50 protein-coding genes and 1 riboswitch (2 of these 51 only partly in view) are annotated in these 56,336 nt (G+C 64.6%); of the genes, 19 read left to right on the forward strand and 31 right to left on the reverse strand.

Going from position 1 to position 56,336, the window contains the following annotated elements; translation table 11 throughout:
- From fabG to ACKI1H_RS02100, 4 genes are all read left to right on the forward strand, one after another.
- On the forward strand, positions 1-683 hold the 3' portion of the coding sequence (gene fabG / locus ACKI1H_RS02085) for a 3-oxoacyl-ACP reductase FabG (protein ID WP_440467538.1). 46 nt of this gene lie to the left of the window's left edge; only the last 683 of its 729 coding nucleotides appear in the window; its start codon lies off the left edge, out of view; the stop codon is at positions 681-683.
- Positions 683-1,909, forward strand: coding sequence for a beta-ketoacyl-ACP synthase (locus tag ACKI1H_RS02090; RefSeq protein WP_440467539.1), 1,227 nt, complete (start codon positions 683-685; stop codon positions 1,907-1,909). The genes fabG and ACKI1H_RS02090 overlap by 1 nt, the downstream gene beginning before the upstream one ends.
- 35 nt (positions 1,910-1,944) lie before the next feature.
- Positions 1,945-2,343 carry a hypothetical protein gene (locus ACKI1H_RS02095; protein WP_440467540.1) on the forward strand — a complete coding sequence of 133 codons (399 nt, stop codon included), beginning with the start codon at positions 1,945-1,947 and terminating at the stop codon, positions 2,341-2,343.
- A gap of 162 nt (positions 2,344-2,505) precedes the next feature.
- A complete protein-coding gene (locus ACKI1H_RS02100) occupies positions 2,506-3,312 on the forward strand; it encodes a hypothetical protein (RefSeq protein WP_440467541.1) in 807 nt (268 codons plus the stop codon).
- Between the two features lie 4 nt (positions 3,313-3,316).
- On the opposite strand, the gene ACKI1H_RS02105 is transcribed toward ACKI1H_RS02100, so the two are convergent.
- Positions 3,317-4,252, reverse strand: coding sequence for a LysR substrate-binding domain-containing protein (locus ACKI1H_RS02105; protein ID WP_440467542.1), 936 nt, complete (start codon positions 4,250-4,252; stop codon positions 3,317-3,319).
- Between the two features lie 436 nt (positions 4,253-4,688).
- Here ACKI1H_RS02105 and ACKI1H_RS02110 point away from each other — a divergent pair, with 436 nt between their 5' ends.
- Together ACKI1H_RS02110 and gabP are read left to right on the forward strand one after the other, a co-directional pair.
- Positions 4,689-5,927: an MFS transporter gene (locus ACKI1H_RS02110; protein WP_440468813.1), complete on the forward strand. Its 1,239-nt coding sequence runs from the start codon at positions 4,689-4,691 to the stop codon at positions 5,925-5,927.
- 243 nt (positions 5,928-6,170) lie between these two features.
- Positions 6,171-7,565, forward strand: a complete 1,395-nt coding sequence (gene gabP / locus ACKI1H_RS02115) for a GABA permease (protein WP_440467543.1) — start codon at positions 6,171-6,173, stop codon at positions 7,563-7,565.
- A gap of 325 nt (positions 7,566-7,890) precedes the next feature.
- Here gabP and hemE read toward each other — a convergent pair whose 3' ends face one another.
- The 11 genes from hemE to ACKI1H_RS02170 all read right to left on the reverse strand — a co-directional run bounded on the left by hemE (position 7,891) and on the right by ACKI1H_RS02170 (position 23,843).
- Complete coding sequence (hemE, locus tag ACKI1H_RS02120; RefSeq protein WP_440467544.1) at positions 7,891-8,955, reverse strand: uroporphyrinogen decarboxylase; 1,065 nt, start codon at positions 8,953-8,955, stop codon at positions 7,891-7,893.
- 188 nt (positions 8,956-9,143) lie between these two features.
- Positions 9,144-10,562 (reverse strand): FAD-dependent oxidoreductase, encoded by a 1,419-nt coding sequence (locus tag ACKI1H_RS02125; RefSeq protein WP_081515425.1) that lies wholly within the window; start codon positions 10,560-10,562, stop codon positions 9,144-9,146.
- A gap of 27 nt (positions 10,563-10,589) precedes the next feature.
- Positions 10,590-15,035, reverse strand: a complete 4,446-nt coding sequence (gene gltB / locus ACKI1H_RS02130; RefSeq protein WP_138523518.1) for a glutamate synthase large subunit — start codon at positions 15,033-15,035, stop codon at positions 10,590-10,592.
- Positions 15,036-15,497: 462 nt separating this feature from the next.
- Positions 15,498-17,189: an AAA family ATPase gene (locus ACKI1H_RS02135; RefSeq protein ID WP_440467545.1), complete on the reverse strand. Its 1,692-nt coding sequence runs from the start codon at positions 17,187-17,189 to the stop codon at positions 15,498-15,500.
- Positions 17,190-17,195: 6 nt separating this feature from the next.
- Complete coding sequence (gene aroB / locus ACKI1H_RS02140) at positions 17,196-18,302, reverse strand: 3-dehydroquinate synthase (RefSeq protein ID WP_138523523.1); 1,107 nt, start codon at positions 18,300-18,302, stop codon at positions 17,196-17,198.
- Positions 18,303-18,352: 50 nt separating this feature from the next.
- Entirely contained in the window at positions 18,353-18,871 is a 519-nt protein-coding gene (aroK, locus tag ACKI1H_RS02145) for a shikimate kinase AroK (protein WP_138523525.1), read from the reverse strand.
- Positions 18,872-18,879: 8 nt separating this feature from the next.
- Positions 18,880-20,958 carry a type IV pilus secretin PilQ gene (gene pilQ / locus ACKI1H_RS02150; protein WP_440467546.1) on the reverse strand — a complete coding sequence of 693 codons (2,079 nt, stop codon included), beginning with the start codon at positions 20,956-20,958 and terminating at the stop codon, positions 18,880-18,882.
- 53 nt (positions 20,959-21,011) lie between these two features.
- Entirely contained in the window at positions 21,012-21,536 is a 525-nt protein-coding gene (pilP, locus tag ACKI1H_RS02155; protein ID WP_138523529.1) for a type 4a pilus biogenesis lipoprotein PilP, read from the reverse strand.
- Positions 21,533-22,189, reverse strand: coding sequence for a type 4a pilus biogenesis protein PilO (gene pilO, locus ACKI1H_RS02160; RefSeq protein WP_138523531.1), 657 nt, complete (start codon positions 22,187-22,189; stop codon positions 21,533-21,535). The genes pilP and pilO overlap by 4 nt, the downstream gene beginning before the upstream one ends.
- On the reverse strand, positions 22,186-22,779 hold the full coding sequence (pilN, locus tag ACKI1H_RS02165; protein ID WP_138523533.1) for a type 4a pilus biogenesis protein PilN: 594 nt from the start codon (positions 22,777-22,779) through the stop codon (positions 22,186-22,188). The genes pilO and pilN overlap by 4 nt, the downstream gene beginning before the upstream one ends.
- Positions 22,779-23,843, reverse strand: coding sequence for a pilus assembly protein PilM (locus ACKI1H_RS02170; RefSeq protein ID WP_017520515.1), 1,065 nt, complete (start codon positions 23,841-23,843; stop codon positions 22,779-22,781). The genes pilN and ACKI1H_RS02170 overlap by 1 nt, the downstream gene beginning before the upstream one ends.
- Positions 23,844-24,029: 186 nt before the next feature.
- Between ACKI1H_RS02170 and ACKI1H_RS02175 the strand changes: the two genes are divergently transcribed.
- Positions 24,030-26,459, forward strand: coding sequence for a penicillin-binding protein 1A (locus tag ACKI1H_RS02175; protein WP_138523535.1), 2,430 nt, complete (start codon positions 24,030-24,032; stop codon positions 26,457-26,459).
- Positions 26,460-26,635: 176 nt separating this feature from the next.
- Positions 26,636-27,103 (forward strand): hypothetical protein, encoded by a 468-nt coding sequence (locus tag ACKI1H_RS02180; RefSeq protein ID WP_440467547.1) that lies wholly within the window; start codon positions 26,636-26,638, stop codon positions 27,101-27,103.
- Here ACKI1H_RS02180 and ACKI1H_RS02185 read toward each other — a convergent pair.
- From ACKI1H_RS02185 to tkt, 9 genes are all read right to left on the reverse strand, one after another.
- Entirely contained in the window at positions 27,097-27,591 is a 495-nt protein-coding gene (locus ACKI1H_RS02185) for a YgjP-like metallopeptidase domain-containing protein (RefSeq protein WP_081515415.1), read from the reverse strand. The genes ACKI1H_RS02180 and ACKI1H_RS02185 overlap by 7 nt on opposite strands.
- A gap of 49 nt (positions 27,592-27,640) precedes the next feature.
- A complete protein-coding gene (locus ACKI1H_RS02190; protein WP_440467548.1) occupies positions 27,641-28,411 on the reverse strand; it encodes a methyltransferase domain-containing protein in 771 nt (256 codons plus the stop codon).
- Positions 28,412-28,448: 37 nt separating this feature from the next.
- Positions 28,449-28,862 (reverse strand): hypothetical protein, encoded by a 414-nt coding sequence (locus ACKI1H_RS02195; RefSeq protein WP_440467549.1) that lies wholly within the window; start codon positions 28,860-28,862, stop codon positions 28,449-28,451.
- A gap of 110 nt (positions 28,863-28,972) precedes the next feature.
- Complete coding sequence (gene fba / locus ACKI1H_RS02200; protein WP_024764154.1) at positions 28,973-30,037, reverse strand: class II fructose-bisphosphate aldolase; 1,065 nt, start codon at positions 30,035-30,037, stop codon at positions 28,973-28,975.
- Positions 30,038-30,157: 120 nt separating this feature from the next.
- Positions 30,158-30,493, reverse strand: coding sequence for an MliC family protein (locus tag ACKI1H_RS02205; RefSeq protein WP_440467550.1), 336 nt, complete (start codon positions 30,491-30,493; stop codon positions 30,158-30,160).
- 142 nt (positions 30,494-30,635) lie between these two features.
- A complete protein-coding gene (locus ACKI1H_RS02210) occupies positions 30,636-30,830 on the reverse strand; it encodes a hypothetical protein (RefSeq protein ID WP_138523549.1) in 195 nt (64 codons plus the stop codon).
- A gap of 88 nt (positions 30,831-30,918) precedes the next feature.
- Entirely contained in the window at positions 30,919-32,082 is a 1,164-nt protein-coding gene (locus ACKI1H_RS02215; RefSeq protein WP_138523551.1) for a phosphoglycerate kinase, read from the reverse strand.
- A 28-nt stretch (positions 32,083-32,110) separates the two neighbouring features.
- Positions 32,111-33,157, reverse strand: a complete 1,047-nt coding sequence (epd, locus tag ACKI1H_RS02220; protein ID WP_138213923.1) for an erythrose-4-phosphate dehydrogenase — start codon at positions 33,155-33,157, stop codon at positions 32,111-32,113.
- A 59-nt stretch (positions 33,158-33,216) separates the two neighbouring features.
- Complete coding sequence (gene tkt, locus ACKI1H_RS02225; protein WP_440467551.1) at positions 33,217-35,214, reverse strand: transketolase; 1,998 nt, start codon at positions 35,212-35,214, stop codon at positions 33,217-33,219.
- Positions 35,215-35,438: 224 nt separating this feature from the next.
- On the opposite strand from tkt, the gene ACKI1H_RS02230 reads away from it, so the two are divergent.
- The 3 genes from ACKI1H_RS02230 (at position 35,439) to ligB (ending at position 39,465) form a co-directional block, all read left to right on the forward strand.
- On the forward strand, positions 35,439-36,440 hold the full coding sequence (locus ACKI1H_RS02230; RefSeq protein ID WP_138523558.1) for an ArsR/SmtB family transcription factor: 1,002 nt from the start codon (positions 35,439-35,441) through the stop codon (positions 36,438-36,440).
- A gap of 18 nt (positions 36,441-36,458) precedes the next feature.
- On the forward strand, positions 36,459-37,649 hold the full coding sequence (metK, locus tag ACKI1H_RS02235) for a methionine adenosyltransferase (RefSeq protein ID WP_081515406.1): 1,191 nt from the start codon (positions 36,459-36,461) through the stop codon (positions 37,647-37,649).
- 148 nt (positions 37,650-37,797) lie between these two features.
- A complete protein-coding gene (ligB, locus tag ACKI1H_RS02240) occupies positions 37,798-39,465 on the forward strand; it encodes an NAD-dependent DNA ligase LigB (RefSeq protein WP_440467552.1) in 1,668 nt (555 codons plus the stop codon).
- A gap of 5 nt (positions 39,466-39,470) precedes the next feature.
- Here the strand turns inward: ligB and ACKI1H_RS02245 are convergent, their stop codons facing one another.
- Positions 39,471-40,775 carry a ferredoxin reductase family protein gene (locus ACKI1H_RS02245; protein ID WP_440467553.1) on the reverse strand — a complete coding sequence of 435 codons (1,305 nt, stop codon included), beginning with the start codon at positions 40,773-40,775 and terminating at the stop codon, positions 39,471-39,473.
- Positions 40,776-40,946: 171 nt separating this feature from the next.
- On the opposite strand from ACKI1H_RS02245, the gene ACKI1H_RS02250 reads away from it, so the two are divergent.
- A complete protein-coding gene (locus ACKI1H_RS02250) occupies positions 40,947-41,693 on the forward strand; it encodes a metallophosphoesterase (protein ID WP_440467554.1) in 747 nt (248 codons plus the stop codon).
- Here the strand turns inward: ACKI1H_RS02250 and ACKI1H_RS02255 are convergent.
- Positions 41,690-42,688 carry an alpha/beta hydrolase family esterase gene (locus tag ACKI1H_RS02255; protein ID WP_440467555.1) on the reverse strand — a complete coding sequence of 333 codons (999 nt, stop codon included), beginning with the start codon at positions 42,686-42,688 and terminating at the stop codon, positions 41,690-41,692. The two genes, ACKI1H_RS02250 and ACKI1H_RS02255, sit on opposite strands and share 4 nt — an antisense overlap.
- A 164-nt stretch (positions 42,689-42,852) precedes the next feature.
- On the opposite strand from ACKI1H_RS02255, the gene ACKI1H_RS02260 reads away from it, so the two are divergent.
- Positions 42,853-43,251 carry a DUF1090 domain-containing protein gene (locus tag ACKI1H_RS02260; RefSeq protein ID WP_138523568.1) on the forward strand — a complete coding sequence of 133 codons (399 nt, stop codon included), beginning with the start codon at positions 42,853-42,855 and terminating at the stop codon, positions 43,249-43,251.
- A gap of 93 nt (positions 43,252-43,344) precedes the next feature.
- On the opposite strand, the gene ACKI1H_RS02265 is transcribed toward ACKI1H_RS02260, so the two are convergent.
- The 3 genes from ACKI1H_RS02265 to ACKI1H_RS02275 form a co-directional block, all read right to left on the reverse strand.
- Positions 43,345-43,812, reverse strand: coding sequence for a c-type cytochrome (locus tag ACKI1H_RS02265; protein ID WP_138523570.1), 468 nt, complete (start codon positions 43,810-43,812; stop codon positions 43,345-43,347).
- A 144-nt stretch (positions 43,813-43,956) separates the two neighbouring features.
- On the reverse strand, positions 43,957-44,343 hold the full coding sequence (locus ACKI1H_RS02270; protein ID WP_440467556.1) for an MAPEG family protein: 387 nt from the start codon (positions 44,341-44,343) through the stop codon (positions 43,957-43,959).
- A 100-nt stretch (positions 44,344-44,443) separates the two neighbouring features.
- Complete coding sequence (locus ACKI1H_RS02275) at positions 44,444-45,274, reverse strand: EamA family transporter (RefSeq protein WP_440467557.1); 831 nt, start codon at positions 45,272-45,274, stop codon at positions 44,444-44,446.
- A gap of 146 nt (positions 45,275-45,420) precedes the next feature.
- On the opposite strand from ACKI1H_RS02275, the gene ACKI1H_RS02280 reads away from it, so the two are divergent.
- Positions 45,421-46,035, forward strand: coding sequence for a LemA family protein (locus tag ACKI1H_RS02280; RefSeq protein ID WP_138523576.1), 615 nt, complete (start codon positions 45,421-45,423; stop codon positions 46,033-46,035).
- Positions 46,032-47,015 (forward strand): TPM domain-containing protein, encoded by a 984-nt coding sequence (locus ACKI1H_RS02285; RefSeq protein WP_440467558.1) that lies wholly within the window; start codon positions 46,032-46,034, stop codon positions 47,013-47,015. Before ACKI1H_RS02280 ends, ACKI1H_RS02285 begins: the two co-directional genes overlap by 4 nt.
- A 13-nt stretch (positions 47,016-47,028) precedes the next feature.
- On the opposite strand, the gene ACKI1H_RS02290 is transcribed toward ACKI1H_RS02285, so the two are convergent.
- The 5 genes from ACKI1H_RS02290 to gcvA form a co-directional block, all read right to left on the reverse strand.
- Positions 47,029-47,805 carry an ABC transporter ATP-binding protein gene (locus ACKI1H_RS02290; protein WP_440467559.1) on the reverse strand — a complete coding sequence of 259 codons (777 nt, stop codon included), beginning with the start codon at positions 47,803-47,805 and terminating at the stop codon, positions 47,029-47,031.
- Positions 47,805-48,611 carry an ABC transporter permease gene (locus tag ACKI1H_RS02295; RefSeq protein WP_138523583.1) on the reverse strand — a complete coding sequence of 269 codons (807 nt, stop codon included), beginning with the start codon at positions 48,609-48,611 and terminating at the stop codon, positions 47,805-47,807. The genes ACKI1H_RS02290 and ACKI1H_RS02295 overlap by 1 nt, the downstream gene beginning before the upstream one ends.
- Positions 48,612-48,678: 67 nt before the next feature.
- The gene (locus ACKI1H_RS02300) at positions 48,679-49,686 is read right to left on the reverse strand and encodes an ABC transporter substrate-binding protein (protein WP_138523585.1); all 1,008 of its coding nucleotides are present in this window, start codon (positions 49,684-49,686) and stop codon (positions 48,679-48,681) included.
- A gap of 195 nt (positions 49,687-49,881) precedes the next feature.
- Entirely contained in the window at positions 49,882-50,289 is a 408-nt protein-coding gene (locus ACKI1H_RS02305) for an acyl-CoA thioesterase (protein ID WP_138213907.1), read from the reverse strand.
- A gap of 105 nt (positions 50,290-50,394) precedes the next feature.
- Complete coding sequence (gene gcvA / locus ACKI1H_RS02310; protein ID WP_440467560.1) at positions 50,395-51,303, reverse strand: transcriptional regulator GcvA; 909 nt, start codon at positions 51,301-51,303, stop codon at positions 50,395-50,397.
- A 229-nt stretch (positions 51,304-51,532) separates the two neighbouring features.
- Between gcvA and ACKI1H_RS02315 the strand changes: the two genes are divergently transcribed.
- The 4 genes from ACKI1H_RS02315 to ACKI1H_RS02330 all read left to right on the forward strand — a co-directional run.
- A complete protein-coding gene (locus ACKI1H_RS02315; RefSeq protein ID WP_038803335.1) occupies positions 51,533-52,714 on the forward strand; it encodes an acyl-CoA dehydrogenase in 1,182 nt (393 codons plus the stop codon).
- 135 nt (positions 52,715-52,849) lie between these two features.
- Positions 52,850-54,073 (forward strand): CaiB/BaiF CoA transferase family protein, encoded by a 1,224-nt coding sequence (locus ACKI1H_RS02320; RefSeq protein ID WP_138523591.1) that lies wholly within the window; start codon positions 52,850-52,852, stop codon positions 54,071-54,073.
- A gap of 216 nt (positions 54,074-54,289) precedes the next feature.
- A riboswitch (S-adenosyl-L-homocysteine riboswitch) is annotated at positions 54,290-54,402 on the forward strand.
- Between the two features lie 8 nt (positions 54,403-54,410).
- Entirely contained in the window at positions 54,411-55,817 is a 1,407-nt protein-coding gene (gene ahcY, locus ACKI1H_RS02325; protein ID WP_024764176.1) for an adenosylhomocysteinase, read from the forward strand.
- Positions 55,818-55,870: 53 nt separating this feature from the next.
- Positions 55,871-56,336, forward strand: the 5' portion of a protein-coding gene (locus ACKI1H_RS02330; protein WP_138523593.1) for an HD domain-containing protein. Its footprint extends 65 nt past the window's final position; 466 of the gene's 531 nt are visible here — the first part of the coding sequence; its start codon is at positions 55,871-55,873; its stop codon lies beyond the right edge, outside the window.

Genomic DNA, 56,336 nt, shown 5'->3' on the forward strand with positions numbered 1-56,336 from the left:
GAGCCATCGCCCTGCGCCTGGCCCAAGCCGGGCACGACCTCGTGCTGCACTGCCGCAGCGGCCGCGCCGAAGTCGAAGCCGTGCAGGCGGAGATCCAGACCCTGGGCCGCAATGCCCGCGTGCTGCAGTTCGACGTGGCCGACCGCGAGACCGCGCGCACCGTCCTTGAAGCCGATGTGGAAAGCCACGGCGCCTATTACGGCGTGGTCTGCAATGCCGGCCTGACCCGCGACGGAGCCTTTCCCGCGCTCACCGAGGAGGACTGGGACCAGGTGCTGCGCACCAACCTCGACGGTTTCTACAACGTCCTGCACCCGGTGATCATGCCGATGATCCGCCGCCGCCAGCCGGGACGTATCGTCTGCATCACGTCGGTCTCCGGGCTGATCGGCAACCGCGGCCAGGTCAACTACAGCGCCTCCAAGGCCGGCGTGATCGGCGCCGCCAAGGCGCTGGCCATCGAGCTGGGCAAGCGCAGGATCACGGTGAACTGCGTGGCGCCGGGGCTGATCGACACCGCCATGCTCGACGAGCAGGTGCCGGTGGAGGAAATCCTCAAGATGATCCCCGCCCAGCGCATGGGCACGGCGGAGGAGGTCGCAGGCGCGGTGAACTTCCTGATGTCGGCCGAGGCCGGCTACATCACCCGCCAGGTGCTGGCGGTCAACGGAGGACTGTGCTGATGAAGCGTGTGGTCGTCACCGGCATGTCCGGCATTACTTCCCTGGGTTCGGACTGGGCCAGCATCGAGGCGAACTTCAACGCCAGCCGCAGCGGCATCCGGCGCATGGACGAGTGGGACCGTTTCACCGAGCTGAACACCCGGCTGGCCGGCCCGGTGCCGGACTTCTCCGTGCCCAGGCACTGGACCCGCAAACAACTGCGCAGCATGGGCCGCGTCTCGCGCCTGTCCGTGGGTGCAGCCGAACGCGCCTTGGCCGATGCCGGCTTGCTGGACGACGAGTCGATTCGCGACGGCCGCATGGGCGTGGCCTGCGGCTCGTCCGTCGGCAGCACCGACGAGATCAAGGCCTTCGGCAACATGCTGCTGCACTCGGTGGCAGACGGCCTCAACGCCAACTCCTATGTGCGCATGATGCCGCACACGACAGCGGCCAATATCAGCATCTTCTTCGGCCTCAAGGGCCGCGTGATTCCGACGTCCAGCGCCTGCACCAGCGGCAGCCAGGGCATCGGCTACGCCTATGAGGCGATTCGTTTCGGCCGCCTGCCGCTGATGCTCGCCGGCGGTGCGGAAGAGCTGTGCCCCACCGAAGCCATGGTGTTCGACGCGCTTTACGCCACCAGCCTGAAGAACGATACGCCCCACCTCTCGCCGCGCCCCTACGACACCGGCCGCGACGGTCTGGTGATCGGCGAAGGCGCTGGCATGCTGGTGCTGGAAGAACTGGAACACGCCCTGGCCCGTGGCGCGCACATCCATGCCGAGATCGTTGGCTTCGGCAGCAACGCCGACGGCCAGCACACCACCCGCCCCGAGCAGGCGACCATGCGCCGCGCCATGGAGCTGGCACTGGAAGACGCCGGCCTGGACGCCGAGGCCATCGGCTACGTGAACGGCCATGGCACTGCCACCGAGCAGGGCGATATCGCCGAGACGCAGGCCACCAGCGAACTGTTCGGAAAGCGTATGCCGATCAGCTCGCAGAAGAGCTTCCTGGGCCACACTCTGGGAGCGTGCGGCGCACTGGAGTCCTGGTTCAGCATCGAGATGATGAACAGCGATCGCTACGTGCACACCCTGAACCTGGACCAGGTCGACCCTCGCTGCGGCGAGCTCGACTACCTGCAGGGCGAACCGCGCGTGATGAGCCACGAGTACGTGATGAACAACAACTTCGCCTTTGGCGGCATCAACACCTCGCTGATCTTCAAGCGCTGGCGCTGAGTCGCCACCACAGGACACTGCAAGGAGAGCGATCCATGTCCCGACTGATCCGTAGCGTCATCCTCTGCCTCGCCGCCGCACTGGTCGTCGGCTGTACCGGCCGGGCCGTGCTGAACCTCGACCAGAGCCTGCCGGCAGACGGTCGACGCACGACGGCCCAGGTGCAGGAGGCGATCCACAAGGCCCTGGCCGAACAGCAGTGGACGCTGCAGCAGGACAACGGCAGCGTGATCTACGCCGAGATCACCGTGCGCGAGCGTCACCACGCCGAGATCAGCATCCCGTACAGCAGCCAGCAGTATTCCATCAAGCTGCGCAGCAGCCGCGGGCTGGACGAGGAGAACGGACAGATCCACCGCAATTACAACAACTGGGTCGTCCTGCTCAACGAGAGGATCCAGCAGAACCTGGGCCTGACGCCGACAGCGCGCTGACCCTCCGCCCCGGAAGACTCCCCCACCGCGCGCTGGAAGCCTGCGGCGGGTCGATCTACCGGAGCGCATGCCGATTTTGATACCCCCCTTTGCCTGCCGCAGCCTCGACGCCTAGTCGAACGCGTAGCGCTGGCTCGCCCCCGAAGCACCAGGAGAAAAAGGATGCTCTCGCTCGTACGCTGCATAGCCCTCACCGCCGCTGTCTTCACCCTGGCCGCCTGCACCTCGAAGCCGGTCTATGCCCCCACGGAACAGTTCCCCAGCGATCTGCATATCACCCCGGCGCAGATGCAGACCGCCATCATCACCGGCCTGCAGAAGCGCCAGTGGACGGTGCAGAAGGTGACGCCCAGCGAGATCCAGGCCGCCATCACCGTACGCGGTCGCCACCATGCCGAAGTGACGATTCCCTACTCCACCACCCAGTACCGCATCGGCTACCGCGACAGCTGGGGACTGGACTACAAGGACGGCAAGATCCACCGCAACTACAACCGCTGGATCAGCCTGGTGAACGACAACATCCTGCGCGAGCTGCACCTGGACCCGATCGGCGAGCGCGTCGATGCGCTGCCGGTCATCGCCCAGACCACCGACGAAGTGCCGCTGCACCTGGAATTCAACCGCGTGGTCCAGCGTGCGACCCAGGCCGGCCACCTGGACGGCAGCGTGCGCTTCTTCCTGGCTGGCGAGCACGTGCCGGGGCTGGTCAACCCGATGAGCGAAACCTCCACCAGCAAGAAGACCAACTCAACCAACAAGACCGACGAGGAAGCCTGCGACTGGGCCATGATCTCGGCCCTGGCGACCTTGCAGAATGCTGCCAAGCGCGAGGGAGCGAATGCCGTGGTGGATCTCGTCAGCTTCTACAACCGCCAGGTCTACAGCGACAACACCAAGTACGAGTGCCACACCGGCTCGCTGATGGCCGGCGTGGCGCTGCGCGGCAAGATGGCGGAAATCCAGTAGGGCTTCAGCGCCCTCGCTCGGCAGGGACGGGGGCCGACCCCGTGTGCAGAGCTGTGACTTCCTGGGTCACCAGGTCGAAGAACGACTGCGCCAGGCGCGACGTCTCGTTGCGCCGGCGCACCAGCCAGACGGAGCTGGTGGCCCCTGGATCACTCAAGGTGCGGTAGACCACGCCATCCACCCGCGTCCGGCGGAACGACGCCGGCAGCATCGACACGCCGAGCCCCGCCGCCACCAGGCCGATGATGGTCATCGCCTCGCCCGCTTCCTGGGCGATGCGCGGACTGAAGCCGGCCTGCCGCGACAGCGCCATCAGTTGGCTGTAGAGGCCCGTGCCGTAGCTGCGCGGGAAGAACACGAAGGGTTCCTCCGCCAGCTCGGCGAACGCCAGGCCCTCCTGGCTGGCCTGTGCCAACGGGTGGTCGGCACGCAACACTGCCACCAGCGGTTCGCTGAACAACTCCACGGCCTCCAGGGTTTCCGGCAGCGGGATCGGACGGATCAGTCCGACCTGCACGCGCTCCTCCAGCAGCGCCTGCACCGCCTGCCCGCTGCTCAGTTCCTGCAAGTCCAGGTGGACATCCGGGTAGGCCTGGCGGAACGCCAGGATGGCGCGCGGGATGCTCGAGGTGAAGGGCGCCGACGCGGTGAAGCCGACCTTCAGCTCGCCGATCTCGCCCTGGTGCGCACGCCGCGCCAGCAGCGTGGCGCGCTCGACCTGCTGAAGTATCTGCCGCGCCTCGTCGAGAAACAGCTTGCCGGCCTCGGTGAGCGCCACACGGCGGTTGGTGCGCTCCAGCAGGCGTGCACCGATCTCTTCCTCCAGCGCCTGGATCTGCTGACTCAGCGGCGGCTGGGAAATCCCCAGTTGCTCGGCGGCGCGGCCGAAGTGCAGCTCTTCCGCCACGGCGATGAAGTAACGCAGGTGTCGCAGTTCCATGGTGCCCTCGCAAAGGGTTGTGCCGTGCGGTTCGCGAGCAAGCTCGCTCCTACAGGGAACGCTCTTCGTAGGAGCGAGCTTGCTCGCGAGCCCGGCGTTGAACCGACGTCACAGGCGTTTGATTCGTAAAACGACTCAAACGTGTCGATTAATATATTGGAAATAATAAAGCCCGCTCCTTATCCTTTCCACACAAGCCCAATAACGACTACCAACCTGCTCCCTGCCTGGCCGCGCGGACCCTTGCCGTCATTCCAGGCCCTCTGCTGTCATCTACCTGAGGTGTGTCGTGAGTCAACCTGCCCTGCGGGCTTTGCGGGAAGAACATCCCATGGCGGCCGAACCGGCCGTGGTACAAGAACCAGTAGCCGCCAACGATCCGGCGGAGGTGCTGGCCGATCTGCGCGAGAGCGCGCGTGAGGCCAACGGCGAGGTGATGCGCGCCGTCGAAGAGATCGAAACCTACATCGAGAAAGGCACCCCGGAATTCATGCGCACCTCGCTTGCGCTGTTCTCCGGTGGCTTCGCCACCTTCGCCCTGCTCTACTGCGTGCAGCCGATGATGCCGGTGCTGTCCCAGGCTTTCAGCCTGACTGCCGCGCAGAGCAGCCTGGTGCTGTCGATCTCCACCATCACCATGGCCTTCGGCCTGCTGGTCACCGGGCCGATCTCCGACGCCATCGGGCGCAAGTCGATCATGGTCGCGTCGCTGGTCCTCGCCGCCCTGTTCACCATTGGCAGCTCGCTGATGCCGACCTGGCATGGCGTGCTGGCCATGCGCGCGCTGCTCGGCCTGTCGCTCAGCGGCCTGGCGGCGGTGGGCATGACCTATCTCTCCGAGGAAATCCACCCGCAGCACATCGGGCTGTCCATGGGCTTGTACATCGGCGGCAACGCCATCGGCGGCATGAGTGGCCGACTGATCAGCGGCGTACTGGTGGACTACGTGAACTGGCACGTCGCACTGGCCACCCTGGGCGTGCTCGCCCTGGCTGCGGCCCTGCTGTTCTGGCGCATCCTTCCCGAATCGAAGAACTTCCGCCCGGCGCCGCTCAAGCCGCGCCGGCTCATCGAAGGCTTCACCGGGCACTTCCGCGACGCCGGCCTGCCCTGGCTGTTCCTCGAAGCCTTCCTGCTGATGGGCGCCTTCGTCACCCTGTTCAACTACATCGGCTACCGCTTGCTGGCAGAGCCCTATCACCTGAGCCAGGCCATCGTCGGCGTGCTCTCGCTGGTCTACCTGTCGGGCATCTACAGCTCGGCGTGGGTCGGCTCGCTGGCCGACAAGCTGGGCCGACGCAAGGTGCTCTGGGCGATGATCGCGCTGATGCTCGGTGGCGTACTGATCACCCTGCTGCAACCGCTGGCCCTGGTACTGGTTGGCCTGCTGGTGTTTACCTTCGGCTTCTTCGGCGCGCACTCGGTGGCCAGCAGCTGGATCGGCCGCCGCGCCCTGAAGGCCAAGGGGCAAGCGTCGTCGCTGTACCTGTTCAGCTACTACACCGGCTCCAGCGTCGCCGGCACCGCTGGCGGCCTGTTCTGGCACCAGTATGGTTGGAACGGCGTGGGCCTGTTCATCGCCAGCCTGCTGGGCATCGGCCTGCTGGTGGCCCTGCACCTGGCACGCCTGCCAGTGTTACCGCGCGACCTTCCTGCACTCAACAAAGCTGGGTAGTTTCTACACACACGACATCGAGCATGCCTAAAAACGACATGGAACGGTCGTACAAAGACATTTATCTCAGATCCGACAACGCCTGCCAGGCGGGCGTTGTGGAATAAATTCCCAATCTACGACTTAAGTCGTAACAGAATGTGGCGCGATCCTTGCGTTCACAATCTTGAACGACTTGTTGGAATCCTGAAACGGACCTCGACTCCCGCAGTACGCAATTCCCTCCGTAGTTGTAGGTAAAGCATGAGCAGCACCCCCTCTTCAGGGCTCTCCCAGGGCCTGCAAAATCGTCATGTCACGATGCTTTCGATCGCCGGCGCCATTGGTGCGGGCCTGTTCGTAGGCTCCGGCCACGCCATTGCCGAAGCCGGTCCGGCCGTCATGGTTTCCTATCTGGTCGCCGGCCTGCTGGTGGTCCTGGTGATGCGCATGCTGGCCGAAATGGCCGTCGCGCAGCCGGACAGCGGCTCCTTCTCCACCTACGCCGACCGTGCCATCGGCCACTGGGCCGGTTTCACCATCGGCTGGTTGTACTGGTGGTTCTGGGTCCTGGTGATCCCGCTGGAAGCCAACGCTGCCGCGGCCATCATCCACGCCTGGTTCCCCGGCGCGCCGATCTGGGTGCTGGCCTTCGTGATCACCTCCGCGCTGACCGTGACCAACCTGTTCAGCGTGAAGAACTACGGTGAGTTCGAGTTCTGGCTGGCCCTGATCAAGGTCGTCTCGATCATCGCCTTCCTGGTACTGGGCTGCGCGGCCATCTTCGGCTTCTCGCCCAACAGCGAAGTCTCCGGCATCGGCCACCTGACCAGCGAAGGCTTCCTGCCCAAGGGCTGGGGCGCCGTGCTCGCCGCGCTGCTGACCACCATGTTCTCCTTCATGGGTTCGGAGATCGTCACCATCGCCGCCACCGAATCCAAGGACCCGGAGCAACAGATCACCCGCGCCACCAACTCGGTGATCTGGCGTATCGCGCTGTTCTACCTGCTGTCGATCCTGATCGTGGTCTGCCTGGTGCCGTGGAACGACCCGCGCCTGGTGAGCATGGGCTCCTACCAGACCGTGCTGGAACACCTGCACATCCCGTACGCCAAGCTGATCGTCGACATCATCGTGCTGGTGTCGGTCACCAGCTGCCTGAACTCGGCGCTCTACACCGCTTCGCGCATGATGTACTCCCTGAGCAAGCGCGGTGACGCACCGAAGATCGCCCAGGTGACCAGCGCCAGCCGCACCCCGGTCTACGCCGTGCTGCTGTCCACCGCCATGGCCTTCCTGTGCACCTTCGCCAACTACCTGGCCCCGGCCGAAGTGTTCAACTTCCTGCTGGCCAGTTCCGGCGCCATCGCCCTGCTGGTGTACCTGGTGATCGCCATGTCGCAGCTGCGCATGCGCAAGAAGCTGCTCGCCCAGGGCCACCAGCTGAAGCTGAAGATGTGGCTGTTCCCCTGGCTGACCTGGGCGGTGATCCTCTTCATCGTCGGCGCCCTGGTGATCATGCTGATCCGCCCGGACCACCGCATGGAAGTGGTCGCCACCACCCTGCTGACCGTCGTGGTGGTCTGCTCCGGCCTGCTGGTGTCCAACCGCCGCAACAAGGCCCAGCGCGCCGCCGGCCTGGTGGGCGATGCCGCGTGATGCACTCTGAGGGAGCCTGAGGCTCCTTGAGGGAACAAAAAGCCCCGCTTCCGAGCGGGGCTTTTTTTGTTCGGAAAATCCTCCGCCGCTCAGGCCGATCAAGGACGGAGTCCGCTCCTACGCTCGGGAAGGTCTTTGCAGCGGCGGCGCCAGACATGTTCGCGAGCAGGCTCGCTCCTACAGGCAGGTACCGGAGTGCTCTTCGTAGGAGCGAGCTTGCTCGCGAACCCGATTAACCACAGAACTTGCCGGAAAATCACGAAAACCCGATAGCCGGAAAGGAAAAAGCCCCGCGAATGCGGGGCTTTTCAGTGAAGCATCAGGCTCAGTGATACTGCGCCGACAACTCGTGCACCGCCTCGAAGAAAGCACCGGCATGGGCTGGGTCGACTTCCGGGGTGATGCCGTGGCCGAGGTTGAACACGTGGCCATTGCCGTTACCGAAGGCGCCGAGGATGCGTGCGACTTCGGCACGAATGGCCTCCGGCTTGGCGTAGAGCACCGCCGGATCCATGTTGCCCTGCAGGGCTACCTTGTCGCCGACGCGGGCGCGGGCACTGCCGATATCGCAAGTCCAGTCCAGGCCCAGGGCTTCGGCGCCGGTGTTGGCCATGGATTCCAGCCAGAGGCCGCCGCCCTTGGTGAAGAGGATCACCGGTACGCGACGCCCATCGTGCTCGCGGATCAGGCCATCGACGATCTTCTGCATGTAGGCCAGGGAGAACTCCTGATAGGCCGCCGCCGACAGCGCGCCGCCCCAGGAATCAAAGATCTGCACCGCCTGGGCACCCGCGAGAATCTGACCATTGAGATAGCTGGTGACCGACTGCGCCAGCTTGTCCAGCAGGGCGTGCAGGGCCTGCGGATTGTCGTAGAGCATCGCCTTGGCCTTGCGGAAGTCACGACTGGAGCCGCCTTCGACCATGTAGGTGGCCAGGGTCCAGGGGCTGCCGGAGAAGCCGATCAGCGGGACGCGGCCATTCAGCTCGCGGCGGATGGTGCGCACGGCGTCCATCACATAGCCCAGGTCCTTCTCCGGATCGGGGATCGGCAGGGCGTCGATGTCCGCCTGGGTGCTGACGACCTTCTTGAAACGCGGGCCTTCGCCGGTTTCGAAGTACAGGCCCTGGCCCATGGCGTCGGGGATGGTGAGGATGTCGGAGAAGAGGATCGCCGCGTCCAGCTGCGGGTAGCGGTCCAGCGGCTGCAGGGTCACTTCGCAGGCCATCTGCGGGTTCATGCACAGGCTCATGAAGTCACCGGCCTTGGCGCGGGTGGCGCGGTACTCCGGCAGGTAGCGGCCGGCCTGGCGCATCATCCAGACTGGGGTGACATCGACGGGCTGCTTGAGCAGGGCGCGGAGGAAGCGATCGTTCTTCAAGGCAGTCATAACGGCATCCGGCAAAAAAGTGCGGGTATTTTCGCAAAGCCCAAAAGAAAAGGCACGGCGGGTGCCGTGCCTTTCGTCCATCGCGACAGTTTGTCGCTGCGTCAGACTGGTAGGGCGCATAACGCCAGGGGCGTTATCCGCCGCGGCGGATAAGGCGTTCCGCCTTATTCGCCCTACAGGAGACGCAATCAGACGCCCAGGTAGTCCAGGATACCTTCGGCAGCCGTGCGGCCTTCGAAGATTGCCGTCACCACCAGGTCGGAACCGCGGACCATGTCGCCACCGGCGAAGATCTTCGGGTTGCTGGTCTGGTGCTTGAACTGCGAAGCAGCCGGAGCAATGACGCGGCCCTGGCTGTCGATCTCCACCTGGTGCTGGTCGAACCACGGGGCCGGGCTCGGGCGGAAACCGAAGGCGATCAGCACGGCCTCGGCGGGGATGATCTCCTCGGAGCCCGGGATCGGCTCGGGGCTGCGACGGCCGCGGGCGTCGGGCTCGCCGAGACGGGTCTCGACCACCTTCACGCCTTCCACCTTGTCCTCGCCGACGATGGCGATGGGCTGGCGGTTGAAGAGGAACTTCACGCCTTCTTCCTTGGCGTTCTTCACCTCTTTGCGCGAGCCGGGCATGTTTTCTTCGTCGCGGCGGTAGGCGCAGGTCACGCTCTTGGCGCCCTGGCGGATGGAGGTGCGGTTGCAGTCCATCGCGGTGTCGCCACCGCCCAGTACCACGACACGCTTGCCCTTCATGTCGACGAAGTCTTCCGGCGACTTCTCGAAGCCCAGGTTGCGGTTCACGTTGGCGATCAGGAAGTCCAGCGCATCGTGCACGCCGGGCAGGTCCTCGCCGGGGAAGCCGCCTTTCATGTAGGTGTAGGTGCCCATGCCCATGAACACGGCATCGTACTCATCGAGCAGCTGCTCCATGGTGACGTCCTTGCCAATCTCGGTGTTCAGGCGGAACTCGATGCCCATGCCGGTGAAGACTTCACGACGGCGCGAGAGCACCTGCTTCTCCAGCTTGAACTCGGGGATGCCGAAGGTCAGCAGGCCGCCGATTTCCGGGTTCTTGTCGAACACCACCGGGGTCACGCCGTTGCGCACCAGCACGTCGGCGCAGCCCAGGCCCGCCGGGCCTGCGCCGATGACGGCGACACGCTTGCCCGTGGGCTTGACCTTGGACATGTCCGGGCGCCAGCCCATGGCAAAGGCGGTGTCGGTGATGTACTTCTCCACCGAGCCGATGGTGACCGCACCGAAGCCGTCGTTCAGGGTGCAAGCACCTTCACACAGGCGATCCTGCGGGCACACGCGGCCGCAGACTTCCGGCAGGGTGTTGGTCTGGTGGGACAGTTCGGCAGCCGCGAGGATGTTGCCTTCGGAGACCAGCTTCAGCCAGTTGGGGATGAAGTTGTGTACCGGGCATTTCCACTCGCAGTACGGGTTGCCGCAACCCAGGCAACGGTGGGCCTGGTCAGCCGCTTGCTGCGGCTTGAACAGGTCGTAGATTTCCACGAACTCGCGCTTGCGCTGGCGAAGAAGCTTCTTCTTCGGATCCTTGCGCCCGACTTCGATGAACTGGAAGTCATTGTTAAGACGTTCAGACATTTTCAGACCTCATCAAACTTCAGGCGCTTATTGCGGGTTGGCACGAGTGCTGGTCAGCAGGGAACCGAGGCTGGCAGCCTTCGGTTTCACCAGCCAGAACCGACGCAGATAGTCGTCGAGGTTCTCCAGCAGATGTGCGCCCCACTCGCTCGCCGTTTCCGCCACGTACTCGACCAGCACCTTGCGCAGATGGTTGCGCTGGGCCTCCATCGCTTCGCCGCTGATCCGCTGGATTTCCACCAGCTCATGGTTCACGCGGTCGACGAAGGAGTTGTCCATGTCGAGGACATAAGCGAAGCCGCCGGTCATGCCGGAGCCGAAGTTGTAGCCGGTCTTGCCCAGTACACAGATGAAACCGCCGGTCATGTATTCGCAGCAGTGGTCACCGGTACCTTCAACCACGGCGTGGGCGCCGGAGTTGCGCACACCGAAGCGCTCGCCCGCGGTGCCGGCAGCGAACAGCTTGCCGCCAGTGGCGCCGTACAGGCAGGTGTTGCCGACGATGGCCGATTCCTGCGACTTGAACGGGCTGCCCTTGGGCGGGGTGACGACCAGCTTGCCGCCGGTCATGCCCTTGCCGACGTAATCGTTGGCGTCGCCTTCCAGGTACAGGTGCAGGCCGCCGGCGTTCCACACGCCGAAGCTCTGGCCCGCGGTGCCTTTGAAGCGGAAGGTGATCGGCGCTTTGGCCATGCCCTGGTTGCCGTGGACCTTGGCGATCTCGCCGGAAATCCGCGCGCCGATGGAACGGTCGCAGTTGCAGATGTCCAGTTCGTACTCGCCACCCTTGGCACCTTCGATGGCGCCACGGGCCAACTCGACCATCTTCTCGGCCAGCAGGCCCTGGTCGAACGGCGGGTTCTTCTCGACTTCGCAGAACTGCGGCTTCTCGGCCGGGATCAGGTCGCTGCCCAGCAGCGGCGTGAGGTCGAGGTTACCCTGCTTGGGCGTCTCGCCCGGCAGGATTTCCAGCAGGTCGGTGCGGCCGATCAGTTCTTCCAGGCTGCGCACGCCAAGCTTGGCCAGCCACTCACGGGTTTCGCTGGCGATGAAGGTGAAGAAGTTCACCACCATGTCCACGGTGCCGATGAAGTGGTCCTTGCGCAGCTTGTCGTTCTGGGTGGCGACGCCGGTGGCGCAGTTGTTCAGGTGGCAGATGCGCAGGTACTTGCATCCCAGAGCGATCATCGGCGCGGTGCCGAAGCCGAAGCTCTCGGCGCCGAGGATGGCCGCCTTGATGACATCCAGGCCGGTCTTCAGGCCGCCGTCGGTCTGCACCCGGACCTTGCCGCGCAGGTCGTTGCCGCGCAGGGTCTGGTGCGCCTCGGCGAGGCCCAGCTCCCACGGCGAACCCGCGTACTTGATGGAGGTGATCGGCGATGCACCGGTACCGCCGTCGTAGCCGGAGATGGTGATCAGGTCGGCGTAGGCCTTGGCCACGCCGGCGGCAATGGTGCCGACACCCGGTTCGGAAACCAGCTTCACCGATACCAGCGCCTGCGGGTTGACCTGCTTGAGGTCGAAGATCAGCTGGGCGAGGTCTTCGATGGAATAGATGTCGTGGTGCGGCGGCGGCGAGATCAGGGTCACGCCGGGGACCGCATAGCGCAGGCGCGCGATCAGGCCGTTGACCTTGCCACCGGGCAGCTGGCCGCCTTCGCCGGGCTTGGCGCCCTGGGCCACCTTGATCTGCAGGACTTCGGCGTTGACCAGGTATTCCGGGGTCACGCCAAAGCGGCCGGTGGCCACCTGCTTGATCTTCGAGCTGCGCAGCGTGCCGTAACGCGCCGGGTCTTCACCGCCCTCACCGGAGTTGGAGCGACCGCCCAGGCGGTTCATGGCTTCGGCCAGGGCCTCGTGGGCCTCCGGCGACAGCGCGCCAAGGGAGATACCGGCGGCGTCGAAGCGCTTGAAGATGGACTCCAGCGGCTCGATCTCGTCCAGGCTCAGCGGCTGCTCGGCAGGCTTCACCTTGAGCAGGTCGCGCAGCATGGACACCGGGCGGCTATCCACCAGTGCGGTGTATTCCTTGAACCGGGCGTAGTCGCCCTGCTGCACGGCGGCTTGCAGGGTATTCACCACGTCCGGGTTATAGGCGTGGTACTCGCCGCCGTAGACGAACTTCAGCAGGCCACCCTGCTGGATCGCCTTGCGGTTGTTCCAGGCTTCGTTGGCCAGCAGCTTCTGCTCGTTCTCGATATCGAGGAAGCGCGCGCCCTGGATGCGACTTGGGGTACCCGGGAAGCACAGGCCGGTGACTTCATCAGACAGGCCGATGGCCTCGAACAGCTGGGCGCCACGGTAGGAGGCGATGGTGGAGATGCCCATCTTCGAGAGGATCTTCAGCATCCCCTTGGAGATGCCCTTGCGGTAGTACTTGAAGACCTCGTAGAGATCACCCAGCACTTCGCCGGTGCGGATCAGGTCGGCCAGCACCTCGTAGGCGAGGAACGGGTAGACCGCGGACGCGCCGAAGCCCACCAGCACCGCGAAGTGGTGCGGGTCACGGGCGGTGGCGGTTTCCACCAGGATGTTGGAGTCGCAACGCAGGCCGGTCTGTACCAGGCGATGGTGCACGGCGCCGACGGCCAGGGCCGCATGCACCGGCAGCTTGCCGGGGGCGATGTGACGGTCGGACAGCACCAGCAGCACCTTGCCCGCGCGTACGGCCTCTTCGGCCTGGTCGGCGATGTTGCGCACGGCCGTTTCCAGGCCAACGGACTCGTCGTAGTTCAGGTCGATGTGGTGCAGGTCGAAGCCTGGACGCTCCAGGTTCATCAGGGTCCGCCACTTCGCCGGGGAGATCACCGGGGTGGTCAGGATCGCCTGGTTGGCGTGGTGCGGGGACTCTTCGAAGATGTTCTGCTCGATGCCCAGGCAGGTTTCCAGGGACATCACGATCGCTTCGCGCAACGGGTCGATCGGCGGGTTGGTGACCTGCGCGAAGACCTGGCGGAAGTAGTCGTACGGCGAGCGGATGCGCTTGGACAGCACCGCCATCGGGGTGTCGTCGCCCATCGAGCCGACCGCTTCCTGGCCCTGCTCGGCAAGCGGGCGCAGCACCTGGTCACGCTCCTCGAAGGTGACCTGGAACATCTTCATGTATTGCTTGAGCTGGTCGCCATCGTAGCTGGCAACGCCCTGGTCATCGTCCAGGGTGGCCTGGATGCGCAGCGCGCTCTGGCGCAGCCACTGCTTGTACGGGTGGCGCGACTTCAGGCGGTTGTCGATGTCCTCGGTTTGCAGCAGCTGGCCGGTCTCGGTGTCCACCGCGAGGATCTGGCCCGGGCCGACGCGGCCCTTGGCGATGACGTCCTCGGGCTTGTAGTCCCACACGCCGATTTCCGAGGCGAGGGTGATGTAGCCGTTCTTGGTGGTGACCCAGCGCGAGGGGCGCAGGCCGTTGCGGTCGAGCAGGCAGACGGCGTAGCGGCCGTCGGTCAGCACGACGCCGGCGGGGCCGTCCCACGGCTCCATGTGCAGCGAGTTGAATTCATAGAACGCACGCAGGTCGGCGTCCATGGTCTCGACGTTCTGCCAGGCCGGCGGAATGATCATGCGCAGGCCACGGAACATGTCCATGCCGCCAGTGACCATCAGCTCGAGCATGTTGTCCATGCTGGAGGAGTCCGAGCCCACGCGGTTGACCAGCGGGCCCAGCTCGTCCAGGTCCGGCATCCACTCGTTGGCGAACTTGGCGCGACGGGCCTGGGCCCAGTTGCGGTTGCCGGTGATGGTGTTGATCTCGCCGTTGTGCGCCAGCAGGCGGAACGGCTGGGCCAGCGGCCATTTCGGCAGGGTGTTGGTCGAGAAGCGCTGGTGGAAGACGCAGATGGCGGTCTTCAGGCGCTCGTCGGAGAGGTCCGGATAGAAGGCGGCGAGGTCCGCCGGCATCATCAGGCCCTTATAGATGATGGTCTTGTGCGAGAAGCTGCAGATGTAGTGGTCGGCATCCTCGGCGTTGGCCACGGAGGAGCGGCGACGGGAGCTGAACAGCTTGACCGCGAATTCCTGGTCGGACAGGCCTTCACCGCCGATGAACACCTGCTCGATCTGCGGCAGACGCTCCAGCGCCAGGCGACCCAGCACGCTGGTGTCGATCGGCACCTTGCGCCAACCGACCAGCTTCAGGCCGGCGCGCTCGATCTCGCGATTCATGTTCGCGCGGGCGGCTTCGGCTTTCACCGGGTCCTGGTTGAAGAAGACCATGCCCACGGCGTACTGGCCGGGCAGTTCGGTCGCGAAGGATTCCTTGGCCACGGCGCGCAGGAACTGGTCGGGCTTCTGGATCAGCAGCCCACAGCCGTCCCCGGTTTTCCCGTCCGCGTTGATCCCACCTCGGTGGGTCATGCAGGTCAGTGCTTCGATGGCGGTTTGCAGAAGTTCGTGGCTTGCCTCACCCGTCATATGGGCGATCAGACCGAATCCGCAGTTATCCTTGAACGTCTCAGGATGGTACAGACCTGCTTTCATAGGGAACTCTCACCGGCAAAACTTTTATAAATTCCAGGGTCTGCTGACGTTTCGCCATCGCCCTGTTTCGCCGTGCAGGCTCGTTTCCCGCGCACCCTAAAGGCTCGGGCCGCATCTATCGTGCAGCGCCGTTGTAGCCCCTGGTTCACCTGGAATGACCGTTCCGCGCGAGTTGCCACGTCTTACCCAACGTGGCGGCGGTTCCGGCCCTGGCCATGACGAAACGTCAGCAGACCCTCTTCAAGCACTTCGCCTGTCTACTCGCTCAAGCGGCAAGTTTCCGATAGGCAAAGGGAGGTCATTGTACACACGAGGAAAGCGACGTCACTGCTTTTTTTTGACGCACTGCCGACACCCGATGTCGCATTTTTATAAGAATGCAGCAAAAGAAACAACCCAATAAAAAAGCCGAGCTCCAGGGTATGGGGCTCGGCTTTTTCATTTTCGCGACAGTGCGACCTTTCAGCGTGCTCCGGCGATGTCCTGCTGGATGCTGGAGAAAGGACGAGCCCAGGGTTTGGAGGCCTGGATCTTCGCCGGCAACTTCTTGATCGCCGCCTGCGCGGAGGCGCGGTCGGCGAAGCTGCCATAGGTCACGACGTAGAACGGCTTGCCCTGCAGGTTCTTGCGGAAGTAGCGATACTCGCCGCCGCCCTGCTGGCTGATGAAGGCCTTGGCGCTGGCTTCGGAGCCGGTACCCAAGACTTGCACGGAATAGCGCGAGCCGGACTGGGACTGGTACCAACTGCTGCCGCCAGCACTACCGGTTGCTGCCGCGGGCTTGCTGGCGGCGGTCGCTGGTTTGGCGCTGGCGACGGTGGTAGCAGGCTTGGTCACTGCCGGTTTGGCGGCCTGGACGGGCTTGGCCGGTGCAGTGGCGGCGGGCTTGACCGGCTCCGGACGCGGGGTGGGCGTCGGAGTCGGAGCCGGCTGGATGGCGGCCTGCTGCTGGACCGGAGCCGCCGGGACAGGATTGAGCGGTTTGGGACCGTTGTTGGCCAGCGGCGTCACCGGAGGCGCGGTGGTGGTCACGGTCGGAGGGATAGCCGCGGACGGCATGCCGCCTTCATCGGCATCTTCCTGGCCGCCGGCCTGGGCCATGGGCTCACGGATCACCGGCTGGCTTTCACCCACCAGCGGCAGGGGCAGAGGCTGGTTGGACCCAGCGAATTCCACCGACGGGCCACTGCCCTGGGCATCCGGCTGCGGTTGCGCATTCGGCTGCGGAGTAGCGGCGCCGCCCAACGGCAGTTGCGACGAAGTCTGCGCGGCAGTGTTGCTCGCAGTCTCCGGCTTGGTGGTCTTGCCCTGCATGAACCAGGCGGCGATGACGCCGATGGCGACCACGCCGAGGATCGCCAGGTGCTTCTTCGGCAGTTTGAAGCCAGCGCCAGCTGCTTTGCGCTCACCACTGCGATCGGCCAGCATCGCTTCGATCATCGCGTCGCGGGCGGTCTGGTTGATGGTGCCGGGCCAGCCGCCGGATTGTTCGTGGATGTCGGCCAGCAGGTCAGCCGAGATCAGCTCGATACCCTGCCCCGCACCCTCGAGGCGCTGCGCCAGGTACTCGCGGGTCTCTTCCTCGCTGTACGGCTGCAACTCGATGGCGTGGAAGCGCTCCTCGCCCTCGGACAGCACTTCGAGGCGCGACAGCAACTCAGGCTCGCCGAACAGGAAGACGTGCAGGCGCGCTTCGGAATTGCCAGCGGCCAGCAGCAGCAGGACTTCGAGGGCGTCGTCACGCAGTTGCTCGGCGTCATCGACCAGCAGATAGACATCCTGGCCGGTGATCGCCAGCTGGGCGACCTTGGCGAGAATCGCCTCGATGCTGGTCTGGGTGATACCCAGGCCTTGCGCGAGCTGGCGCAGCAGAGTGGCTTCGTCGGTCACCGAGCGACCGGATATCACCACGCTGGAGACAGCATCCTTGTTGGTGCTGGCCACCAGGGCCTGGCGCAACAGGGTCTTGCCGCTGCCCAGCGGACCTGTCACGGCCAGCAGCAGCTGGCTGTAGCGAGCCAGGTGGTGCAGCTGGCCCAGTACGGGCTTGCGCTGCGCCGGGAAGAACTTGAAGCCCGGAACCCGCGGTGCGAAAGGGTCGTGGCTGAACTGGTAGTGGGCCAGGAAGGCCTCATCGGCATGCAAGCTGGACATGGGACCTCAGTGTTCTCCTGCCTGACCGACCAGTGCCTGGTAGTCAGCGCGCAGTGTTTCTTCCAGAATCTCACGGGGGAATTCGGCGGTCACGACCGCGCCCCCCAGCCCTTGGAGCAATACCAGACGCAGACGGCCATCGAGCACTTTCTTGTCGACAGCCATGTGCTCGAGAAAATGCTCGGCATTCATTTCCTGCGGCGGGACCACCGGCAGCTTCGCCGCGGCGAGCAGGCGGATGCCGCGATCGAGCTCGGCCTTTGTCAGCCATCCCAGCCGATGCGACATCTCAAGTGCCATCACGGTTCCCGCGCCCACGGCTTCGCCATGCAGCCAGACGCCATAACCCATGTGGGTCTCGATGGCGTGGCCGAAGGTATGGCCCAGGTTGAGCGTGGCGCGGACGCCGGTTTCCTTCTCGTCGGCACCGACTACGCGGGCCTTGGCCGCGCAGGAACGCTCGATGGCTTCGGTCAGCGCAGTCGGCTCCAGCGCCAGCAGGTCGTCCATGTGCGCTTCCAGCCAGGTAAGGAAAGGCTCGTCGCAGATGAAGCCGTACTTGATCACTTCCGCCAGCCCTGCCGACAGCTCGCGGGGCGGCAAGGTCTTCAGGGTCGCGGTATCGATGATCACGGCCTGGGGCTGGTAGAAGGCCCCGACCATGTTCTTGCCCAGCGGGTGGTTGATGCCGGTCTTGCCGCCGACGGAGGAATCCACCTGGGACAGCAGGGTAGTCGGCACCTGGATGAAATCGACACCGCGCTGGTAGCAAGCCGCGGCGAAACCGGTCATGTCGCCGATGACGCCGCCGCCGAGGGCGATCAGGGTGGTCTTGCGATCATGGCGCGCGGTCAGCAGGCCATCGAAGATCAGCTGCAGGGTTTCCCACTGCTTGTAGGCCTCGCCGTCGGGGAGCACGACCGTGGTGACCTTATAGCCGGCCAGGGTCTTCTGCAGTCGATCCAGGTACAGCGGCGCGATGGTTTCGTTGGTGACGATGGCTACCTGGCGACCGCGGATATGCGGCTCGAAGTAGCGCAGATCATCCAGCAGCCCCTCACCGATATAGATCGGGTAGCTGCGGTCGGCCAGATCGACGTTGAGTGTGCGCATGAAACCCCCAGGCAAGAAAGGGGACTAGGATACCGCAGATTGCAGCGCCGTTAATGGCGCTCCAACTCACGCAGGCGCTCGATGATCTCCAGGACGACCATACGCGGAGGCCGCTCGTCGGTTTCGATGATCACGTCGGCAATTTCGCGATAAAGCGGATCGCGCATCTGCATGAGATCGCGAAGGATCTGCTCCGGATTGGGCTTCTGCAGCAACGGGCGATTCTTGTCACGCGCAGTACGGGAAATCTGCTGCTCGACCGAAGCGTGCAGGTAGATCACCTTGCCGCCACCCTTGAGGATGAGCCGATTGGCGTCGCGCATGACGGCGCCGCCGCCCGTGGCGATGACCATGCCCCCTTCATCGCACAGCTCGGCCAGCATCGCCTGCTCACGCTCGCGGAAGCCAGCCTCGCCCTCGACATCGAATATCCAGGGGATGTTGGCTCCGCAGCGCTGCTCGATCTCTTTATCCGAATCTTTGAAGACGAGGTGAAGCTCTTTGGCGAGAAGACGCCCGATGGTGCTTTTACCAGCTCCCATCGGGCCTACCAGAATCAAATTGGACACGACATTGATCAACGGCCGATTGCAATGGCCTGATTATTCATGATCCGCGGGGTAAGGAAAACCAGCAGCTCGTTCTTGCTGTCGGTCACATAGTCGTTCTTGAACAGGCGGCCGATCATCGGCACGTCGCCCAGGAACGGCACCTTGGCCGTGGACTTGGTCTGGGTGTTGGAGAACACGCCACCGATCACGATGGTTTCACCATCGTTGACCAGCACTTTCGCGTTCACCTCGTTCTTCTTGATCGGCGGCACGCCATTCAGGGCGTTGGCGTAGTCCGGCTCGTCCTTGTTGACCTTCACTTCCATGATGATGCGATTGTCCGGGGTGATCTGCGGGGTCACTTCCAGCGACAGCGCCGCCTCCTTGAAGGACACCGAGGTCGCGCCGCTGGAGCTGGCTTCCTGGTAGGGAATCTCCGAGCCTTTCAGGATCTTCGCGGTTTCCTTGTCCGAGGTAACGACCTTCGGCTGGGACACCACTTCACCGTTACCGGTTTTCTCCATCGCGTTGAGCTGGAGGTCCAGGATGGTGTTGTTGGTGGTGAAGCCGATGCTGATGCCCGAAGTCGGGGTGGTATTCGACGCGCCCAGGTCAACGAAGGTATTGCCGGTGCTGTTGGTGCCGCCGGAGACATCGAAGTTGCCGTGTCCGGAGAGCGAACCGCTCCAGTTCACACCCAACTCCTTGGTGTAGTCGACGTTGGCTTCGACAATGCGCGCCTCGATCATCACCTGACGAACCGGGATGTCCAGCTGGGCGACGATGCGGCGCAGCTCATCCAGGCGATCCTGGGTCTGGTACGCAATGATGCTGTTGGTACGGTCATCCACGGTGATCGAGCCGCGGTTATCACTCTGTGCAGCCGCCGCGACGCCCGGAGCGCCACCACCGCTGCCGGTAACGGAGCTGAACAGCTTGGCGATGTCCGCAGCCTTGGCGTAGTTCACCTGAATCAGCTCGCGACGCAGCGGAGCCAGTTCGGAGATCTGCTTCTGCGCCTCCAGTTCCTGACGCTCGCGAGCCGCGATCTCGTCAGCTGGCGCGACCAGCAGCACGTTACCAACCTTGCGCTTGTCCAGACCCTTGGTCTTGAGCACCAGGTCCAGCGCCTGATCCCACGGTACGTTCTGCAGGCGCAGGGTGATGTTGCCCTGCACGGTATCCGAAGCCACCAGGTTCAGGTCGGTGAAGTCAGCGATCAACTGCAGCACCGAGCGCACATCGATGTCCTGGAAGTTCAGAGAGAGCTTTTCACCGGTATAGGCGAAGGTGTCCTTCTTGCGCTTCTCGGCATCGTCCTGGGTCAGCGGCTTGATGCTGACGGTCATGCGATTATCGGTCTGGTAGACGAGATAGTCGTACAGACCGGTCGGCTCGATGGTGATGCTGGCCTTGTCGCCGACCGCGGAAGCATTGACGAGCTGAACCGGGGTAGCGAAGTCCTTCACGTCCAGACGAACGCGCAGGTTGTCCGGCAGCTGGGTACGCGGGAAGTCCAGGCGAATCTTGCCGCCCTGCTCCTGAATGTCCGGGCTGACAGTCGGATCGGACAGATCGATCACGACATTGCCCTCACCCTGCTCGCCACGCTGGAAGTCGATATTGCGAATCGCCTTGCCAGCCGGGACGTACGGCTTGGGCTGAGCGGGCTTGGCGGCCGGAGCAGCTACCGGCGCTGCAGACGCGTAGGAGCTGGAAGTCGCTGCCCCCGCACCGACCACGACGTACAGGTTCGAACCTTCCGCACGGGTGCTGTACGGCACCAGGGTCGCCAGATTGACGATCAGGCGAGTACGGTCCTTCGCCTCGACCACGGTCAGGCTGCGGGCATTGCCCACTCCCAGTTCGCGGTTCTTGCTGCCCAGTTTGTTCTGCACACCCGGCAGGTCAAGCGCGATGCGCGCCGGCTGCTCGATGGTGTAGCCACGCGGTGCGGCCACCGGTTCGTCGAAGCCCAGTTTCAGCTCCACGCGATCGCCCGGCAGTGCCGCGACATCAACACTCTGCAGGTTCGCGGCCAGCAGGGCCGGCGCGAATACGGCCGCGAGCACGGAAATGCCGAGGCGGGAAAGCTTTCTATTCATCGTCTGAATCCGTCGTGCAGACTGCTGTTTGTTATCCATGTTCATCCCCGCCCTTAGGAGCGTTCCTTGAGAGTCAGACTGCGCGGACGCTCCAGCCAGCCACCCTCACCATCAGGAACGATTTCAATCACGTCGATCTTGGCTTCGTTGATCGCAACGATCTTGCCGTCGTTGCGTCCAAGGTAGTCACCCACTCGTACCCGATGCACCCCTCCTGCACCTTTCACGAGAGCAAATACCTGACTGTCCTTGGCCAGGGTGCCGACCATTTCGAAGGTTTCGATGTTGAAGCCCTCGAGGAACTGCTTGACCCGTGTTTCATCGGGCTTGATAACCCTGTTGCCCTTCTGCTTGACCGCCAGGTCGATCTTCACCGGCGGCTGGAAGGGACTGCGCAGGGACGAAGCGCTATAGGTAAAGGCCTCATAGGTCTGGAACTTGGGCATCGGCTCGATCGTCCCCTTCGGGCGAGCGCGGACTTCGTCCATGTAGCTCTGCAGGTCGGCAAAATCACTACCCGAGCCACAACCGTTCAAGGACAGGAGCAGGAAACTGCAAATGATCAGGCGCCCCCTCATTTCTTAGCTCCTGTCTTGGCTCCAGCCGCCGGGGCCTTAACGCCCTTGTCGTTGTAGCGGTAGGTTTTCGCCAGGATGCTCATGCGCAGCTTGGAGGTGCTGTCCGTGCTCGCCGGCTTGATGTCGAAGTCATGCAGCGTCACGATCCGCGGCAGGCTGGACACGCCACTGACGAAGGTCGCCAGATCGTGGTACCCGCCCACGACACTGATCTGGATGGGCAGCTCGATATAGAACTGCTGGGTCACTTCCGGCAGCAGCTTGATCTCTTCGAACTCCAGACCACTACCCAGGCCAGTGCGGGTGATGTCTTCCAGCAGGCCGGGCACCTCGGTGTCGCTCGGCAGCTGACGCAGCAAGGCGCCGAAGGATTCTTCCATCTCCTTCATCTGCCCTTTGTAGGCTTCCAGGTTCGCCGCCTGGAAGGCCTTGGTCGAGAACTGCTGCTTGAGGGTCTGCTCTTCCTCACGATTGCGGTCGAGCTGCTCCTGCAGTTCCTTCAGATGGAAGTTGTAGCCAAGCGCCAGAACCACAGCCATCAGCAGGATACAGGCGATGACCTTGACGGCTGCCGGCCAGGAACCAAGGTTGTTCAGATCAAGGTCGTTGATATCGACCTTGCGCAAGCTCTCCAGAGAACTGGCCAGACTCATTTCTTGGCTCCTTGCGGGGTGCTCTGCTTGTCCTGCTCCTCGCTGCCGGGCTGGGTCTGTTGCACCGTCAACTGGAAGACATTCGCCTGATCCAGGGCGCCCTGGGTAATAGCCTTCACTTCAGTCAGGTTCGGCGAAGTCAGCCACTCCGACGAATCGAGGTTGCGCATGAGGTTGGAGACGCGATTGTTGGACTCGGCCGCGCCGGCAATGGCAATGGACTTCCCGGACATCTTCAGCTCAGTGAAGTAGACGCCATCGGGCAAGGTGCGGACCAGCTGGTCGAACACGCGGCCAATGATCGGGCGGTTGCCCTGCAGGTCCTGAATGATCTTCATCCGTTCCAGCAATTGCTGGCGACGGGTCTTCAGCTCGCTGATCTCCTTGATGCGCGCATCCAGCACGGCGATTTCCTTGCGCAGGAAGTCGTTGCGCGCAGTCTGGTTCTCGATGGCCGAGTTGAAGTACTGATCACCCAGGAAAACGATCGCCCCGGAAGCCAGCAGAACGGCACCCAGGATCACCAGGAAGCGCTGCTTGCGCTCCTCGCGCAGCTGCTCCCGCCACGGCAATAGGTTGATGCGTGCCATCAGTCGAAACTCCTCATCGCCAGACCGCAGGCAATCATCAGCGCGGGCGCATCACTGGCCAGCGCACCGGCGTTGACCTTACCGCTCAGCACCATGTCGGCGAAGGGGTTGGCCACCAGGGTCGGAGTACCGATCTTCTGCTGGATCAAGCGATCCAGGTCAGGGATGGACGCAGTGCCTCCCGCCAGCAGGATGTAGTCCACATCGTTGAACTGGCCGGCCGCGAAGAAGAACTGCAGCGAACGCGACACCTGCTGAACCACGGCGTCCTTGAACGGCTGCAGTACTTCGCTGTCGTAGTCATCCGGAAGACCGCCCTGCTTCTTGGCGAGACCCGCTTCCTCGACCGACAGTCCATAGCGACGCTGGATCTCCTCGGTGAGCTGACGCCCGCCGAAAAGCTGCTCACGCGTATAGATGGTGCGGCCATGGTGCAGGACGCTGAGCGTAGTCATGGTGGCGCCGATATCGACCACCGCAACTGTGAGCTCGTCGGCATTGCCGCCCAGCTGGTCTCCCAGCAGACTGAATGCTCGCTCCAGCGCGTAGGCTTCGACGTCGACAACCTTGGCCGTCAGACCCGCGAGCGCCAGCGCGGCTTCGCGCACCTCGACGTTCTCCTTCCGGCAAGCGGCGAGAAGAACATCGACGCGATCCGCGTTGCGTGCGGACGTGCCCTGCACCTCGAAGTCGATCGCGACCTCTTCGAGGGGATAGGGGATGTACTGATCGGCTTCGATCTTGAGCTGATTTTCCAGCTCGTCGTCCGAGAGACCGCCGTCCATCTCGATGGTTTTAGTGATGACCGCCGAGCCGGCTACCGCGACCGCAGACGTTTTCACTGCGGTCCGCGCCTTGGCGACCACACGTGACAACGCCTGGCCGACACCCTCCAGCTCAGCGATGTTCTTTTCTACCACTGCATTGGGCGGGAGCGGCTCGACAGCGTAGGCCTCTACCTTGTAGCGGCCTCCAGAGCGGCTCAATTCGAGAAGTTTGACCGAAGTCGAACTGATGTCTATCCCCAGCAGCGTGTTCGCTTTCTTATTGAAGAGCCCTAGCACGACTGATTTCCTATCAGCATCCGAGACTTACGGACGATTTATGTTTTTCCACATTAGATACCAGACTTGACAGCTTCGCAAATGGCTCGCCAGCAAAAAAACTGCTTATAATGTGATCAGCTTTTCCCTTTTTACCGCGCCATCCGCTTAACTCTTTCTTTTCTCTGGAAATCCAAGACCTTCCCGATGCGCCTGCTGAAGTTTCTGTGGTGGACCTGCGTCACCATTATTTGTGGAGTGCTGCTCAGTTTCAGCGGCGCCTATCTGTACCTCAGCCCGAACCTTCCGTCCGTGGAGGCCTTGCGCAACGTGCGGTTGCAGATGCCGCTGCGCGTGTACAGTGCTGATAACAAATTGATAGCAGAGTTTGGCGAGATGCGCCGAACGCCGATTCGATTTGCTGAAATCCCCCCGGATTTCACCCACGCACTGTTATCGGCTGAAGATGACAATTTCGCCAACCATTATGGCGTGGACGTCAAAAGCCTGATGCGTGCTGCCGCGCAATTATTGAAGACCGGCCACATCCAGACCGGTGGCAGTACCATCACCATGCAGGTGGCGAAGAACTACTTCCTCACCAACGAACGAAGCTTCTCTCGCAAGATCAATGAGATCCTGCTCGCCCTGCAGATCGAGCGCTCGCTCACCAAGGACGAGATCCTCGAGCTCTACGTCAACAAGATCTACCTGGGCAACCGTGCCTACGGCGTCGAAGCCGCCGCGCAGGTTTATTACGGCAAGTCCATCAAGGACCTGAGCCTGGCGCAGATGGCGATGATCGCCGGCCTGCCCAAGGCACCGTCGCGCTACAACCCGCTGGCCAACGCCGCGCGCAGCCTGGAGCGTCGCAACTGGATTCTCGAGCGCATGCTCAAGCTCGGCTTCATCGACCAGCAGCGTTATCAGGCCGCCATCCAGGAACCGGTCGGTGCGTCCTACCACGTCCAGACTCCGGAGCTGGCAGCCCCATACATCGCCGAGATGGCCCGCGCCGAACTGGTCGGCCGCTTCGGTGGCGACGCCTACACCGAGGGCTATCGCGTCTATACCACGGTGCGCAGCGACCTGCAGGAAGACGCCAACACCGCCCTGCGCGAAGGCTTGCAGGACTACGACCAGCGCCACGGCTACCGCGGCCCCGAGACGCGCCTCCCCGGCAAGACTCGTGACGCCTGGCGCCAGGCCATCGCGCAGCAGCGCCCGCTCGGCGGCCTGGAACCCGCCATCGTCACTCAGGTCGAGAAGAGCGGCGCCATGGTCATGACCCGTGACGGCAAGGAAGAAGCCCTGAGCTGGGACGGCATGAAGTGGGCCCGCCCCTATCTGAGCAACAACAGTATGGGCCGCATGCCCAGCCAGCCCAGCGACGTGGTGCAGGCTGGCGATGTGATCCGCGTGCAGCGCAAGGACGACGGCTCGTTGCGCCTGACCCAGGTGCCGGCCGCGCAGAGCGCCCTGGTCTCGCTCAACCCGCAGGACGGCGCGATCATGGCACTGGTGGGCGGCTTCTCCTTCGAACAGAGCAACTACAACCGTGCCACCCAGGCCCGTCGCCAGCCCGGCTCCAGCTTCAAGCCGTTCATCTACAGCTGTGCGCTGGACAACGGCTTCACCGCCGCCTCGCTGATCAACGACGCCCCGGTGGTGTTCTACGACGAGTACCTGGACAAGGTCTGGCGTCCGAAGAACGACACCAATACCTTCCTCGGCCCAATCCCCATGCGCGAGGCGCTGTACAAGTCGCGCAACATGGTGTCGATCCGCATTCTCCAGGCCCTGGGCGTCAATCGCGCACGCGATTGCATCAGCAAGTTCGGCCTGAACAAGGACGACCTTCCGCCCAACCTGTCCATGGCCCTGGGCACCGCGACCCTGACGCCCATGGAGATCGCCAGTGCCTGGACCGTCTTCGCCAATGGCGGCTTCAAGGTCTCGCCGTACATCGTGCAGCGCATCGAAAGCCGCGACGGGCAGGTGCTGTACCAGGCCAACCCGCCGAGCATTCCCCAGAACGAGGAACAGGTGCAGGCGCAACCGCAACCGGCCGCCACCGACGCCTTCGGCAACGATGACCCGAGCCAGGCCAAGACCACTATCGAGCCGGCCGCTGCCGAGCGCGTCATCGATGCGCGTACCGCGTACATCATGACCAGCATGCTGCAGGACGTGATCAAGCGCGGCACCGGCCGCCGCGCCCTGGCGCTCAAGCGTGACGATCTGGCTGGCAAGACCGGTACCACCAACGAATCGAAGGACGCCTGGTTCTCCGGCTTCAACGCCGACTTCATGACCACCGTCTGGGTAGGCTTCGACCAGCCGGAAAGCCTCGGCCGCGCCGAATACGGCGGCAACGTCGCTCTGCCGATCTGGATGCGCTACATGGGCGCAGCACTGAAAGACAAACCGTCGCACCTGCTGCCCGAACCGCCCGGCCTGGTCAGCCTGCGCATCGACCCGGTCACCGGCCGTGCGGCACCTCCGGGCACTCCGGGTGCGTACTTCGAACTGTTCAAGAACGAAGACACGCCACCGTCGATGAACGAACTGGCGCCAGGCAGCGCTCCCGGCAGCGGCATGCCAGCGGATGAAGAAGCGCCGATCGACCTGTTCTGACAGCAAGGCCCCTCCCCGGAGGGGCCTTCTCATTTTTGGGAATTATTCCCGACAAAATCATGGCATTTAGCCAAATCATTGATTAATCTGGGCTTTGCGGCGGCGAACAACCCCAGGCGACCGACCCCATCCGGCGCGTCAGGGGCTTCCCGCAGCAACTTCATCAGGAGCCTCGGATGGCGCGCCCCCTGTTTGGCTGGCTGTTCTGCCTGATCGCCCTTCTGCTTGGCGCGCCTTTGCTGCGCCTGCTCGGGCAACCCCGCTCACTCGAGCCCATGCCCGACCTTGTCTATCTCGACCAGTTGTTTGCCGTGCTGATTGCCAGCACCGGCCTGGCGGGACTGCTCATCGCCTTTCTGCTGCAGCTCACTGGACGAATCCTGGTGGCGCTGGCCCTCCTGGTGCCGGCCATCGCCCTTTGCGCATGGCACCTCACCCATACCCACCTCGGCCCGGTATCGCCTACAACAGAGCAATACGAATGGCTGCTGGCGGGCCTCGCGGCCTATGCGCTGGTACTGGCGGGGATCAATTGGGTTAACCGAGGTGAGAGCGGCACGCGGAAGGCGCTGCATTACCTGGGCATCGCCCTGTTGCTGCCGTGGTGCCTGGCTCTGCTCTACCTGGGGCGCCTGTACTACTGAGGCAGGTCGCGCCAGGTCAAGTAGACGCGCAGGTCGAACTCCAGTTGGTGGTAACCGGGCAGCATGTGCTCGCAGAGCTGGTAGAAGGCCTTGCTGTGGTCGCGCTCCTTCAGGTGCGCCAGTTCGTGGACGACGATCATCTGCAGGAACTCGGGCGCCGCGTCCTTGAACAACGAGGCGACGCGGATTTCCTTCTTCGCCTTGAGCTTGCCACCCTGCACGCGCGAGATTGCCGTGTTCAGGCCCAGCGCGCGCTGTACTACATCCAGCTTATTGTCGTAGAGGACCTTGTCCACCGCTGGCGCGGTGCGCATGTACTGCTGCTTGAGGTCCATGGCATAGCCGTACAGCGCCTTGTCGCTCTGTACGTCATGACGACCGGGATAGCGGCGCTCCAGGTACTCGCCGAGGCGGTCCTGCTCGATGAGCTGGCGCACCTGGTCCTGGAGTTGTGGAGGATAGGCCTGGAGATAACGAAGCGGCTGCATGGGAAACGACTGGCGGAGGAAACGTCCGCCAGTCTACCGCATTCCCCGGTCAGGCCAGCGCGCGGGTGCTGTAGGCCTCGGTGCGATAGGGGAAGGCAACTTCGCTGCGTCCCTTCAACGTCGGGTGCGTGGCGATCAGTTCATGCAGTTGCTCGGTGACGCGCTGCTTCTGCTCTTCGGGCAGCGCCGCAATAAAGCTCACCGACAGGGTACGCGCGACAATTACCTGCTCCGGCGGACCGATGTGCTGGTAGCTGAATTCGCGCAGGCGCATATCTTCAAAGCGCGACCCGGCAAAGGCGCGACGCCATTGCCCGGTGTGGAAGCGTGGCGTGCTGCCTTCGTAGCGCTCGAGAATGCGCGTCACCTGGGCGACCCAGTCGACGCGTTCATCGCGTACATTCCACACCAGGCCGAGGTGGCCACCCGGCCGCAGGACGCGATGGATTTCTTCCAGCGCCCGCGCGTCGGCGAACCAGTGGAAGGCCTGGGCGCAGGTCAGCGCATCGACGCTTTCCGCCGCCAGCGGCATCGCCTGGGCCGTGCCACTGAGCACCTTCACAGCAGGCAGGGAAGTGCTGAGCTGCTCCCGCATGGCCGCAACTGGCTCGATGGCGGTAACCTGCGCACCGGTACGCAGCAACAGGGAAGTGAACTTCCCGGTACCTGCACCGAGGTCGACCACTTCCTTGCTGTCACCTATGCCCAGCTCTTCGCCGAGCCAGCCCAGCAACTCGTCGGGATAGTCCGGGCGCCCGTGGGCGTATGCCTTCGCCTCACGGGAGAAACCTTCCTGCGCACTGCCATGTACATCCGTCATCGCGCCTCCAGAGCCGGCCCGGCCCAAGCATCAGCGCTCAGCGGAACCGACAGGTCTGTCCATCAAGATAGCTACGGTAGCAGCTGAGCAGGCGCGAGTCCTTGATACGACAGCGCTTCTGTCGGCATTCGCTGGAGAACTCGAAGCGGCCACCATCCGGATCGGCCAGCTGGATACGGATAGCCGGCCAGCCCTGCTTCGGAGCCTTCTCCGGCGTACTCAGTACGCGGTTCTCGTTCTCCACCAGGGCTGCACCCGCCTCGGCATAATCGAAGACGAACAGCAGGGTGCGCGAGGTCTTGAGCGTACACTCCTGGTGAGTCAGGCAGTTCTGCGCGTCCGCCGGCAGGTCCACCGGAGGCTTGGGTGACGGCGCGACAGGCGCGGCCGGGCGCAGTGAACAGCCGGCGAGGAACGTCAGCAGCAGGACGCAAAGCAAGGCACGCAGCATCGGCGTTTTCCTTCTGGCGGATACGAAAGAGCCCCGCAGGGCGGGGCTCTTCAACTCTTCAACTCTTCAGCTCGTCAGAAACAGAGCGAGAGCGTGCACCGGACTCGAGATCAGTTGACCTTCGACACCAGCTCACCCTTGGCGTAACGCTGGAACATGCCTTCCAGGGAGATCGGCTTGATCTTGGAGGCGTGGCCGGCGGTGCCGAAGGCTTCGTAACGAGCGATGCAGATATCCCGCATGGCGACGATGGTCTTGGCGAAGAACTTGCGCGGGTCGAACTCGCTCGGCTGCTCGGCCATCATGCGGCGGATGGCACCGGTGGAAGCCAGGCGCAGGTCGGTGTCGATATTGACCTTACGCACGCCGTGCTTGATGCCTTCAACGATTTCCTCGACCGGCACGCCGTAGGTTTCCTTGATGTCGCCGCCGAACTCGTTGATCACCTTCAGCCACTCTTGCGGCACCGAGGAGGAGCCGTGCATCACCAGGTGGGTGTTGGGGATGCGCTTGTGGATTTCCTTGATGCGCTCGATGGACAGCACGTCGCCGGTCGGCGGCTTGGTGAACTTGTAGGCACCATGGCTGGTGCCGATGGCAATGGCCAGGGCATCGACCTGGGTCTTCTTGACGAAGTCAGCGGCCTCTTCCGGGTCGGTCAGCAGCTGGCTGTGATCCAGTACGCCTTCGGCGCCAACGCCGTCTTCCTCACCAGCCATGCCGGTTTCCAGGGAGCCCAGGCAACCCAGCTCGCCTTCCACGGACACGCCACAGGCGTGGGCGAAGGCAACGGTCTGCTGGGTGACACGGACGTTGTACTCGTAGTCGGCCGGGGTCTTGCCGTCTTCCTTCAGCGAGCCGTCCATCATGACGGAGGAGAAGCCCAGCTGGATGGAGCGCTGGCAGACGTCAGGGCTGGTGCCGTGGTCCTGGTGCATGCACACCGGAATGTGCGGGAACTCTTCGATGGCCGCGAGGATCAGGTGGCGCAGGAAGGGCGCGCCGGCGTATTTGCGGGCACCGGCGGAGGCCTGCACGATCACCGGGGAATCGGTCTTGTCGGCCGCTTCCATGATGGCGCGCATCTGCTCCAGGTTGTTGACGTTGAAAGCCGGAACGCCGTAGCCGAACTCGGCGGCGTGGTCCAGCATTTGGCGCATGCTGATGAGTGCCATGGTCTTCGCTTCTCCCAGAAGTCAGGCTCGGTTACACGAGCCCCTTAACTACATGTTTGGAAGCCTGCCGCAGGGGCAGGCCGTGTTCAAGTCTTCCGGCGCATGCCGGACAATCGGCGCTCAGCGCGCCTTGCAACCACGACCGATCAGGTCGTTGCTCTCGACCCAGTAGACCAGGCCCTGGTCGCCTTTGATGCTCAAGCCGATCAGCCCGTCGCTATAGAAAGCGCCGGAGCCGCCGGGTTCCTCTTCCAGGTGATGAACCACGTCATCCTCACCCAGCTTCAGGTCGACGACCGACTTGCTGGGGTCGACGTAGCGCCACCGCACCTCAGCCTCACTGTCGCAGACCCACTGGTTCCAACCGCCCTGCGTAGCGGATTTGCCGCCCGTCGAGTGACTGGAACAACCCGCCACCAGCGAAAGGGCCAGGGCCGGGACGAGATAACGCAGCATCGGGCGACTCTCCTTCGGGCGGACGCGCCGCCGGATATCCAATGCGCCAGATTGCCCGTCCCGTCACAGGAACGCCAGTGCCGCCTGCGCCTGGGCGCGGGCGGCACTGTCAGACCGTGATCCCTGCCGCCAGGGCGTTGCCTCAGGGGCAATTCACCGGTTTCTGGTCAGGCGTCGGATCGCCGCTGCTCTGGCTTTCCACCCGTTCGCGGTTCTGGTCCGAAGGCACCATGACCGAGGGCGGGCTCATCACTTCACAGGTGCTGGGGGCTCCACCGCTTCCGGCACAGCCGACCAGCACGAGGCAAAACGACAGCAGAGGGGTGACAGCTCGCATGACCGTTCTCCTTGGCATCCACACAAGACTTCTGACCCGGGGATGCCGCAGAGGTTTGCTTTACTGTCGCCCGGCAGTGTCGCCAGGATCAGGCCTTGGCGCGCTGCTCCAGCACTTCCACGGCCGGCAGGACCTTGCCCTCGACGAACTCGAGGAAGGCGCCACCACCGGTGGAAATGTAGGAGATCTGCTCGCCGATGCCGTACTTGTCGATAGCCGCCAGGGTATCGCCACCGCCGGCGATGCTGAAGGCGGAGCCTTCGGCGATGGCCTTGGCCAGGGTCTTCGTGCCTTCGCCGAACTGGTCGAACTCGAACACGCCCACCGGACCGTTCCACAGGATGGTCTTGGAGGTTTTCAGCAGCTCAGCGAACTGGGCGGCGGTCTTCGGACCGATGTCCAGGATCATGTCGTCGTCGGCCACGTCAGCGATGTCCTTGACGGTGGCGACGGCGGTCTCGGCGAATTCCTTGGCTACCACGACGTCCACCGGCAGCGGCACGCTGACCTTGGCGGCGATGGCCTTGGCGGTGTCGACCAGGTCGGCCTCGTACAGCGATTTACCGACCTTGTGGCCGGCCGCGGCGAGGAAGGTGTTGGCGATGCCGCCGCCGACGATCAGCTGGTCGCAGATCAGCGCCAGGCTGTTCAGCACGTCGAGCTTGGTGGAGACCTTGGAACCGGCAACGATGGCGGCCATCGGGCGCGCCGGGTTGCCCAGGGCCTTGCCCAGCGCTTCCAGCTCGGCGGCCAGCAGCGGGCCAGCGGCGGCAACCTTGGCGAACTTGGCCACGCCGTGGGTGGAACCCTCGGCGCGGTGGGCGGTGCCAAAGGCATCCATGACGAACACGTCGCACAGGGCGGCGTATTGCTGGGCCAGCTCGTCGGCGTTCTTCTTCTCACCCTTGTTGAAGCGCACGTTCTCGAACAGCACGACTTCACCCGGCTTCACGTCGACGCCGCCCAGGTAGTCCTTGACCAACGGCACGGCGCGGCCCAGAGCCTTGGACAGGTAGTCGGCAACCGGCTGCAGGCTGTTCTCTTCGGAGTACTCACCTTCGGTCGGGCGGCCCAGGTGCGAGCAGACCATCACCGCCGCGCCCTTCTCCAGGGCCAGCTTGATGGTCGGCAGCGAGGCCAGGATGCGCGCGTCGCTCTTGACCACACCGTCCTTCACCGGAACGTTGAGGTCTTCGCGGATCAGCACGCGCTTACCTTGGAGGTCGAGGTCGGTCATCTTCAACACGGTCATGACAGTCAGTCCTGTTGGGGCTGTTTGATTAACGTTCGGTAGCAGCGACCCGCAGGAAGTGCCCTGCGGTGTCGAGCATGCGGTTGGCGAACCCCCACTCGTTGTCGAACCAGGCCAGCACGTTCACCAGGCGGGGGCCGGAAACGCGGGTCTGGCTGCCATCGACGATGGCCGAGTGCGGGTCGTGATTGAAATCGCAGCTGGCGTGGGGCAACTCGGTGTACGCCAGCAGGCCTTTCAGCGGGCCTTCGGTGGCGGCCTGGCGCAGCACGCGGTTGATCTCTTCGGCGGAGGTATCGCGGGAGACCTGCAGGGTGATGTCCAGGGCCGAGACGTTCACTGTCGGCACCCGAATAGCTTTGGCCTGGATTCGCCCGGCGAGTTCCGGCAGCAGGCGCTCGATGCCGCGCGCCAGTCCCGTGGACACCGGGATCACCGACTGGAAGGCCGAGCGCGTGCGGCGCAGGTCTTCGTGGTGGTAGGCATCGATCACCGGCTGGTCGTTCATCGCCGAGTGGATGGTGGTGATCGAGACGTACTCGATGCCCACGGCCTCGTTCAGCAACTTGAGCAACGGCACGCTGCAGTTGGTGGTGCAGGACGCGTTGGATACCAGCGTCTCGGCGCCGGAGAGGCCCTGCTGGTTGATGCCGAAGACCACGGTGGCATCGATGTCCGCCTCGCTGGCCATCGGTTGGGAGAACAGCACCCGCGGCGCTCCGGCGCCGAGGAAGCGCTCGCCGTCAGCGCGGGTGTTGTAGACACCCGAGCATTCCAGCACCAGGTCGATGTCCAGGGCGCGCCAGTCGATGGCCTCGGGCTCGGCTTCGCGGAACACCTTCACACAGTCGCCGCCGACATGCAGGCAGCCGTCGGCCACGCTCACCTCGCCGGGGAAGCGGCCGTGGGTGGAGTCGAAGCGGGTGAGGTATTCCAGGCTGGCCAGGTCCGCCAGGTCGTTCAGCGCGACGATGGAGAAATCAGCCTTGGCGCCGCGCTCGTGCAGGGCACGGAACACGCAGCGGCCGATACGGCCATAGCCGTTGAGGGCAACTCGGTAAGGGCGCTTGGACATTGTTATCCCTAGGTGATCGCTGCCGGGGCGTGATGCGCCCCGGCAGGTTCAGGCGCTCGTCAGGCCTCGAGCAGCTCGGCGGCGACTTCCAGCACGTTCTCGACGGTGAAGCCGAAGTGCTCGAACAGCGCCGGGGCCGGGGCCGACTCACCGAAGGTGGTCATGCCGATCACGCGGCCTTCCAGGCCAACGTACTTGTACCAGTAGTCGGCGTGGGCAGCTTCGATGGCGATACGCGCAGCCACCTGGACCGGCAGTACGGCCTGCTTGTAGCCGGCGTCCTGCTGGTCGAAGACGCTGGTGGACGGCATGGAGACCACGCGTACCTTGCGGCCTTCGGCGCTGAGCTTGTCGAACGCCTGGACGGCCAGGCCGACTTCGGAGCCGGTGGCGATCAGGATCAGTTCCGGCTCGCCGTCGCAGTCTTTCAGCACGTAGGCGCCACGGGCCACGTCGGCCAGTTGGGCGGCATCGCGCGGCTGGTGCGGCAGGTTCTGGCGGCTGAAGATCAGGGCGGACGGGCCGTCGGCGCGCTCGATGGCGTACTTCCAGGCCACCGCGGATTCCACGGCATCCGCCGGGCGCCAGGTGTCCAGGTTCGGGGTCAGGCGCAGACTGGCCAGCTGCTCGATCGGCTGGTGGGTCGGGCCGTCTTCGCCCAGGCCGATGGAGTCGTGGGTGAACACGTAGAGCACGCGCTGCTTCATCAGGGCAGACATGCGCACCGCGTTGCGGGCGTATTCCATGAAGATCAGGAAGGTCGCGCCGTAGGGGATGAAGCCGCCATGCAGGGCCACGCCGTTCATGATGGCGCTCATGCCGAACTCGCGCACGCCGTAGAACAGGTAGTTGCCGTTGGCGTCGTCGGCGCTCACGCCCTTGCAGCCCTTCCACAGGGTCAGGTTGGAACCGGCGAGGTCGGCGGAGCCGCCCAGCAGTTCCGGCAGCAGCGGGCCGAAGGCGTTCAGGGCATTCTGGCTGGCCTTGCGGCTGGCGATGGTCTCGCCTTTCAGCGCGACGTCGGCGACGTAGGCGGCAGCCTTCTCGGCGAAATCGGCCGGCAGCTCACCAGCAACGCGGCGCTCGAACTCGGCGGCCAGTTCCGGGTGCGCGGCCTGGTAGGCAGCGAAGCGCTTGTTCCACTCGGCTTCGCGGGTCGCGCCGTTGTCCTTGGCGCTCCACTCGGCGTAGATGTCGGCCGGGACTTCGAACGGCGCGTGGTTCCAGCCCAGCGCGGCGCGGGTGGCGGCCACTTCGTCGACGCCCAGGGCAGCGCCGTGGCTTTCTTCCTTGCCCTGCTTGTTCGGCGAGCCGAAGCCGATGATGGTCTTGCAGCAGATCAGCGTCGGCGCATCGCTCTTGCGGGCGGTCTCGATGGCAGTCTTGATCTCGTCGGCGTCATGCCCGTCGACGTTGCGGATCACCTGCCAGCCGTAGGCTTCGAAGCGCTTGGGAGTGTCGTCGGTGAACCAGCCGTGGACTTCGCCATCGATGGAGATGCCGTTGTCGTCGTAGAAGGCGACCAGCTTGTTCAGACGCAGGGTGCCGGCCAGCGAGGCGACTTCATGGGAGATGCCCTCCATCATGCAGCCGTCGCCCAGGAAGGCGTAGGTGTAGTGGTCGACGATGCTGTGGCCGTCGCGGTTGAACTGTGCGGCCAGCACCTTCTCGGCCAGCGCCATGCCCACGGCGTTGGCGATGCCCTGGCCCAGCGGGCCGGTGGTGGTCTCGACGCCTGCGGTGTAGCCGTACTCCGGGTGGCCCGGGGTGCGCGAGTGCATCTGGCGGAAGTTCTTCAGGTCATCGACGGTGACGTCGTAACCGGTGAGGTGCAGCAGCGAGTAGATCAGCATCGAGCCATGACCGTTGGACAGCACAAAGCGGTCGCGGTCAGCCCACTGCGGGTTGCTCGGGTTGTGCTTGAGGTAGTCGCGCCAGAGGACTTCAGCTATATCCGCCATGCCCATGGGGGCGCCGGGATGGCCGCTGTTGGCTTTCTGCACGGCGTCCATGCTCAGTGCGCGGATGGCGTTGGCTCGCTCACGACGGCTGGGCATCGCTGAATCTCCTGCGGGGCTGCTTCGAAAGATCGAAGGGAATGAAAAAAGGCCGGTATTTTCGCCCAGCCAGGCCCTGCGGGGCAATGACAGATCAGCAGATGCCTGATGCAAGGCACACGCACCGACCGTCCACCTGGTCAAAAACCACTCATCCGCCAATATCAAAACTTTTTGATACAGCTATTGCCCACCCCGAAAGCCACGACTAGACTGCGCGACCTATGAGTCTGCGCCTGCCCGAAATCCGCCACGACGATTGCGACCAGCTGGCTGCCCTGTGCAAGGCCGGCGGCGATCCGCTGCGGCTGAACGTCCTGCGGGTGCTGGCCAACGATTCGTTCGGCGTACTGGAGCTGGCGCACATCTTCGGCGTCCGCCAATCGGGCATGAGCCACCACCTGAAGGTGCTGGCCCAGGCTGGCCTGGTGGCCACCCGCCGCGAAGGCAACGCGATTTTCTATCGCCGCGCCCTGCCCCAGAGCGAAAGCCTGGGCGGCACGTTGCACGGCGCGTTGCTCGAAGAAGTGGACGAACTGGCACTGGCCGATGACGTCAGTGCCCGCGTCGATGGCGTGCACGCCCAGCGTGCCGCCGTGAGCCGGGACTACTTCGCCCGCAGCGCGGAGAAGTTCCAGGCGACCCAGGACCTGATCGCAGGACTGCCGCAATACCGCGAAAGCGTGCTGGCATTGCTCGATGCACTGAGCTTTGCCCCCGGCGCCACGGCGCTGGAAGTCGGCCCCGGCGACGGCGGATTCCTCCCCGAGCTGGCCCGGCGTTTCGATCAGGTCACGGCGCTGGACAACAGCGAGACCATGCTCGAGATGGCGCGACAACGTTGCGCCAGCGAAGGTTTGAACAACGTCCGGCTGCGGCTGGGCGACGCCCTGCAGGATGTCGACGACGCGGCGGACTGCGTGGTGCTGAACATGGTGCTGCATCACTTCGCCGCACCGGCGGAGGCCGTGAAGCAGCTGGCGCACCTGGTAAAACCCGGTGGCAGCCTGCTGGTGACCGAGCTCTGCAGCCACGATCAGAGCTGGGCTCGCGAGGCCTGCGGTGATCTCTGGCTGGGGTTCGAACAGGAAGACCTGGCCCACTGGGCCGACGCCGCCGGGCTCGCGTCCGGCGAAAGTGTTTACATCGGTTTACGTAATGGCTTTCAGATCCAGGTACGGCACTTCGCCAAACCGGATTCGCGAAGCGTCCTCACCCACCGGTAATTGAATGGGAACCGTTAGATGAGCGAATACTCAGTTTTCACCTCCGAATCCGTCTCCGAAGGCCATCCGGACAAGATCGCGGACCAGATTTCCGATGCGGTGCTCGACGCCATCATCGCCAAGGACAAATACGCCCGCGTGGCCTGCGAAACCCTGGTGAAGACCGGTGTCGCGATCATCGCCGGTGAAGTCACCACCTCTGCCTGGGTCGATCTGGAAGACCTGGTGCGCAAGGTCATCATCGACATCGGCTACAACAGCTCCGACGTCGGCTTCGACGGCGCCACCTGCGGCGTGCTGAACATCATCGGCAAGCAGTCGGTGGACATCAACCAGGGCGTCGACCGCGCCAAGCCGGAAGATCAGGGCGCTGGCGACCAGGGCCTGATGTTCGGCTACGCCAGCAACGAAACCGACGTGCTGATGCCCGCGCCGATCTGCTTCTCCCACCGTCTGGTGGAGCGCCAGGCCGAGGCTCGCAAATCCGGCCTGCTGCCGTGGCTGCGCCCGGACGCCAAGTCCCAGGTCACCTGCCGCTACGAAGGCGGCAAGGTCGTTGGCATCGACGCCATCGTCCTGTCCACCCAGCACAACCCGGAAGTCAGCTACAAGGACCTGCGCGAAGGCGTGATGGAGCTGATCATCAAGCAGGTGCTGCCGGCCGAACTGCTGCACAAGGACACCCAGTTCCATATCAACCCGACCGGCAACTTCGTGATCGGCGGCCCGGTGGGCGACTGCGGCCTGACCGGCCGCAAGATCATCGTCGACTCCTACGGCGGCATGGCCCGTCACGGCGGCGGCGCGTTCTCCGGCAAGGACCCGTCCAAGGTCGACCGTTCGGCTGCCTACGCCGGCCGCTACGTCGCCAAGAACATCGTTGCCGCTGGCCTGGCCGAGCGCTGCGAGATCCAGGTGTCCTACGCCATCGGCGTGGCCCAGCCGACCTCCATCTCGATCAACACCTTCGGCACCGGCAAGATCAGCGATGACAAGATCATCCAGCTGGTCCGCGAGCACTTCGACCTGCGTCCGTACGCGATCACCAAGATGCTCGACCTGCTGCACCCGATGTACCAGCCGACCGCGGCCTACGGCCACTTCGGTCGCAACCCGTTCGAAATGACCTACGGTGACGACACCTTCACCGCCTTCACCTGGGAGCGCACCGACAAGGCTGCAGCCCTGCGTGACGCCGCCGGCCTGTAAGACCCGGTAGCAGGAAAAGCCCCGCCTCAGCGGGGCTTTTTCGTTTCCGCGCTCCCACAAGCCGTCGCGAAGAATCCACGTCCATCCCGGCGTCGGGCACCGCTTCCCAGTCCTAGCCTTGCGGGTTTCCGCCGCCCGGACGCCAGCCATGCTTCGCCCTGCCCTCGCCTTCCTGCTTTGCCTTCCCCTCGTCGCCAAGGCCTGCCCCGACTGGCCGGCCGAGCAGGCACTCCGGCAGATCGATGCGCTCCGCGCACAGCTGAAGCAGTGGGACGACGCCTACCACCGCGACGGCCAGTCGCCGGTCGCCGACGAACTCTACGACCAGGCCCGCGAGCGCCTGCGGCAATGGCAGGCGTGCTTCCCGCAAGCCCCTGCCGCCCCCGCGGAGCCGCTGGCCAGCAGCGCCGGGGAGGTACGCCACCCGTTCGCGCATACCGGCCTCGACAAGCTTCCCGATGCCGCGGCCGTGCGCATCTGGCTGGCGCACCGCGGCGACCTCTGGGTGCAGCCCAAGGTCGACGGCGTGGCGGTCACGCTGATCTACGGCAACGGCCGGCTCACCCGGGCAATCAGCCGTGGCGACGGCACACGCGGGCAGGACTGGACTGCCAATGCGCAGCGGATTGCCGCCATCCCCAAGGAATTGCCCGACACGAACAGTGAGCTGGTACTGCAAGGCGAGTTGTACTGGCGCCTGCCGCAGCATGTGCAAGCGCGGAAAGGCGGTGCGGGTACGCGCGGCAAGGTCGCCGGGCTGATGGCGCGCCAGGAACTGGGGGACGAGGGCGCGCAGATCGGCCTGTTCGTCTGGGAGTTGCCGGACGGGCCGCTGGAGATGCCCGAACGCCTGGAGCGCTTGCGCCAACTGGGACTCGGCGACAGCGCCGCGCTCACCGAAGCGGTTACTGGCCTGCCGGATATAGAGGCCTGGCGCGAGCGCTGGTATCGCCAGGCGCTGCCTTTCGCCAGCGACGGCATCGTCATCCGCCAGGGCCGCCGACCGCCGGGCAAGGCCTGGAGCACACAGACACCGGGCTGGGCGGTGGCCTGGAAGTACCCGCATCAACAGGCACTGGCCGAGGTGCGGCGCGTGGAGTTCAAGGTCGGCCGCAGCGGGCGGGTGACACCGGTGCTGCATCTCGCCCCCGTGGAGCTGGATGGCAGGACCATCCGGCGCGTCGGCGCCGGCTCGCTCAGGCGCTGGCGCAGCCTCGATATCCGGCCCGGTGATCAGGTCGCCGTTGCCCTCGCGGGGCTGACCATCCCGCGCCTGGACGGCGTGGTCTGGCGCTCGCCGACTCGCCCCGAAATGGCTGCCCCCACGGACGACCAGTTCAACGCCCTGTCCTGCTGGAGGCCCGATGAGGGCTGCGAGGAACAGTTCCTCGCTCGACTCGATTGGCTGGGCGGCAAGCATGGCCTGGGGCTTTCCGGCGTCGGCCCAGGTACCTGGCGGCGCCTGCACGAAGCCGGCCTGCTGACAGGACTGCTCGATTGGATGCCCCTGACACCAGAGCAATTGAGCCAGGTGCCCGGCCTGGGCGAGCGCAGCGCCGCCACCCTGCACCAGCAGTTCCAGCTGGCTCACCAACGCTCGTTCGCCGCCTGGCTGCGCGCACTCGGCGCGCCCTCCCCCAATGCTCATCCAGCGGGGGAAGACTGGTCCGCACTGGCCGCCCGCAGCGCTTTGCAGTGGCAGGAGCAACCGGGCATCGGCAAGGTCCGTGCGATGCAGCTGGAGGCTTTCTTCAAGGCGCCGGAAGTCGTGCAACTGCGGGAGCGGTTACACGACCTCGGCATCGCCGGCTTCTGATCGCCTCAACGCATCTGGAAGGCTTCCTGGTGGAAGCGGTTGCCCGGCATTCCCTGGCGGCGCAGGTCACGGCGCAGCAGTTCGGCCAGCGCCTGCGGACCGCAGAACCAGACGCTCGGCCAGCGCCCCTGCGCTCCGGGTTTCACGCCCAGGTCGGCGGCCTGCAGGTAGCCTTCGCTTTCGCTGTAATGCACGCGAAGATCAATGCGCGGCAATCTCGCGCACAGCTCGCGCAGGCGGCCGGCGTAGATCGCGTCGGACGGCGAACGCACGCAGTACAGCAGTGTCACTTCCGGGCAGTCATCCGGCCGCGCCTGTAACGACTCGAGCCAAGCCAGGAACGGCGTGATGCCGATACCTCCGGCGATCCACACCTGCCGCTCGCCCTTGTCACGACGGAAATCGAAGCGACCATAGGGCCCTTCCACCTTCACCGGATCACCGACCTTCAGGGCATCCTGAAGGCGCTGTGTGTAGTCCCCGAGCGCCTTGATGCTGAAGCGCACCTCGCCATTGCCCTGGTCGCCGCTGGAAAGGGTGAAGGGATGCTGCCCCTCCAGGCGATTACAGGTGAGGAAGGCGAACTGGCCGGCACGATGCTGCCAACGGCCCTGCAGCTTGCAGGTCACCTCCAGCATGCGTTCGCCGGGGCGCTCGAGCGCTATCACGACGCCGTCATGGGTGCGCTGACGGCCGATCTGCCCGGCGAGCGACCAGAGCGCGCAGAGGCTGCCCACGGCGGCGCAGAACGCCACGAGCCAGCCGACTGGCTGAGTCCAGTAACCCGCCGGCGCCAGCACCACGCCATGGAAGGCGAGCACCAGGTAGACCACCGCGAGGGTTTTGTGGACATAGCGCCACAGGTGGTAGGGGAAGCGTTGCCAGAGGGTGATGACCAGCATCGCCGCCAAAAGCCAGGCCGACCATTCGCCCAGGTCCTTGGCCGAGCCGCGGAACACGTCGAGGAAGGTTTCCACCCGCGGCCCCTTGGCCGGCTTGGCGATGAACTCGGCGAGCAGCGGCCCGCCCAATTCCATCAGGTAGTGCAGCAGCCCCAGCACGATGGCCAGGATGCCCGCCCATTTGTGCGCGCGGTACATGCGGTCGAGACCGTCGAGGGGCTTTTCCAGCCAGACCGGGCGCACCGCCAGCAGCATGATCAGTGACATCAGCGCGAAGGATGCGACGCCCGTGAAGAGAATGGCCTGCTTGCGCAGGACCCAGATGTCCAGCGTCGCCGGTGGGTCAATGGCCAGCGCCAAACCAAAGGTGGCCGTCACGGCCAGCAGTACGATCCAGATGAGTTTCATGAGTCCTCCTTGGGGGCGCCAAAGCAGCGAGCCCAAGCGGAAGCTGAAGGATTCTTCTGAATCATCCCTTAATTCTGTATGGACTTTCGCCCGGTATCGGCAATGCCATGACCCATGTCAAAAGCATCGTCCTTCGATATGCTCGGCATATTCCTACAAGTAAGTCCTAACATGCGCCTGCGAGTCCTCTCCGACCTCCACCACGAACATTTCCCCGACGGCCGCCGCGAACTACCGCAGGCCGCTGCGGACGTTATCGTGCTGGCCGGAGACATCCACGAGCACCTGCAAGGCCTGCACTGGGCGCGCGAGGAATTCCCCGACAGTGAAATCATCTACGTCGCCGGCAATCACGAGTTCTATCACTCCGACCTGCCCGAGCTGACTCAGAGCATGCGCAACCTGGCCCGGGCGCTGGACATCCATTTCCTCGAAAAGGATTCGGTGATCCTTAGCGGTGTCCGCTTCCTCGGCACCACGCTATGGACGGACTTCCAGCTCTACGGCGAAAGTGCGTCGGAACTGGCCTGCGAGCAGGCGCAACTGCTGATGCCCGATTTCAATACGGTGGATTACTTCACCCAGCCCTTCACACCCCGGATGAGCCAAGAGCTGTGCGGCGCCAGCTGCCAGTGGCTGGGCACCGAGCTGGCCCAGCCTTTCCCCGGCCCGACGGTGGTGGTGACACACCATGCGCCCAGCGCCCGTTCGATTCCTTCGCACTACGTCGGCGACGCCCTGTCACCCGCCTTCGCCTCGAACCTGGAAAGCCTGGTCGAGCGCTGCGATCTATGGATTCACGGGCATGTCCATGAGTGCCTGGATTATCGAGTTGGTCGGGGTCGGATCGTCGCCAACCCCGGCGCCTACCCCGGTGAGGACAGCGGTTTCGATCCCTGTCGGGTGATCGAACTCTAGAGCGGCGGCTCACTATGTGGCGGCTCGCGGGGTGACAGCTCGCTGAAGAAACGCCAGATCTCAGCTGGTCCATCCAACTGCGGGTCGACCTGCCCAAGCAGGCGTGGCGGCCGATACAGCGGCTGCGAAATCAGGTGCCCGCCGCCGAACACCGTCACCAGCTCCACCGGCGGCCCGCCGCTGTCGGCCCAGCGTTGCCGCTGCGTCCATACCGGGCCGGGCTGGGTCAACTTGTCCACCTGCGGCTCACCGCCCTGACCGTTACGCCGTGCCAGGGCGAGGGCAGAATCCTCGGCGGAGAGCACGTTGCCGCGGTCACCGAAGCCGAACAGCGTGACCCGGCCACCTGCATAGGGATTGATTGGGTCCCGCGTGCCATTCATCAACAGCGCAGCCTTGGGCGCTTCAGCAGGACGACAGGCGTCGTTGTCGGTGCTCGGCAGGCTGGCAGCCACGACGGCGACACCGTCGACCTTGTCTGGCGCCTCGGCGGCCAGGCGCAGCGCCATCTGCCCGCCATTGGAGTAGCCCGTGACGAACACTCGCTCCGGGTCGACGCCGCGCTCGCGCCGCAGGCTGTCGATCATCAGCGAGAGAAAGCCGACGTCGTCGATATTCAGACGCCGCGCGCTGTAGGAAGCGGCCCGCCGACAGTCGTTCCAGTGCCCTTCGAAACCATCGGGATACAGCACCAGGAAGCCATCACGGTCGGCCAGCGCGTCGAAGCGATAGCCGCTGTCGCGGCGCATGCGCTCGCCGTTACTCTGCGAGCTGTGCAGCACCACCAGTAGCGCCGGGCGCTCTGCCAGTTTCTGCGGCACGTAAAGGACATAACTGCGGCGCCGTTCGCCCTGGCGCACCGAAGCATCCTCGCTGCTGCCGGTCAGCGCCGGTCGCGACTTCAGTTCACCGGGCACGTACCACCAACCGCCCACCAGCAGCGCCAACACCAGCAGCGCGATGAGTGCCTGCACGATCCGCATCGCCACCCGCATACCGCCTCTCCTTGCCCGCCTGGCGGGCCTTGCGAGTCCCGGCCGTCTTCTGAGGCAATCGAGCGGGGGCAATTGTCCTGGGGCAGCCCCTCGCCCGCCCGTCCATGGCAAACTCTAGCCGTTGACTCCAACGTCATAGTGTTTGGTAACCAAGGACTCCGAAAATGTTCCGAAGCTCTGCCCTGATGGCCGCCGTTTTCGCCTTCGGCTGTGCAAGCCCGCTGTTTGCCGCCGATGCCGCCAAGCAACCGCTGACCGGCTGCGCCGCCAAGCGCGCCGCCATCGAAACCCAGCTCGAACAAGCCAAGGCGCAAGGCAACGGCAACCGCGTCGCCGGCCTGCAAACTGCCCTGGAGAAGGTGAAAACCTATTGCACCGACGCCAGCCTCACGCAGGAGCGCAAGCAGAACGTGCTGGAGGCGGAGAAGGAAGTCGCCCAGCGCGAGAAGGACCTGCGCAAGGCCATGAGCAAGGGTGACGCGGAGAAGATCGAGAAGCGCAAGGACAAGCTGGCCGAGGCCCGCACCGAACTGGAGCAGGCCAAGCGCGAGCTGGAGGAGTAAGCGTATCGCTGTAGGAGCGGATCTTATCCGCGATCCGACTGACAGCTCGGTCTGAGCGCTGCGCGGATAAGATCCGCTCCTACAAAAGCGCGCTTAGAGCGCGCGGAATTTCTTGTGGCAGGCTTCGCAGGCATCTTCCACCGCGGCGAAGTCCTTGCGCACACCCTCGGGAGTCGGCGCAGCATTGCGGGTGTTCTCGCCCAGCGTGCCGACGGCCTGCTCGAAGGTCTTGGCGTCGGCCTGGAACTCCAGCTGACGCTGCCAGATTTCCGCCTTGGCGCGGGTGTCGTCGCTTTCTACCTGGTCCGCCGGCGGCTGGGTGGTGGGGAAGTACTGCCAAGGCTTGTCGGCTAGCTCGCCGAGCTTGGTCGAGTTCGCGCGGAACTTGTCCGCATCGAAGGGGATGCGTCCGCGCAGCATGCCACCCATGTCTTCGCTGGTCTTGAGCATCTCCTTGAACACCGCCTGGCGCTTGTATTCCGGTGAGTTCGGGTCCTGGCGATGGCAGCCGGCGAGCGCGGTGCCGGCGAGCAGCAGAACGAGCAGGGTCTTCAACTTCATGGGGGACTCTTGTAGGACGGCTGGACACGGAAGCGCCGGATTATCCGCCCCGATCCCCGAATGATCCAGACCGGCCGCCCGCCGCTGCGGCCATCCGCCGCAGCACCGTGCCTTTCGTTCAGCTGCCGTTCAGGTGCGCTCAGGTCAGGCCGAGACGACGAAGATCGCGATGATCAGCGCCATGCCGGCAAACCACACCAGCGAGCGCAGCAGTGCCAGGTCGGCGATGTAGAAGATCAGGTAGAGCAGCCGGCTGGTGACCCAGGCGATGGCCAGGCGGTCGATGGTGGCGGGTTCGGCATTGTTCACCACGTAAGCGATGATCACTGCCGCGGCGAACGCCGGGGTCACCTCGAAGCTGTTCATCTGGAAGGCATTGGCGCGCTTGCGATAGCCCTCCAGGGTGGCAAGGAAGGTGCGCGGGTCGTGGTTCTGCCGGGGACCGAAACCGCCGCCGGTGAACTTGGCGATGCTGGTGCCGACGTAGGGCAGGAAGATCGCGATCAGGACGCACCAGAAGGCAATGGGCATGGGGAGAATCTCGTCGAGGGGAAAGCGCGCAGCTTAGGCCATGGCCGCACGCGTCGTCCTTGACCGGCTTGGCGGCTTGCGCCGTAGCCGGAGCCAATCCTCAGAGCTTCATCACCAGCATGCCCGCCAGCACCAGGCTGCACGCGGCCAGGCGCGGCAGGCCGAAGGGTTCCTTGAGGAAGCGCATGCCGAACAGCACCACCAGCAGCACGCTGGTTTCGCGCAGCGCGGCAGCCTCGGCGATGGAGCCCAGCTGCATGGCCCAGAGCACCAACCCATAGCTGAACAGCACGCAGAAGCCAACACTCAGACCCAGCTTCCAGTCATTGATCCAGAACTTGGCGAAGGCCCGCGTCCGGCCGAACAGCGCCACCAGCGGGAACGGCAAGCCGGACAGCAGCGAGAGCCAGACCAGATAATCCAGCGGCTTGGGCCAGAGCTTCAGCGCGTTGCCGTCGGTCCAGGTGTAGCTGCCGATGCACAGGCCCATCAGCAGCACGGTGGGATAGGCGATCCACGGCAGCTTCGAACCGCCGCCGCCCTTGAGCAGGAACAGCATGCCGACCGGGATCAGCAGGATGCCGAGAATCTGCTTGTCCGTCAGGTGCTCGCCGCCGAAGGTCAGGGTCAGCGCCAAGACCACCAAGGGCGACAGGCCGCGCATCAGCGGGTAGACCAACCCGAGGTCGCCAACCTTGTAGGCCTGGATCAGCAGCACCCGGTAGACCAGTTGCAGCGACACGGCGGCCAGCAGCCAGGGCCAGACGGCGGCGGGAGGAATCTCGATCCAGGGCAGCACGACCAGCGCAGCGGCCAGGCCGACCATGTCCATGCAGGCGACCACCAGCAGGCGGTCGTTGCTGAATTTGACGAGGGTGTTCCAGGTGGCGTGCAGCAGGGCGGCCAGCAGCACCAGGGTAGTGGCGAGCACGAAAACGAACTCCTGGTATAGACCAGTCCAATTCTACCCCGAGCGCCCCCACTGCCGGCAAGCACCGAGTGTTTAGGACATTTCCATCTGACTGATCAGCCAGAACTGGCCTAGACTGGGCCTTTTCGCCTGCACGAGCACCTGCCATGCCACGCCTGATCAAGTTCCTGACTGCTTATATCCTCGTCACCCTGCTCTCCGGTTGCGGCTACAACGCCATGCAGTCCGGCGACGAAGGGGTGAAGGCCGCCTGGTCGGAAGTGCTCAACCAGTACCAGCGGCGCGCCGACCTGATTCCCAACCTGGTCAGCACCGTGAAGGGCTACGCCGCCCATGAGGCCAGCGTGCTGACCCAGGTGACCGAGGCACGCGCCAAGGTCGGCAGCACCACCATCAACGCCGACCAGTTGGACGATCCGGAAGCGATGCAGCGCTTCCAGCAGGCCCAGGGCCAGCTCAGCTCGGCGCTGTCGCGCCTGCTGGTGGTCTCCGAAAACTACCCGCAGCTCAAGGCTGACGGCCTGTTCAAGGACCTGCTGACCCAGCTCGAAGGCACCGAGAACCGCATCACCGTCGCCCGTGGCCGCTACGTGAAGGCCGTGCAGGAGTACAACGTGATGATTCGCCAGTTCCCGCAGGTGATCACCGCGAAGATCTTCGGCTACAAGCCCAAGGCCAACTTCAGCGTCGAGAACGAAGCCGCCATTTCCACCGCGCCTAAAGTGGACTTCGGCAACGCGCCGGCGCAGCCCGCGCAATGACCCTGCCGCGCTGGCTGCTGGCCGCCCTGCTGCTGTGCTGGGCGGCCCTGCTGCAAGCCGCGCCGGTCGCCATCCCGCCGCTCAGCGCCCGCGTCACCGACCTCACCCAGACCCTCGATGCGGGCCAGCGCGCGCAGCTGGAAAGCCAGCTCGCCGGCCTGGAGCAGCGCAAGGGCGCGCAGCTGGCCGTGCTGCTGGTTCCCAGCACCGGCGAGGACAGCATCGAGGACTACGCGGTACGCGCTTTCGAGCAGTGGAAGCTGGGCCGCAAGGGCGTAGATGACGGCGTGCTGCTGGTGGTCGCCAAGAACGACCGTACCTTGCGTATCGAGGTCGGCTACGGGCTGGAAGGCACCATCACCGACGTGCAGGCCGGACGGATCATCCGCGAGCAGATCGTTCCCTCCTTCCAGAAAGGCGACTTCCCCGGCGGCATCCAGGCCGGCGTGAACAGCCTGATCGCACTGATCGAGCCGCCGGTCAACGCTGCCATTCCGGACAGTCCCGACGACGAGCTGCCGCGCACCGGCCCGGCGGAGAACTACAGCGACACCTACTCGAACCAGAACGCCAGCAGCGTCGAGGAAATCCCGCCCACCCGCCTGGCTGCGATGCTTGGCCTGCTGATCGGTGTGCCACTACTGGGCATGCTGCTGCCGGTGTCCTGGATGCGCCAGCGCAGCATGGGCCGTTACCTGCTGTGCAGCGCGGTAGTAGGCGCCGCAGCCTCCGGCGTATTGCTGTTGAGCGAAGCAAACCCCGCGGCGCTGCAACAACAGATGATCGGCGCCTTTTCGATCCCGCTGGTGCTGTACATCTTCTTCCTGCCGCCGATGTGGCTGACCATGGGCGTGCTGCAACTGCTGATGAGCATCCTCAGCTCCATCGGCCGGGGTGGTCGTGGTGGCGGTGGAGGGGGTGGCGGCTTTCGTGGTGGCGGTGGCTCCAGCGGCGGCGGCGGTGCCTCCGGCCGCTGGTAACTACCGCTGAGAATTACAGGGCGGCGACGCCCTGTTCTTCCTCGCGGATCGAGCGCAGCACCTGGCGCTGCAGCTCGATGAACTCGGCGCTGGCGGCCATGTCCTCGTGGCGCGGGCGGCCGAGCTTTACGTCGAAGGTGGTCTTGATCCGCCCCGGCCCCAGGCCCATCACCACGATGCGGTCGGACAGGTAGACCGCCTCTTCCACGTCGTGGGTGACGAACATCACCGTCAGTCGATGGGTTTCCCAGATGCGCGTCAGCAGTTCCTGCATCTGGTGGCGGGTCATGGCGTCCAGCGCACCGAAGGGCTCGTCCATCAGCAGGATCTTCGGCCGGTAGGACAGCGCGCGGGCAATCGCCACGCGCTGCTTCATCCCGCCGGACAGTTCGTTCGGATAAGCCTCGGCGAACTTCGTCAGCTTCACCAGCTCCAGGTGCTCGTCGGCAATCTCGCGGCATTGCGCGCGGGACAGGCCGGCGGCCTTGAGGGCGAACTCGACGTTCTGCCGCGCCGTCAGCCAGGGCAACAGGGTGTAGGACTGGAACACCACGCCACGGTCCAGGCCCGGCCCGGTGATCGGTACGCCGTCGACCTGCACGCTGCCGCTGTCGAATTCCTCCAGGCCGGCAGCGATGGACAGCAGTGTGCTCTTGCCGCAACCCGAAGTGCCGACGATGGAAACGAATTCGTTGTCCGCCAGGGTCAGGTCGATGTTGCGCAGCACCTCGCGGCGCTCCTTGCCGACCGCGAAGCTCTTGTTCAGGCCGGTGATTTCCAAGGTCGCCATCAGCTGCGCCTCCGGTTGTAACGGAACAGGACCTTCTCGCCGGCACGCATGGCCTGGTCGGTGACCAGCCCGAGGAAGCCGAGCAGGAGGATGTAGCCGATGATGGTGTCGGTCTGGAAGAAGCGCTGGGACACGGTGATGCGGTAGCCCAGGCCCGAGGTCGCGGCCACCAGCTCGGCCAGTACCAGCCAGGTCCAGGCCCAGCCAAGACTGATCCGCAGGGCATCCCAGATGCCCGGCAACGCGCTGGGCAGGACGATCTTCAGGAGAATGCGGCGATCCGGCATGCCGAGCGTTCGGCCGAGGCCGACGAAATCCGCCGGCACGCGCTTGATCGCGTCCATCACCATCAGCACCTGCTGGAAAAAGGTACCGATCCAGATAATGAGGAATTTCTGGAAGTCGCTGGTGCCGGCCCAGAGGATGGTCAGCGGGACGAAGGCGACTACCGGCATATAGCGCACGAAGTCCACCAGCGGCTCGGTCGCGGCCTTCCAGAAGCCGTAGCAACCGGCGAACACGCCGATCACGATGGACATCGCCGAGGACACCACAAAGGCCACGGCGATGCGGTACACGCTGACCTTCAGGTCCGACCACAAGGTACCGTCGGCGGCCAGCTTGAGCATGCGTGCCCAGACGTCGCCGGGCGCGGGAAGGAAGATTTTCGGTACCGCGCCGCTCGCCCCGGCCAGCCACCAGAGCAGCGCCAGCAGGACGAACACGGCGCCGCCGATGAGCAGGAAATGGCGCTGCGCGATCGGCTTGCCGATGGTGAACAGCGGGTTGGATTTGCGGGCTTTCATGTCGGGCTCGTCGAACGGAGAAAGACGCGCGCCGGCTCAGGGCCGGCGCGCGGGGTGTATCAGAGGATCAGAGTGCCTCGACGAAACGCGCGTCGATGGCCTGCGCCGGGGTGACCGGCTGCTGCAGGATGCCGGCTTCGCTGGCGGCCTTCTGGATGTGCTCGAACGAGCCTTTCTGGAAGGCGCCCTTCAGCTCGGCCTGGTTTTCTTTCACCGAGTAGAAGTGCACGCCGTCGAAGGCGCTGGTCAGCTCGGACTCGTCGGCCCCCACACCCTTGGCGATGGCGGCGCGACCTTCGGCGCCCTTCTCGTTGTAGTGCTTCAGACCGGCTTCCCAGCTCTTGATCAGCGCCAGCACCTGGCCGGGACGCTCCTTCAGCACTTCGTCGCGGACCACGAATACGTCGCTGATGATGCCCGGATCATCCGAGCCCTTGTACAGCAGGTTGACCTTGGGGTTCTGCTGCTTGGCGGCGGACAGGTAAGGCTCGTAGGTCACCGCGGCCGGCACTTGCCCGGCGATCAGCGCGCTGCCGGCGTTGGCGGCGGGCATCGGCACCGGCTGCACGTCGGCGATGGTCAGACCAGCCTTGCGCAGGGCGCTGTGCAGGAGGATGTCGCTGGTGGTGCCTTCTTCATAGGCAACCTGCTTGCCCTTGAGGTCGGTCAGGGTCTTGATCGACGGGTCGACGATCAGCGCGTCGGCGCTGGTGCTCTGGTCCAGCAGCAGGACGATCTTCACCGGCAGGCCGGCGGCGACCATGGCCATGGCAGTGTGGGTGGCGAGGTTGCCGCCATCGATCTGACCGCTGGCCAGGGCGGCGTTCATGTCCTTGTCTTCGGTGAAGTTGACCAGCTCGACCTGCTCCAGGCCATTGGCCTTGAAGGCGCCGGCCTGTTCGGCGACGTACCACTGGCCGTAGCCCAGCCAGGGCTGCATGCCCATCTTGAAGGTGCCGGCCTCGGGCTTGGTGTCAGCCTTGATCGCGGCGGCGTGCGCGGCGCCGGCCAGCAGCAGGCTGGCGCAGGTGGCCACGGCCAGTTGGCGCAGTGCGGATGCGAAGGTGGTGTGCATGGTCTCTCCCCGGTCATTGTTTTGCAGCTGCATTCCTGGCGAATGAAGCGCTGCTGGATCGGCGGGGAGCTTGCGTCGGCCCATGCCCGCCGTGGGCGGGCAAAGGCTCACATTCAATCGACGCAAATGCAAAGGTTTTCGCCGCGGATCGGCTTGGCTCCGGGCACGCTGGCAATCACCCTGGCGAATCAGCCATCAGGGCTGGGGAATGGCGTCGTCCTTGAACTGATCCTTGATGTAGAGGATCTCGGTGCGACCATGCGGTGCCGGCTGACCGTCCGGGCCGATGTTGACGAAGACCATCTTGTCGACCGTGAGAATGCTCTTGCGGGTGATCTTGTTGCGCACTTCGCAGCTCAGGGTGATCGAGGTGCGACCGAACTCGGTGGCGGTAATGCCCAGTTCGATGATGTCCCCCTGGCGCGCGGAGCTGACGAAGTTGATCTCGGAGATGAACTTGGTGACCACACGCTGGTTGCCCAGCTGGACGATGGCGTAGATCGCCGCTTCTTCGTCGATCCACTTCAGAAGGCTACCGCCGAACAGGGTACCGTTCGGGTTGAGGTCTTCAGGCTTGACCCATTTGCGGGTATGGAAATTCATGAAAGCTCCTTCTTGGGAGGTTGCGCCTCGTGAGCGCGATGACGGGGAAAGCCCCGCCGGCTATGCAAGTCTGGCTCGGACTGCCGCTGCCCACCCTGCCCTGGCTCAGCCAAGGCCAGCTTCGGCGCGGTATCGCGCGGCTTCATCCACCAGCCAGTCGCGGAAGGCTCCCAGGGTCGCCGATTCCACCTTGCGTTCGGGAATCATCAGGTAATAGGCATTTTCGCTCAAATAGGCATGTTGCATCGGCACGATCAGCCTGCCGTCGGCCAGCTCCTGCTGGATCAGCATCGGCGGGATCAGTGCCACCCCCATGCCATGCATGGCCGCCTGGGCAAGCATGGAGAACAGCTCGTAGCGCGTACCGCTCATGTCGTGCGTCACACTCATGCCCAGCGAGCCGAACCACTGGCGCCAGGCGTAGGGTCGGGTGGTCTGTTGCATCAGCGGCAGCTCGGCGATCTGCGCGGCCGACAGCTCCCGGCGGCCGCCCAGCAGCTCGGGGCTGCAAACCGGCACCGGGTTCTCGTGCATGAGGAAGTTGGCCACCGTGCCGGACCAAACCCCATCGCCAAAATACAGCGCGGCGTCGAATTCGGTGTCGGCGAAGAGGAAGGGCCGGGTGCGGTTGGTCAGGTTGACCGTCACTTCCGGGTGAAGGCGCTTGAAGTCCTTCAGCCGCGGCAGCAGCCACTGGGTCGCGAAGGTCGGCACCACCGCCAGCTCCAGCGTGCCGCCACCCTGCTGGCCCATCACCGCCAGGGTGTCGCGCTCCACGGCGTCCAGCCGTTGAGCGACGCGACGGCTGTAGTTGAGCCCCGCTTCGGTCAGCTTCACCCCGCGCCGCGAGCGGCGAAACAGCTCGACGCCGAGGAACTCCTCCAGCGTGGCGATCTGCCGGCAGATCGCGCTCTGGGTCAGCGACAGCTCGTCGGCGGCCTTGGTGAAGCTTTCGTGGCGGGCGGCCGATTCGAAGGCGACCAGCGCCGCGGTGGTCGGTATCTTGCGTCGCATCGAATGCCTCTTCGGAATATCGTGATGCGCAGAATTCGCCAGGAACGCCTGATATAGAGGAAATTCATGCGGAGAAATGCGTCAAACCCACAATTACGGAGTGACAAAATAGCACAACAGCGTGCGAATTAGTCGGTTGCCCGGCTTCCCGACGGCTGACTAGGATGGCCCACACCGAGCCCGCCTAGACTTGTGCGGGTCATTCACTGTCTGCGTTAGAGGTTTCTCCATGGCGACCAAAGCAAGCTTCAACTGGGAAGATCCGCTGCTGCTGGATCAGCAACTCACCGAAGAAGAGCGCATGGTGCGTGACAGCGCCCAGCAGTTCGCCCAGGACAAGCTGGCCCCGCGCGTGCTGGAAGCCTTCCGCCATGAGCAGACCGACCCGGCGATCTTCCGCGAGATGGGCGAAACCGGCCTGCTCGGCGCCACCATCCCCGAACAATACGGCGGCAGCGGCCTGAACTACGTGTGCTACGGCCTGATCGCCCGTGAAGTCGAGCGCATCGACTCCGGCTACCGCTCGATGATGAGCGTGCAGTCCTCCCTGGTGATGGTGCCGATCAACGAATTCGGCAACGAAGCCACCAAGCAGAAGTACCTGCCGAAACTGGCCAGCGGCGAATACATCGGCTGCTTCGGCCTGACCGAGCCGGACCACGGCTCCGACCCGGGCTCGATGATCACCCGCGCCAAGAAAGTCGACGGCGGCTACCGCCTGACCGGCGCCAAGATGTGGATCACCAACAGCCCGATCGCCGACGTTTTCGTGGTCTGGGCCAAGGATGACGAAGGCCAGATCCGCGGCTTCGTCCTCGAAAAAGGCTGGGAAGGCCTGTCCGCCCCGGCGATCCACGGCAAGGTCGGCCTGCGCGCCTCGATCACCGGCGAGATCGTGATGAACAACGTGTTCTGCCCGGAAGAAAACGCCTTCCCCGACGTGCGCGGCCTGCGTGGTCCGTTCACCTGCCTGAACTCCGCTCGCTACGGCATTTCCTGGGGCGCCCTGGGTGCCGCCGAAGCCTGCTGGCACACCGCTCGCCAGTACACCCTGGACCGCAAGCAGTTCGGCCGCCCGCTGGCTGCCAACCAGCTGATCCAGAAGAAGCTGGCTGACATGCAGACCGACATCACCCTCGCCCTGCAAGGCTGCCTGCGCCTGGGCCGGATGAAGGACGAAGGCACCGCCGCCGTCGAAATCACCTCGATCATGAAGCGCAACAGCTGCGGCAAGGCCCTGGACATCGCCCGCCTGGCCCGCGACATGCTCGGCGGCAACGGCATCTCCGACGAGTTCGGCGTGGCCCGCCACTTGGTCAACCTGGAAGTGGTGAACACCTACGAAGGCACCCACGACGTCCACGCGCTGATCCTCGGTCGCGCCCAGACCGGCATCCAGGCGTTCTTCTAAGCGCCTCGCGTCGGCCCGCTCCCACTGGAGGGCAGGTCGGCGCCCGTTTTACCTCTCGCCCGAGAGGCCCCGGGGAGGACCGTGGAGTCCCCGCACCGCGTCCTCCCCGCCCCTATTCAAGCTGCAGGTGATTGCATGTCCGGCGCCCTTTCGCACATCCGTGTCCTCGACCTCTCCCGCGTTCTCGCCGGCCCCTGGGCTGGGCAGATCCTCGCCGACCTCGGCGCGGAAGTGATCAAGATCGAGCGTCCCGGCAGCGGCGACGACACCCGCGCCTGGGGCCCGCCATTCCTCAAGGACAGCGATGGCCGCGACACCAGCGAAGCGGCGTATTACCTGTCGGCGAACCGCAACAAGAAATCCCTGACCATCGACTTCACCCAGCCCGAAGGCCAGCGCCTGGTGCGCGAGCTCGCCGCCAAGGCCGACATCGTGCTGGAGAACTTCAAGGTCGGTGGCCTGAAAGCCTATGGCCTGGACTACGAGTCGCTGAAAGCGCTCAACCCGAAGCTGATCTACTGCTCGATCACCGGCTTCGGCCAGTTCGGCCCCTACGCCAAGCGCGCTGGCTACGACTTCATGATCCAGGGCCTGGGCGGCCTGATGAGCCTGACCGGGCGCTCCGACGCCGAGGAAGGTGCCGGCCCGGTGAAGGTCGGCGTGGCGCTGACCGACATCCTCACCGGCCTGTACTCCTCCACCGCGATCCTCGCCGCCCTCGCCCACCGTGACGTCAGCGGCATCGGCCAGCACATCGACATGGCGCTGCTGGACGTGCAGGTCGCCTGCCTGGCCAACCAGACCCTGAACTACCTGACCACCGGCAACCCGCCGCGTCGCCTGGGCAACGCGCACCCGAACATTGTGCCGTACCAGGACTTCCCGACCGCCGATGGCGACTTCATCCTCACCGTCGGCAACGACGGCCAGTTCCGCAAGTTCGCCGAACTGGCGGGCCACCCGGAGTGGGCCACCGATGAGCGCTTCTCGACGAACAAGGCGCGCGTGGCGCACCGCGAGGTGCTGATCCCGCTGATCCGCCAGTCCACCGTGATGCGCACCACCGCCGAGTGGATCGCCGTACTGGAACAAGCCAGCGTGCCCTGCGGGCCGATCAACGACCTGGCACAGGTGTTCGCCGACCCGCAGGTGATCGCCCGTGGCCTGCGCGTGGACCTGCCGCACCCGCTGGCCGGTAGCGTGCCGCAGGTGGCCAGCCCGATTCGCCTGTCCGAGACGCCCGTGGAATACCGCAACGCCCCGCCGACCCTCGGCCAGCACACGCAGGAAATCCTCGAAGGCGTGCTGGGGCTGGACCTGGCGGCCATCGGTAAGCTGCGTGAAGGCGGCGTGATCTAAACCTCCTGACAACCGGCACCCGTGCCCTGCGGGTGCCCGACGATCCCCGAAACGACGCCCGCGCCAGGGTTTTCACGGCCCCTGGCGCGGGCGCGGCGGGGTTCCGGGTCGCGATCTGCCGCGCGAACGCGACCAAAAGCCTTTGGCTTGTCATGCGCCATGGCTATAATCCGCGAGCTTCCATAACGGCCGGCGCTGTCCGGTCGTTCCCGCCACCTGTCCGAGGGGCGCTGCAGCAGGTCGATTCGCTTCGGCTTGTCAGGCTCGGACGGGGCGCGTCACGGTCGGCTGCCGCCGATCGCCAAACGCATCAACGGCGCCCATTCGCAGACAACGAATGGAGTTACACATGAGCGCTGCTTTTACTGACTACAAAGTCGCCGACATTTCCCTGGCCGCCTGGGGCCGCCGCGAGCTGATCATCGCCGAGTCCGAAATGCCGGCTCTGATGGGCCTGCGTCGCAAGTACGCCGCCAGCCAGCCGCTCAAGGGCGCGAAAATCCTCGGCTGCATCCACATGACCATCCAGACCGGCGTACTCATCGAGACGCTGACTGCGCTGGGCGCCGAAGTGCGCTGGTCCTCCTGCAACATCTTCTCCACCCAGGACCAGGCCGCTGCCGCCATCGCCGCCGCCGGCATCCCGGTATTCGCCTGGAAAGGCGAGACCGAGCAGGAGTACGAGTGGTGCATCGAACAGACCATCCTCAAGGATGGCCAGCCGTGGGACGCCAACATGGTGCTGGACGACGGCGGTGACCTGACCGAGATCCTGCACAAGAAATACCCGCAGATGCTCGAGCGCATCCACGGCGTCACCGAAGAGACCACCACCGGTGTGCACCGCCTGCTCGACATGCTCAAGGCCGGCACCCTGAAGGTCCCGGCGATCAACGTCAACGACGCGGTCACCAAGAGCAAGAACGACAACAAGTACGGCTGCCGTCACAGCCTGAACGACGCCATCAAGCGCGGTACCGACCACCTGCTGTCGGGCAAGCAGGCCCTGGTGATCGGCTACGGCGACGTGGGCAAGGGCTCCGCCCAGTCCCTGCGCCAGGAAGGCATGATCGTGAAGGTTTCCGAAATCGACCCGATCTGCGCCATGCAGGCCTGCATGGACGGCTTCGAGCTGGTATCCCCCTACAAGAACGGCCTGAACGATGGCACCGAAGCCAGCGTTGACGCCGCCCTGCTGGGCAAGATCGACCTGATCGTCACCACCACCGGCAACGTCAACGTCTGCGACGCCGGCATGCTGAAAGCGCTGAAGAAGCGCGCCGTGGTGTGCAACATCGGTCACTTCGACAACGAAATCGACACCGCCTTCATGCGCAAGACCTGGGCCTGGGAAGAGGTCAAGCCGCAGGTGCACAAGATTCACCGCACCGGCGCTGGCGACTTCGACCCGGCCAACGACGACTACCTGATCCTGCTGGCCGAAGGCCGCCTGGTGAACCTGGGCAACGCCACCGGCCACCCGAGCCGCATCATGGATGGCTCCTTCGCCAACCAGGTACTGGCGCAGATCTTCCTCTTCGAGCAGAAGTACGCCGACCTCTCCGCCGAGAAGAAAGCCCAGCGTCTGACCGTCGAAGTACTGCCGAAGAAACTGGACGAAGAAGTGGCCCTGGAAATGGTGAAAGGCTTCGGTGGCGTCGTCACCCAGCTGACCCCGAAGCAGGCCGAGTACATCGGCGTGACCGTGGAAGGCCCGTTCAAGCCGGACACCTACCGCTACTGATGTACCAGAGGGCAGACGAGCAATCGTCTGCCCTCTTCGCCATCTGGTGCCCCATGGATCTGCAGGACAGCTACAACCAGGCCTGGCTCTTCGCCGCCGGCGCTCACGCCGGGCAGACGCTGACCGCCTCGACACTGCCCTATGCGGTCCACCTGGCGATGGTGGCCAATGAAGTGATGGCGGCCGACCGCGAAGCGCCCATCGAGCGCCTGGCGGAAACCGTCCAGATCGCCCTGCTGCACGACGTGCTCGAAGACACCCCGGTGCCCTTCGAGGAACTGCAGACGCGTTTCGGCGAGTTCGTCGCCGAGGGCGCACAGTGCCTGAGCAAGGTGGTGAATGGCGAGAAGCTGCCATTCGACATCTACCTCGAAAGGCTGGCGACCGGCGCGCCGCAGTATGCGATCGTCAAGCTGTGCGACCGGATCACCAACCTGCAGCCGCCACCCTCGACCTGGGCGCGGAGCAAGATTGCCCAATACCATGTTCAGTCGCAGCGCATCCTGGCCGTCCTCGGCC

Source organism: Pseudomonas sp. YH-1, assembly GCF_051990045.1.
GTDB classification, from domain to species: domain Bacteria; phylum Pseudomonadota; class Gammaproteobacteria; order Pseudomonadales; family Pseudomonadaceae; genus Pseudomonas; species Pseudomonas nicosulfuronedens.

Excerpts from the sequence above, each read along its gene's own strand:
- ACKI1H_RS02290 (WP_440467559.1), bottom strand. The coding sequence starts at position 47,805 with ATGGCGACCTTGGAAATCACCGGCCTGAACAAGAGCTTCGCGGTCGGC.
- ACKI1H_RS02270 (WP_440467556.1), bottom strand. The coding sequence starts at position 44,343 with ATGCCCATTGCCTTCTGGTGCGTCCTGATCGCGATCTTCCTGCCCTAC.
- ACKI1H_RS02210 (WP_138523549.1), bottom strand. The coding sequence starts at position 30,830 with ATGCGAGCTGTCACCCCTCTGCTGTCGTTTTGCCTCGTGCTGGTCGGC.
- ACKI1H_RS02090 (WP_440467539.1), top strand. The coding sequence starts at position 683 with ATGAAGCGTGTGGTCGTCACCGGCATGTCCGGCATTACTTCCCTGGGT.
- fba (WP_024764154.1), bottom strand. The coding sequence starts at position 30,037 with ATGGCACTCATCAGCATGCGCCAAATGCTGGACCACGCCGCCGAGTTC.
- ACKI1H_RS02135 (WP_440467545.1), bottom strand. The coding sequence starts at position 17,189 with ATGTCCAGCTTGCATGCCGATGAGGCCTTCCTGGCCCACTACCAGTTC.
- ACKI1H_RS02255 (WP_440467555.1), bottom strand. The coding sequence starts at position 42,688 with ATGCGGGTGGCGATGCGGATCGTGCAGGCACTCATCGCGCTGCTGGTG.
- ahcY (WP_024764176.1), top strand. The coding sequence starts at position 54,411 with ATGGAGTTACACATGAGCGCTGCTTTTACTGACTACAAAGTCGCCGAC.
- hemE (WP_440467544.1), bottom strand. The coding sequence starts at position 8,955 with ATGACTGCCTTGAAGAACGATCGCTTCCTCCGCGCCCTGCTCAAGCAG.
- ACKI1H_RS02245 (WP_440467553.1), bottom strand. The coding sequence starts at position 40,775 with ATGAAACTCATCTGGATCGTACTGCTGGCCGTGACGGCCACCTTTGGT.
- ACKI1H_RS02215 (WP_138523551.1), bottom strand. The coding sequence starts at position 32,082 with ATGACCGTGTTGAAGATGACCGACCTCGACCTCCAAGGTAAGCGCGTG.
- gcvA (WP_440467560.1), bottom strand. The coding sequence starts at position 51,303 with ATGCGACGCAAGATACCGACCACCGCGGCGCTGGTCGCCTTCGAATCG.
- pilQ (WP_440467546.1), bottom strand. The coding sequence starts at position 20,958 with ATGAATAGAAAGCTTTCCCGCCTCGGCATTTCCGTGCTCGCGGCCGTA.
- ACKI1H_RS02100 (WP_440467541.1), top strand. The coding sequence starts at position 2,506 with ATGCTCTCGCTCGTACGCTGCATAGCCCTCACCGCCGCTGTCTTCACC.
- ACKI1H_RS02110 (WP_440468813.1), top strand. The coding sequence starts at position 4,689 with ATGCGCGCCGTCGAAGAGATCGAAACCTACATCGAGAAAGGCACCCCG.
- ACKI1H_RS02280 (WP_138523576.1), top strand. The coding sequence starts at position 45,421 with ATGCCACGCCTGATCAAGTTCCTGACTGCTTATATCCTCGTCACCCTG.
- pilO (WP_138523531.1), bottom strand. The coding sequence starts at position 22,189 with ATGAGTCTGGCCAGTTCTCTGGAGAGCTTGCGCAAGGTCGATATCAAC.
- ACKI1H_RS02305 (WP_138213907.1), bottom strand. The coding sequence starts at position 50,289 with ATGAATTTCCATACCCGCAAATGGGTCAAGCCTGAAGACCTCAACCCG.
- ligB (WP_440467552.1), top strand. The coding sequence starts at position 37,798 with ATGCTTCGCCCTGCCCTCGCCTTCCTGCTTTGCCTTCCCCTCGTCGCC.
- ACKI1H_RS02320 (WP_138523591.1), top strand. The coding sequence starts at position 52,850 with ATGTCCGGCGCCCTTTCGCACATCCGTGTCCTCGACCTCTCCCGCGTT.
- ACKI1H_RS02285 (WP_440467558.1), top strand. The coding sequence starts at position 46,032 with ATGACCCTGCCGCGCTGGCTGCTGGCCGCCCTGCTGCTGTGCTGGGCG.
- ACKI1H_RS02095 (WP_440467540.1), top strand. The coding sequence starts at position 1,945 with ATGTCCCGACTGATCCGTAGCGTCATCCTCTGCCTCGCCGCCGCACTG.
- ACKI1H_RS02265 (WP_138523570.1), bottom strand. The coding sequence starts at position 43,812 with ATGAAGTTGAAGACCCTGCTCGTTCTGCTGCTCGCCGGCACCGCGCTC.
- ACKI1H_RS02105 (WP_440467542.1), bottom strand. The coding sequence starts at position 4,252 with ATGGAACTGCGACACCTGCGTTACTTCATCGCCGTGGCGGAAGAGCTG.
- ACKI1H_RS02250 (WP_440467554.1), top strand. The coding sequence starts at position 40,947 with ATGCGCCTGCGAGTCCTCTCCGACCTCCACCACGAACATTTCCCCGAC.
- ACKI1H_RS02260 (WP_138523568.1), top strand. The coding sequence starts at position 42,853 with ATGTTCCGAAGCTCTGCCCTGATGGCCGCCGTTTTCGCCTTCGGCTGT.
- pilP (WP_138523529.1), bottom strand. The coding sequence starts at position 21,536 with ATGAGGGGGCGCCTGATCATTTGCAGTTTCCTGCTCCTGTCCTTGAAC.
- gabP (WP_440467543.1), top strand. The coding sequence starts at position 6,171 with ATGAGCAGCACCCCCTCTTCAGGGCTCTCCCAGGGCCTGCAAAATCGT.
- tkt (WP_440467551.1), bottom strand. The coding sequence starts at position 35,214 with ATGCCCAGCCGTCGTGAGCGAGCCAACGCCATCCGCGCACTGAGCATG.
- ACKI1H_RS02300 (WP_138523585.1), bottom strand. The coding sequence starts at position 49,686 with ATGCACACCACCTTCGCATCCGCACTGCGCCAACTGGCCGTGGCCACC.
- ACKI1H_RS02315 (WP_038803335.1), top strand. The coding sequence starts at position 51,533 with ATGGCGACCAAAGCAAGCTTCAACTGGGAAGATCCGCTGCTGCTGGAT.
- ACKI1H_RS02185 (WP_081515415.1), bottom strand. The coding sequence starts at position 27,591 with ATGCAGCCGCTTCGTTATCTCCAGGCCTATCCTCCACAACTCCAGGAC.
- ACKI1H_RS02125 (WP_081515425.1), bottom strand. The coding sequence starts at position 10,562 with ATGTCTGAACGTCTTAACAATGACTTCCAGTTCATCGAAGTCGGGCGC.
- ACKI1H_RS02230 (WP_138523558.1), top strand. The coding sequence starts at position 35,439 with ATGAGTCTGCGCCTGCCCGAAATCCGCCACGACGATTGCGACCAGCTG.
- ACKI1H_RS02295 (WP_138523583.1), bottom strand. The coding sequence starts at position 48,611 with ATGAAAGCCCGCAAATCCAACCCGCTGTTCACCATCGGCAAGCCGATC.
- ACKI1H_RS02175 (WP_138523535.1), top strand. The coding sequence starts at position 24,030 with ATGCGCCTGCTGAAGTTTCTGTGGTGGACCTGCGTCACCATTATTTGT.
- ACKI1H_RS02180 (WP_440467547.1), top strand. The coding sequence starts at position 26,636 with ATGGCGCGCCCCCTGTTTGGCTGGCTGTTCTGCCTGATCGCCCTTCTG.
- metK (WP_081515406.1), top strand. The coding sequence starts at position 36,459 with ATGAGCGAATACTCAGTTTTCACCTCCGAATCCGTCTCCGAAGGCCAT.
- pilN (WP_138523533.1), bottom strand. The coding sequence starts at position 22,779 with ATGGCACGCATCAACCTATTGCCGTGGCGGGAGCAGCTGCGCGAGGAG.
- ACKI1H_RS02195 (WP_440467549.1), bottom strand. The coding sequence starts at position 28,862 with ATGCTGCGTGCCTTGCTTTGCGTCCTGCTGCTGACGTTCCTCGCCGGC.
- aroB (WP_138523523.1), bottom strand. The coding sequence starts at position 18,302 with ATGCGCACACTCAACGTCGATCTGGCCGACCGCAGCTACCCGATCTAT.
- ACKI1H_RS02190 (WP_440467548.1), bottom strand. The coding sequence starts at position 28,411 with ATGACGGATGTACATGGCAGTGCGCAGGAAGGTTTCTCCCGTGAGGCG.
- ACKI1H_RS02205 (WP_440467550.1), bottom strand. The coding sequence starts at position 30,493 with ATGCTGCGTTATCTCGTCCCGGCCCTGGCCCTTTCGCTGGTGGCGGGT.
- epd (WP_138213923.1), bottom strand. The coding sequence starts at position 33,157 with ATGTCCAAGCGCCCTTACCGAGTTGCCCTCAACGGCTATGGCCGTATC.
- gltB (WP_138523518.1), bottom strand. The coding sequence starts at position 15,035 with ATGAAAGCAGGTCTGTACCATCCTGAGACGTTCAAGGATAACTGCGGA.